The sequence below is a fragment of the Streptomyces griseicoloratus genome, assembly GCF_014534645.1.
Taxonomy (GTDB): Bacteria; Actinomycetota; Actinomycetes; order Streptomycetales; family Streptomycetaceae; genus Streptomyces; species Streptomyces griseicoloratus.
In genome coordinates, this window is sequence record NZ_JACVQF010000198.1 from 1 (window position 1) to 57,671 (window position 57,671).

Below are 57,671 nucleotides of genomic sequence, written 5' to 3' on the forward strand. Positions count from 1 at the left end.
GGCCGACGGTGTCGATGGTGACGGGTGCGGTGTAGTCCCGGTATGCGGCGCCGTTGAGGGCGTACTCGATGGTGTCCACGCCGGACTCGGTGTCCGAGGCGGTCAGGGTGACGCTGGCGCTGGAGATGTAGTTTCCGGCGTCGTCCCTGGTCCCTGACACAGTTGCTGATGTGTCCGGGGCGGTGGTGTCGTCGCCGGGCGCGGCCGTGACGACGAGCTCGCCCGCCATCATCTGGTGGCCGGGCATCGCGCAGAAGTAGCGGTAGACGCCAGGTGTGAGGGTGACTTCGGCCGTGTGCCTGCCTCCCTGGGAGTCGAAGGGACTCGCCAGGATGTTGAGGCTGACATCGTCGTTGTAGTCGGGGTTCGAGGTGTCGAACGTCAGGGTGTGCGTCAACCCCGTCGTGTTGCCGGCCGCCGTGCTGTTGTCGAACACGATGGTCGCCTTGCCCGCCACCGCCGTGGTGGGGGCCGACGTGTACTTCATGTAGTCGTCGCCGGCCGTCCAGGTGAGTACCTGGTCCGCTGCGGACTCCTCGGCGCTGTTCACCGCCGCGTACGCGGCCGGAACGGCCAGTGCGAACGCCGTGAACACGACGGCCATCATCGCCATCAGCACCGGATGCGCCCGGAATCGTTCACGTAGCGCGGATCTTGAAGAGGGCGGATCCGTCTGGGTATGGAGCAGTCTTCCGAACACCGCTGCACCTTTCGGGAATTCGCTTGTGCGGCACCGCGCAGGACTCGCGGTCCCACCGGGTGGACGATCAGCCGCCGGGATGACGCGAGTCCTCCGCTCACCCGGCCGGCGCCCTGGACGGAACGGGGCGAGTGCCGCGCTTCGGTTGATCGCCCGCACACGACTACGGCGGGGCAGCCGTCACTCGAGCGCGGGCGGCATCCGCCCCTGTCACTGCGAGGCCGCTGGAACCGCGAACCCGAGGGCGGGGCTCACGCAACCTCATTCATGCGGCAACGAGGGGAAGTTAGCGGGCCTTTTGACGGCGCGCCAAGACCTATGACCGCAATCCAACCAACTTTGTTCTGAGTCTGGAAAAACTGGAGAGGCCCCCGCTACGGTGTCCACGTCCCGAGGCGAACCCTGTTCGCCCCAGCCGATCCGATCCCGGCGGCCGTAGCCGGCACACCGAGCAAGCCGGGCCCGTCTCCACGGGAGTCCGGCCCGATGACCGCTCCGCCTTCCTCGCGGCGCCGACGCCCGTCGCACCACCGCGTACCGCTGTGACGGGACAGCTGCCGTCGGCGGCGGCTCACACCACGACCACGAATCGCCTTCGGGCACGCACGTGTTTCGAGGATTGGAGAACGATGACCGACTCAGGCGCAGGCAAGAGACGCCTCTTCTCCCGGCGAGCGTTCGCCACCGGCGCGGCCGCGGCGGCGGTCGTGCCCACGGTGCTCGGCGCCGCCGCCCCGAAGGACGGGTCCGGTGAGGGAAACGGTCAAGGAAACGGCCAAGGAAAAGACAAGGGCACCGTCCGCGAGTTGACGCTGTACATGGAGAAACTGCCGAACGGGGAGATGGGCTACGGCCTGGAGCCCGGCAAGGCGACGATTCCCGGACCGCTCATCGAGCTGACCGAGGGCGACACGATGCACATCGAGGTCGTCAACAACCTGGACGTCGCCGCGAGTCTGCACGTGCACGGAGTGGACTACGACGTCGCCAGCGACGGCACGGCGCTGAACGACAGCGTTGTCGAGCCGGGCGGCCGACGGACCTACGTCTGGCGCACCCACGCCCCGGGACGGAACAAGGACGGGACGTGGGACGCCGGCAGCGCCGGCTACTGGCACTATCACGACCACAACGTGGGGACCCCACACGGCACGGGCGGCCTCAAGAAGGGCCTGTACGGCCCCGTGATCGTGCGCCGCAAGGGCGACGTGCTGCCCGACAAGCAGTTCACCGTCGTGTTCAACGACATGACGATCAACAACAAGGCCCACCACGACGCCCCCACCTTCACGGCCGTCCGCGGCGAACGAGTGGAGTTCATCGTCATCACCCACGGGGAGTTCTTCCACACCTTCCATGTGCACGGCCACCGCTGGGCGGACAACCGCACCGGCATCCTGGACGGTCCGCGCGACGTGAGCCGGGTCATCGACACCAAGACCGTCGGCCCCGCGGACTCCTTCGGGTTCCAGGTGATCGCGGGCGACCACGTCGGCGCGGGCAACTGGATGTACCACTGCCACGTGCAGAGCCACTCGGACATGGGCATGGCCGGGATCTTCGTCGTGACCGAGACCGACGGCACGGTCCCCGGCGGCACGCCCCACCACCACTAGAAAGCAGCGGCGCGGGGTCCTGATGCGGGCTCCACCCCCGAAGCCACCCCGAAGCCACCCCAGAGACCACCCAGAAGCCGCGCGTCAGGCCTGCCCGACGGCCCTCGCGCACCGGGCGGGGTCCCTGCGGCAGCCCTCGCTCCATCCCTGATCGCTCTTCCGTTGCCGGATCGAGTCAAGGAGCAAACATGGGTAAGACAGACCGGTTCGCCCTGTCCAGACGAAGAGGATCGCCACCGTCGCATCCTGTTCGCACCCACCCGTGGTCCTGGCGCCGTGCGGTCGTTCTGCTGTCCAGCGCCGCGCTGACCATGGGGCTGACCGCGCTGCCGGCCGTGCAGGCACAGGCGCAGCCGACCGCCGAACGCAGCAGCCAGGACCAGGGCGAAGCCGTCGGCTCCCAGGTGAACGTCCTGGTCTTCCACGGACCGGCCGCCAAGCAGGACGACCCCGTCAAGAAGGCCACGGCGGCGATCGAGAGCCTCGGCGAGAAGAACGGGTTCAACGTCGTCGAGTCCGAGGACGCGAGGGTGTTCAACACCGCCGACCTCGCCAAGTACCGAGGGGTGGTGTTCCTGTCGGCCGACGGCGTCACGCTCAACGCCGAGCAGGAAGCCGCGTTCCAGTCGTACATCAACAACGGCGGCGGCTTCGTCGGTGTCCACGACGCCGCCCGGGCCCAGGCCGACTCCTCCTGGTTCACCGGGCTGATCGGCACCCGTCCGGCCCTTGGCCTCCCCGATGCCGAGAAGGTCGTCGAGAGCGCGGCCAACGGGGAGAACCCGCCGAACGAGACCAAGGACAAGCTGTTCGACGGCAAGGACGACACCAAGTGGCTGACCTTCACGCCGACCGGCTGGGTCACCATGAAGCTGGACAAGCCCGTCGCGGTGGTCAACTACGCGCTGACCTCCGCCAACGACTCCTCGGGACGGGACCCCAAGGACTGGAAGCTGCAGGGCTCGCAGGACGGCGAGACCTGGAAGACCCTGGACACCCGGACCGGCGAGACCTTCCCGTCGCGGTTCCAGACCAGGCAGTTCCAGTTCGCCAACAGCACGGCCTACCAGCACTACCGGCTGGAGATCACCGCCAACAGCGGTGAGCCGCTGACCCAGCTGGCCGAGCTGCGGCTCTTCAGCGCCAACCCGACGCCTCCGCAGGACTCCAAGGTCCAGGAGGCCGTCGTCGACGTGACGGACCGCCAGCACCCGGCCAACAAGGGACTGCCACTCAACTGGACCCGCTCCGACCAGTGGATCAACTGGGAGCCCAACCCGATCGGCAAGGTCCACACCATCGCCCAGGTCGAGGAGTGGAAGTACAAGCCGGGAGCCGGCGCCAACGGCGCGTTCCACCCGATCTCGTGGTGCCGCGACTACGACGGCGGCCGGTCCTTCTACACCGGCATGGGCCGCACCGAGGAGAGCTACACCACCGACACGAAGTTCCAGAGCCACCTCCTCGGCGCCATCCAGTGGACCACCGGCATGGTCCGCGGCGACTGCCAGGCGACCATCGCGTCCAACTACAAGACCGAGCGGCTGACGGCCCAGAACCAGCCGGGGCAGCTCGACCAGATCGGTGAGCCGCACGGCCTGACCATGGCCCCTGACGGCAAGGCCTTCTACATCGGCAAGGCCGCCTGCCCGTCCGGCCCGATCAGCTCCTGGAACGACCCCAAGGTCGGCCTGGGCTGCGGCACCATCCACCAGTGGGACCCCAAGACCAAGAAGGTCAAGCTGCTCACCACACTCGACGTGATGGGCAACCGGGGCAGCGGTGACGAGCTGGTCAAGAACGAGGAAGGCCTGGTCGGCATCACCCTCGACCCGAAGTTCGAGAAGAACGGGTGGATCTACATCTACTGGATGCCGCACGAGTCGATCGACCGCGACAAGCGGATCGGCCAGCGGACGGTCTCCCGGCTCACCTACGACTTCGCGACCGAGTCCATCGACAAGGGCACCCGCAAGGACCTGCTGCACTGGGACACCCAGATCCACAGCTGCTGCCACGCCGGTGGCGGCATGGCCTTCGACAAGGACGGCAACCTCTACATCGGCTCCGGTGACAGCAACTCCTCCGGTGGCTCCAGCGGCTACTCCGGGAACAACTGGACCCAGGACTACAAGGGCACCTCCTTCCAGGACGCCCGCCGTACCGCCGGCAACACCAACGACCTCAACGGCAAGATCATCCGCATCCACCCCGAGCCCGACGGCACCTACACCATCCCCAAGGGCAACCTCTTCCCGCCGGGCACCGCCAAGACCCGCCCCGAGATCTACGTGATGGGTGTCCGCAACATCGCGCGGCTCTCCGTCGACCCGGTGCACAACTGGCTGAACGCCGGCTGGGTCGGGCCGGACGCGGGGGCCCCGGACCCCGAGCTGGGCCCGGCCAAGTACGAGACGGCCACGATCATCACCTCCGCGGGCAACCAGGGCTGGCCGTACTGCATGGGCAACCGGCAGCCGTACCGTGACCGCAGCAACACCGACGCCAGTAAGCTCACCGGCTGGTACGACTGCGACAACCTCAAGAACGAGTCACCGCGCAACACCGGCCTGGTGGACATCCCGCCGGCCCGCGACAACATGATCTGGTACTCGCCCCAGGGCGGCGGCCCGGTCTTCCCCGAGCGCCCCGACGGCAGCGGTCTGCCCTCCTACAAGTCGAGCGAGGCCACCTACACCCAGCCGTACCTCAGGGGCGGCGGCCAGGCCGTCATGTCCGGCCCGACCTACCACCGCTCCGAGGTGGACACCAAGAGCGGTGTCGCCTGGCCGGAGTACTGGAACGACAAGTGGTTCATCGGCGACCAGTCCAACGCCGGCAACCGCGTCGCGGTGACCGTCGACCCGGACAAGGTCAAGGACGCGGGAGCGCCGGCCTTCGCCGAGGACCTGCGCAGCATCATCCCGGCCGGCGGCGGCTCCACCCAGCTGCAGAGCTGGATGGACGCCAAGTTCGGTCCCGACGGTGCGCTGTACATGCTCGACTACGCGGGCGGCTTCTTCAGCCTGCACTCCAACCAGAAGCTCATCCGCATCACCTACCAGGGTGGCCCGGCCACCCCGAAGCCGCAGGACGCCGGGGCGCGCGTGATCAAGCAGAGCGAGCCCAGGACGGTGGCGTTCTCCAGCGCCAGGACCGGCGGTGTGGCCTGGGAGTGGGACTTCGGTGACGGCAGCAAGCCGTCCAACGAGGCCAACCCCACGCACACCTACGCCGACTACGGCACGTACAAGGCGAAGCTGACGGTCACCTACGCCGACGGCGAGAAGGCCACCGCGACGTTCGACGCCGTGGCCGGCTGCCCCGCCCCCGACGCCCGGAAGACCGTCAAGCTGCTCGACACCGACACCGGCGTGGCCAACCACCGCGCGGGCGGCGGCTGCACCGTCAACGACCTGATCGACGACGAGGCGTCCTGGCCGAACCACGGCGAGTTCGTCAGTCACGTCAGCGGCGTGGTCAACGACCTACGCAAGGAGGGCGTCCTCGACAACCGCGAGTCGTCGGCGATCCAGAAGGCGGCGGCGAAGAGCGAGATCGGCAAGGTCGCCGGGTACAGGCCCCTCTTCGACGGGACCGCGGCGAGCCTGGCCGACTGGCGCCAGGCCGGGCCCGGGAAGTTCTCACTGCTGTCCGACGGCACCATGCGCAGCTCCGGCGGCATGGGCATGCTGTGGTACGCCAAGCAGGAGCTCGGGGACTTCTCGGTCAGGCTCCAGTTCCGGGACGTGGCTCCGGGCAGCGGCAATGCCAACACCGGTGTCTTCATCCGGTTCCCGGACCCGCGTACGCCGCTGGCCGACCGCCCGGCCGGCAGTTGCGGGACGGTCGGCTCCGCCCGGACGGCACCGGAGTGGGTCGCGATCTACTGCGGTCAGGAGATCCAGATCTACGACGGGGCCACGGGCGAGGCCCAGAAGACCGGCTCGGTGTACAACTTCAAGCCGGTGGGACTGGACAAGGCAGGGGTGACCCCGAAGGGCCAGTGGAACGACTACGAGATCCGTGCGGTCGGGCAGCACTACACGATCATCCGCAACGGCGTGGTGATCAACGAGTTCGACAACACGCCCGGCAAGTCGTCGTCCCGGGCGGGTGACCCGCCCACGGACCTGCGCCAGTTCCTGAGCGGTTACATCGGGTTGCAGAACCACGGCAACAACGACCTGATCGAGTACCGCAACATCCGGGTGCGGGACCTGTAGGCGCACAGCGGCGGGTGCCGGGCCCGGGGCAGCAGCCCCGGGCCCGGCACCCGCCCGGGTCCGTGGACTCCGGGTCCACACCCCTGGCGGCCGGCATCACCAGCCGCGAAATTGCGTGGCCCCGCTCTCAGACCTCTCCCTACACTCACCGAGCAGGCGCCGCCCGCCGTCGGGCGGCGCATCCATGACCAGTGAGGGGAGCCCGGCCGTGCGTGATCGCGCCGCTGCTGTCGCTCTCCGTTCCCGGTCCCGTCGGTCCGTGGTGATCCTGGTGTCCTGGTCCGTCCGGTGCCCGCTGCGCGGCCGGTACCGGATGCCCGTGACGCACGTCTGATCCTCGTCGCCGCCTGCCACGCCCCACGCGTCAGGGGCGTGCGGCGTCGTGCGCCGGGCGAATCGCGCCGCCCTTTTCCGGACCATCCGAAAGGCCACGGGGCCATGCGCAACAACCCTCTCGCCACCGTCCGCAACCTCGGCATCCTCGCCCACGTCGACGCCGGCAAGACCACCGTCACCGAGCGGATCCTGTACGCCACCGGCACCACGCACAAGCGTGGTGAGGTGCACGACGGCACCACCGTCACCGACTTCGACCCGCAGGAACGCGACCGGGGCATCACGATCTTCGCCGCCGCCGTCAGCTGCGACTGGGACGGGCACCGCATCAACCTCATCGACACCCCGGGGCACGTCGACTTCGCCGACGAGGTCGAGCGCTCCCTGCGGGTGCTCGACGGCGCGGTCGCCGTGTTCGACGCGGTCGCCGGGGTGGAACCGCAGAGCGAGTCGGTGTGGCGGCAGGCCGACCGGCACGGCGTACCGCGCATCGCCTTCGTCAACAAGATGGACCGGGCCGGCGCCGACCTCGATGCGGCCGTCGCCTCGATCCGGGACCGGCTGCACCCCGCACCCCTCGTCGTGCAGCTGCCGATCGGCGCGGAGGGCGGCTTCACCGGCGTCGTCGACCTGGTCCGCATGCGGGCCCTGACCTGGACCGACGACGGTGACGCCGTCGACGGGGCACCGGTGCCGGACGACCTGCGGGAGGAGGCGCGCCGCCGGCGCAGGCTGCTGGAGGAGGCCGTCGCGGAACTCCATCCGGGCGCGCTGGAGGAGTTCTGCGACAGCGGGGCGCTGCGCACCGGCACGCTCGCCGCCGCCCTGCGCGATCTCACGCGCGGCGGAGACGGCGTAGTCGTCCTGTGCGGCTCCGCCTACCGCAACCGCGGGGTCGAACCCCTGCTGGACGCGGTCACCGCCTACCTGCCGTCGCCGCTCGACGTGCCGCCCGTACGCGGAACGGGCGACGACGGCACCGCACAGCAGCGGCCCGCCGACCCGGCGGCACCGTTCACCGCGCTCGCGTTCAAGGTGAACGCCACCGCCACCGGACGCCTCACCTACCTGCGCGTCTACTCCGGAACCATCGGCAAGGGAGACACCGTGTGGGACGCGACCGCGGGCCGCGGCGAGCGCATCGGGCGCATCCTGCGCGTCCAGGCCGACCGGCACGCCCAGCTGGACCGGGCGGTCGCCGGCGACATCGTCGCCGTCGTCGGACTGAAGTCCGCCCGCGCCGGCTCGACCCTGTGCGCGCCGGACGCCCCGCTGCTCCTGGAACCCCCGGGCGTGGCCGAGCCGGTGGTCTCCGTGGCGGTCGAGGCGGTCAGGGGCACCGACACCGGGCGCCTGGCGTCGGCGCTCGCGCGGCTGGCCGAGGAGGACCCCTCGCTGACCGTGCGCACCGACCCGGAGACCGGTCAGACCGTGCTGTCCGGCATGGGTGAGCTGCACCTGGAGGTCGCGGTGGAGAAGATCCGCCGGGACCACGGGCTGGGCATCAACGTCGGCCGTCCGAGGGTGAGCCACCGGGAGACGGTCGGGCGCGGGGTGTCCGGGTTCGTCTTCCGGCACGTCAAACAGGACGGCGGGGCGGGCCAGTTCGCCCACGTGGTCCTCGACGTCGAGCCGCTGGACGCGGAGTCGGGCACGGGCCCGGGCTTCGAGTTCCGTTCGTCCGTCGTCGGAGGGAGTGTGCCGCAGGAGTACGTCCGCGCGGTCGAGGCCGGCTGCCGGGACGCCCTGGCCGAGGGGCCGCTGGCCGGGCATCCGGTGACCGGCCTGCGGGTGACGCTCACCGACGGCCGGACCCACGTGAAGGACTCCTCCGACACCGCGTTCCGCACCGCCGGCCGGCTCGGTCTCCGGGAGGCGCTGCGGGCCTGTGCGATGGTCCTGCTGGAGCCGGTCGCCGAGGTCACGGTCACCGTTCCCGAGGACGCGGTGGGCGGGGTGCTCGGCGACCTCTCGGCCCGCCGCGGCCGGGTGACCGGCTCGGCCACCCGGGCGGGCGCCACGGCGGTCACCGCGACCGTGCCCCTGGCCGAGCTGTTCGGCTACGCGACCCGCCTGCGCAGCCGCACCCAGGGCCGCGGCACGTTCACGGCCCGGCCCACCGGGTATGCGCCGGCGTCGGTCACGGCCCCGCTCCGCTAGCCGGCGGGCGGCCCTTCCCGCACGCGCACACGGGAAGGGCCGCCCCGGCCCCGCCGGATGCCGCCGACCGCATCCCGAAAATATGTACGCGTATGTGTCGCGAGCCTGGCACCATGGGGCGCTGCACCGTGTGCGTTGTCCGTGGGCCGTGTGTCCGGACCGAGAGGGAAGCCGTGGCGGACTGGATCTACATCCTCAATCCGAACAAGGACACGCTGGACGGTGATCCGCCCGACAAGGACACGATCCGCCGACTGGCCGAGGAGGAGCCGGAACTGGAGCTCTGGCTCAGCCGCCGGAACCGCATGCAGCCGGGCGACCGCCTCTGGTTCCTCTTCACCCACCCGGAGCCGGCGGTGGCGGCCGTGGCCCACGTCGACGAGGAACCCTGGCACGAACCCGACGTCTCCTATCTCGTCGCCGTGACCCTGCTGACCGAGGCCACGAAGGCGCTGTACGGCGACCCGGTGGCCCCGGACCAGCTGGGCCTCGGACAGGTGAGGACGGTGCAGAAGGTGAAACCGGAGGCCCTGCCCGTGCTGCTGGACAGAGCGGGCCTCTGACAACCGCCGCCGCATGCGGGCGCTGAACGTGCGGCCGGGTCCGATGGCACCGGACCCGGCCGCACGCCGCCGTCACGTGCTCGCGAGCAGGGACTCCAGGGCCGTCGCGGTGTCCGGGTGGCGGGTGGTCAGCGCGGCGCCCGGGGAGGACGAGCCGGCCGTCGCCCACCCACTGTCGCAGCCCAGCAGGTCCGCCACCGCGTCGCACGTCTCCGGATGGGCGGCCAGCAGCGCAGCCCCCGACGGGGCGTGGGTCTCCGGCCGCGTCCAGTCGCGCGGGCACCCCAGCAGGTCCGCCACCGCGTCGCACGTCTCCGGATGCGCCGTGAGGAGTGCGGCGCCCCGGGGGCCGTGCTCCGCGGGAGCCGTCCGGCGGGCGGCAGGCGGAGCCGGGGGCGTCCGCCACGGTGGTATCCACGCGTCCAGCGCCGCGAGCCGGCCCGGGAAGATCCGCCCGGCCTCGCGGATCAGCAGCGGGGCGAGTTCCGCCGCGCCGGACCGCAAGGTGGTGATCAGAAGCGGCAGCCACGGCAGCAGCACCGCGTCCGGCAGGCGTCCGAACGCGTTCGACACCGCCTCGACGACCACGTCCGCCAGCCCCGGCACCGGCTCCAGCGCGTGGACGAAGCCGCTGAGGTAGCGCGGATAGGCGGGTACGACCAGCGGGTTGTCCAGCAGTTCGTCGCACCGCGCCCGTAGCTCGGTCCGGGACAGGGTGCCGAGCTGCACCTGCGCCGCCCACAGCAGGGCCGTCTTCGACGGGTCCTCGGGGTGGGACTGGGCGACCGCCAGCTCCAGCTGGGCCCGGTCGCAGCCCAGCGACAGGGCGAGGCTCTCCATGCTGAACAGGAAGCCCAGCATCGCGGCGACCTGGCCGACCGTGGCGTCCTCGTCCTGGAACGCCGTCGGCAGCAGCGTGCAGTAGTGGGCATAGCCGGTCTTGACGAAGGACTCGATCCACGCCGGCAGCACCGGCTCGCTGGTGCGGTAGTACGCCAGCAGCGCGCGGGCCCGGCGCAGCACCTCCGGCGCGCCGTCGACGCTGCGCTCGGTGGCGAGCACCTTCAGCGCGTGCGTGCCGAGTTCGTCGGCGAGTCGGCGGCTGCGCAGATACAGCGTCGCGTCCTCCACCGCGGCCAGCACGGTCGCCGTCGTCGCCTGCGGTGCGTACGCGTCGCGCCGCAGGCGCTGCTCCAGGACCTGCTCGATGCTGACGCCCTCGTAGCCCAGTTCGATCAGGGCCCGCTGGTGGGTGCCGATCGCCAGGTCCCACGACTCCTGGATCGAGCGCTCACCGAGCCGCCGTTCGCCCATGATGGGCCGGGCCGCGCCGTGCGGCATCAGGCGCCGCAGCATCCACAGGACGTCGGAGCACGCCTGGAGCTCCGGCCGGGAGGCCATGTCCAGCAGGGCCCGCTGGACCCCGCGCTGCTGGAGCTTCAGGCCGAGCGGCGCCAGCCGGTCGTGCACGTCGCGGGCGAGCGGCGGCAGCGCGTCGTAGCCGACCTGGCCGATCCGGTCGCCGCCCATCATGATCTCGACGAGGCGCCGCACGTCCCGCCGCCCGGGGACGGTGTCCTTCTCGATGCAGGTGACCGCCGCGTCCTGGAAGTCGTACGGCGTGGGCTTGGCCCGGTCCCGCATCCCGGCGAGCAGGATCGACGTCTCGAAGACCGCGATGGCGTCGGCGGTGGAGGCGAGGTAGCCGTTGCGCCGGGCCGCGCGCACGATGTCCACCGACCAGCCGAGCAGTTCGGCCTCGTCCAGGCCGTCGAGCACGGGCGGCCTGCGCAGGAAGCCGGAGAGCCGGTCCGCGGCGGCCGGGTCCGATGCCGGGACGACGGCCGCCCCCTGGGGCTTGTGAGCCGGAGCCTTCTTCGCGGGGGACTTCTTCGCCGCGGCCTTCTTCGCACCCACCTGACCCGCCAGCCGGTAGGGCTGCACACGGGTGCGCTTCAGGCTCTTCGCCCACTCCGTCGAGGCGATCGACACCGAGCCGGCGGCGAGACCGAACTGCGCCTCGATCGCCGCGTGGCTGGACGGGATCAGCCCGTACTGCCAGGTCGTGGCGGTCCGCGGGGAGATCGTGAACGTGTCGGTGCCGTGCACGCCGAACTCCGCCACACGGCTCGCCGCGTGGAACGCCCCGCACACGTACAGGCAGTCCGCCGGATCGGCACCCGTCGCCGCCAGGTGCTCGCGCATCCGGGTCCACATGTAGCGCTCGCGGTCCTCGTCCACCCGGACCCGGGCGCCGTCGCCGGGGGCGAGCCGGCGGAACAGGCTGCCGATGAGCAACATGACCTGGCGGTAGGTGTCGTGGTCGCTGTCGCCGAGCGGCACCTCGACGTACTGGTGCCACCACTCCGACCAGTGCCGCACCTTGCCGTGGCGCAGCAGGTGCTCCTCCAGTTCGGCGAAGCGCGGCCGGAGGTCGCCGATCTCGACGCCGACGGCCTCACCGTGCAACGCGGCCTCGGCCGGGGCGTCGGAGCCCTCGGTCCCCTCCGCCGCGGGCTCCGGTGTCCGTGCGGTGCCGGTGTCCCACTGGAAGACGTGGTCCGAGGAGCGGTCGACCAGGACCAGTTCGACGCCCGGGGTGTCGAGGGCGTACGCGATGGCCTGGTACTCGGCGGACGCCTCGGTGATCGGCGCGACCACCGACAGCGGCGCCCACTCGGCGGGGAAGCCGTCGACGTCTCCGGCGAACGCCTGCACCGCCACCGGCAGCCGGCAGTTGCGCAGCTCGGTCAGGAGCGGCGCCATGTCCTCGCACAGCTCCAGGTACACGACCTTGGGCTGCTTCTCGCGCAGCCGGCGGGCCATGGCGGTCGCCGAGGCGGGCGAGTGGTGGCAGACGGGGAAGATCTCCAGCGGCTCGCGCACCGCGCGGTCGACGTCGTCGACCATGCCGAGGAGGATGCCCTCCAGCGCGTCGGGGCCGCCCGCGAACGTCGCCGCCGCCTCCTGCAGTTGCCCGCGCAGTGCCGCGAACGTGCTGCTCTCGTGGGGCCCGGTCATGACAGCGTGGCGATCGCGTCGCGGCCGCCCTCCAGGAACTCGGGCCAGGAGCCGCCCTCCTCCTTGCTGCGCGGCTCGACGACACCGTGCAGGTACTTGTTGAGGATGGCCAGGTCCTCGGGCTCGCGGCGGGCGAGGGAGCCGACGAGCGAGGAGGCGAGGGTACGGGCGGTGAGGGTGTGCTCGCCGAAGAAGTTGCTGTGCAGGACGGCGTCCTCCAGGACACCGATCTGCTCGGCCGTCGACAGCGCGGACTCCAGCTTCTCGTCGTCGCTGCCGGCCGCGGCGGCGGACGCGCGCAGGTCGGCGAAGCTCTGCAGGAGGACGTCGAGCAGGGTCGGCGGCACGTCCAGGTCGATCGCGTGCCGGCGCAGCAGCTCCTCCGTGCGGAACCGGACGATCTCCGCCTCGCTCCTCTTGTTCGTCACGACGGGGATGCGCACGAAGTTGAAGCGGCGCTTGAGCGCGGACGACAGGTCGTTGACGCCCCGGTCGCGGCTGTTGGCCGTGGCGATGACCGAGAAGCCGGGCTTGGCGAAGACGATGTTGTCGCTGCCGCCGCTCTCCAGTTCGGGCACCGAGATGTACTTCTCGGAGAGGATGGAGATCAGCGCGTCCTGGACGTCACTGGTGGACCGGGTCAGCTCCTCGAAGCGGCCGATGGCGCCGGTCTCCATCGCGGTCATGATCGGCGAGGGGATCATCGACTCCCGCGACTGGCCCTTGGCGATGACCATCGACACGTTCCAGGAGTACTTGATGTGGTCCTCGGTCGTGCCGGCCGTGCCCTGCACCACCAGCGTGGAGTTGCGGCAGATCGCGGCGGACAGCAGTTCGGCCAGCCAGCTCTTGCCCGTGCCCGGGTCACCGATGAGCAGCAGACCCCGGTCGGAGGCGAGGGTGACGATGGAGCGCTCGACGAAGCTGCGGTCGCCGAACCACTTCTGCGAGATCTCCCGGTCCAGGCCGTCGGCACGCTCGGAGCCGAGGATGAACAGGCGGACCATCTTCGGGGACAGGCGCCACGAGAACGGCTTGGGGTTGTCGTCGATCGACTCCAGCCAGTCGAGCTCCTCGGCGTACTTGATCTCGGCGGGGGCACGCAGCAGGTCGGACATGAAGAGGTGAGCCTTTCTGAAGGGCGGGTGTGGGACGGAGCGGCCGGGTCAGGTGAGGAACGTCTTGAGTTCGTGCACGAGCTTCTTGATGTGGCCGGAGATCACCGGCGTGCCGAGGTCCTTGAACTTCTCCCGGAACCACGGATTGACGCTGCCGCGGCCGGCGCTGGTCACCGAGCCCACCGGGATGAACTTCGCCCCGGAGCGGTGAACGGCGGCCATGCTCTCGAACAGCTCGTGGGTCCGCCACTCGTAGAAGTCGGAGATCCACACCACGACGGTGTTGCGCGGCTCGGCGATCTTCGGCTGGGCGAGTGCCATGGCGACGGTGCCGTCGGTGCCGCCGCCGAGCTTGGTGCGCAGCAGCGTCTCGAACGGGTCGTGCGCCCAGGGAGTGAGGTCCAGCGCCTGGGTGTCGTAGGCGATCAGGTGCACGTCCACCTTCGGCAGCCCGGCGAATATGGAGGCCAGGATGGTGCAGTTGACCATCGAGTCGACCATGGAGCCCGACTGGTCCACGACGACGATCAGCCGCTGGGGCGTGGTCTTGCGGCTGGTGTGCCGGTAGTAGAGGCGGTCGACGTAGAGCCGCTCCTCCTCCGGGTCCCAGTTCGTGAGGTTCTTCCAGATGGTGCGGTCGAGGTCGAGGTTGCGGAACACGCGCTTGGGCGGGACGGACCGGTCCAGCTCGCCGACCGTGGCCTTCTCCACCTGGGTGCGCAGCACCTCGGTGACCTCGTCGACGTAGCGCCGGATCAGCGCCTTGGCGTTGGCCAGGGCCACGCCGGAGAGGTTGTTCTTGTCGCGCAGCAGCTGCTCGATCAGGGACATGCTCGGCGTCAGCCGGGAGGCCAGCTGCGGGTCGGCCAGCACCTCGCGCAGGTGCATGCGCTTGACGAGACCGGCCTCGATGGAACCGAGTTCCGGGCCGATCGCGGGGATCAGACGGCTGAGGTCGGGCGTGGGACCGCCGATGCCCGTACCGGTCGGGCCGACGCCGCCGCCCGCACCCGCCGGCCCCGTACCGCCCCGGCCGCCGCGCAGTTCGCCGGGCCGGCAGCCCAGCGCCCGCTCCAGCCAGCCGGCGTCGGACTGCCAGCGGGCCAGCTGCCCGGCGGTCACGGTGCCGGGGCGGGAGGCGAAGACGTTCAGCAGCACCTTCGAGGCGAGTGCCGCGCGCCGCACCTCGGCGGCGCGGTCGCGTGCGCCGTCCTCCTCCGTTTCGGGCGTCATCAGCCCGTCGAACTCGGCGGCCAGCTCCGGGTGCCGCTGCACGACGGAGTCGACGGACGCGTCCGGGTCGAGCAGCGCGGGCGGCAGGCCGATGTCCTCGACCACGGCGAGGCTCGCCGACTCCAGACCGGCCTGCTCCTCGTGGTCGAAGAGGCGGGCCAGCAGCCGCCAGTAGAGGACCTGCCGCCGGTTGTCGTACGGATCGGGCGCGGGGACCTGCCCCGCGGTCTGCCCGGTCATTTCCGCAGCAGCTTTCCGGCACGCTCACGCAGTACCTTGACGGCGTCGGTGGCGGCCTTCTCGGCCCGGACACCCGCCTTGTCGGTCGTGCCCCCGGCCCAGGCCCCGGCGTGGACGGCGACGGCCTTCTTCCGCACCGTCCTCTCGACGGCGAGCGGCTGGAGCAGGAACTGCCCGGCGTCCCACCTCAGCAGCCCGAGACACGCGCCGGACGCGGCGACGACATCGGGCGTGAGCGGACCGGCGGCCGGGACACGATCGGTGTCGACGGGCAGCCGGCACCCGGCGACCTGGAAGACGAGCCCGTCGTCACCCTCCTCCACGCCGTACCCCTCCACCAGCACGGGCACCGCGATCCGGGCCGGGTGCCGGTCCAGCGGCGAGACGGCGAACGCGGCGGCGGTGGGCAGGGCCACCCGCGCGCTGGTGAAGATGTCGGCGGGCTCGCCCGCCCGGGCCCGTGCGTCGTCCCATATCAGGTCGCCCTCGGCGGTGACGGGCATCGCGTCGAGCTCCATGGCGCGGCCCTCGCCGACGGCGGCCAGCAAGGACATGTGGGGCCGGAGCAGCTGCCACAGCCCGGCGGCGACGACCGTGTCGGGCTTCGGCGCGGACACCGAGGCCCGCACCAGCCGGGGCGTACCGCCGTCCGCCGGCTCGAACACCGCGTGGACCTGGGCCTGTACGGCGGTGGCGTGCTCCTGGACGTCGACGCCGAGCGGCAGCAGACGGCCGGTCGCCTCGCCCACGGCGGCGGTACGGGCCGCTCCCGGCAGCGCCAGCAGCAGGGCACGCGACCACAGGTCGGCCCAGCGGCGCACCGGAACACGCTCCAGGGCCGCTCCCGGGCAGCAGGCCGCGAGTTCGGCGGCGAAGCCGTCGAGCAGTGTGGCCAGTCGGCGCAGCGCCGGGTCGGGCAGCATCGCGGAGACGACGGGCGCGGCCCCGGCGACGAGTTCGTGGTCGATGCCCTGCCAGCCGGCCCGTGCCAGGTCGCACAGCCAGCCGCGGGCGGCGGCGTGCAGGTTCGCCGCGTGCTCCTCGCCGGAGGCCGGGGCGGTGCTCCCGTCGGTCCGCGGCCGGCCGACGGCCTCCTCCACGCGGGCGGTCAGCGCGTCGTGGACGGAGCCGAGCAGCGCGGTGCGGGCCGCGGCGAGCGCGACGAAGTGGTCCTCGCCGGCGGCCCCGGCGGCCGCCTTGTCGGCGGCCTCGGCGACCCGGGCAGCCAGCGGCGACCCGGCGACGGCGTCGGCGAGGGCGGCCAGCCCGCCGGCCTGGTTTGGCTGCGGACGGAGCAGGCCGCCGACGAGGGCCTCGTCGAAGCCGTCCACGGCGGCAAGGGCCTCGTCCAGACCGTCGACGGCGTCGGACAGCAGATCGGCACGCATCAGGCCGCCACCGCCCCGGTCGTCGGGAACCACTGCATCTCGGGCAACGGGCCGGTGGTGGGCGCGAGTTCGAGGTAGGCGAGGTGCCGCAGGAACCGGCTGAACACCTGGGCCGCGGCCGAGCTGTCGCCCTGTGCGGGCCGTGCGGCCGTCATGGCGGAGGTGACGGAGTGCGCGTCGGCCTCCGCCGCGTCGGCCTCGACCCGCAGATACCGGGCCACGCGCTCGGCGCCGTACTGGAGCACGGCCTCGCCGATCATCGCGCGGATGTGGTTGCAGAACATCCCGCGGGCCCCGCCGCAGGGACGGTTGTTGTTGGTGCTGCACGCGAACGCGTACGTCCCCGCAGCGACCGAGGACACGTACACGCGCCCGATGTCCGAGCCGCTGGACACGACGCCCTGCAACCGCCCGTCGGCCAGCTCGACGAACGGCACCTTCGCGAGCTTCCGCGGCCGCGCGGACGGCACCACCCGTGCCGTGCTCGACTTCTCCCAGACCGACAACGCACCATCTCCCATGCATGCGAAAGGGGGGCGTTCGCGCCACCTCGGCGGAACACGATCGAATCTATCGGGGGGCACTGACAACGCCGTCCGGCCCGGCACGGCCCGCTTCCCGCCCCGTGCGAGGATGGCCCGGATGATCACGGTCGGGTGAGGCCGCGGCCGGCGCGAAATCCGGAGGCGGCCGCCCGCGCCCGCCGAACACCCAGGGGAAAGGCATGCCGAAGAAGAAGATCGTCGACGAGGGGGAGGTCATCAGATGGTTCGAACAGGGCTGGTCCTACCAGCAGATGACCGATGAGTACCGGCGCAAGTACGGCATCGACACCCGGCTTTCGATGTGGGGCAACTTCCGGCAGCGCCGTGGACTGACCCGGCGGATCGCCCGGGACGACGACCTGCTCCCGTGGGCCGTGGCGCCGCAGCACCGGCAGGTGTACGCCGTGCAGATGCTGCGGCTGGAAGCCAGGGTCAGGGCCGGCATGGACATCGAGCCGGACAAGAGGAAACGGCTGCGGTCCTGGCTCGAGACCCTGCGGAGGGACAACACCGTGGTGCACTACGACGCCGCCACGGAGGAAGGTTTCTCCTACGTCCCGCGCGAGCCCGGCGACGACGACATCATCCGCCGGCCGCCGCGGAAGACGACCCAGCGCCGGAACGCCGACACCCGCTGATCCGTACCACCCGCTGATCCGTACAACCTGCTGATCCGTACCGGTCGCGCGACGCGGAAAGCCGCTCCGTAGCCTCTGCTCATGGCCGACATCTACGAACTCCAGCTCATGCTGGACCTGCCCGCCTCCCTTCCCGCCCGCGATGTGGAGCTGCTGCGCTGGCACTTGGGCCAGGAAGGCGGCCGGCAGGACGACGGGTACGAGTACCCCCTCTGGGACGCCCGGGGACCGGCCCGGCGGATCGGGGGCGCCGCGCTCGGAGAGCTGAGCACGGACGACGAGGGCTGGACACTGACGGTACGTCAGGAGGCGCATCCCGACGAGTTCGACGACCTGCGCAGGATCGTGCTGTGGCTCGGCGCGCGCACGACGACCATCGGTGTCATCGGGCACCTGCGCTTCTACGAGGCGCACGTCCCCGATGTGCTGATCGCCCAGGGCGGGACCGTGAGCTGCGCCCTCCTGCGGGTGGACAAGGTCGTCCGGTCCCCGGCCGAGGTGATCCCCGACCCCTATGCCTGAGCCGTGGCCGGGGGCCCGCTCCGGGGAAACCGGGGATGGCCTCCGGCGTCTGCGGCTCACCGGGTGCCTAGGGCTGGACACCCCGCTTCATGACAGGGCTCCGTGGCGCGGCGACAGCCCGACGAACGCGAAACGTCGGCGCATGGCCGCGCCGACGAGCGCGAGGGAACGGTCGGCCCGTGTTCATCGTCCCGCCCCCACACGGACACCGGCTGAAACTCCCATTGGCGTCCACTGACATCCGGCCGCCCCGTCGCCCTTGACGCTGAGCCGGAACCGACCGCTACTTGTGCAGGGTTCGGTCGGATGTCGACCACCCGCGGTCAGGTCCTCACGCCCAACGATCCAGGCGGTGCAGATGAAGAAGAGACTGTGCACGGTGGGTGCCGTCCTCGGCGTCCTCGTCACGGTGGGTGTGCTGCCGGCGCAGGCGTCCCCGGCCACCCGGCCGGCCCGGGACGCCACCCTGCCCCTGGGCCCCGCCGACCTGACCGAGACCCGTACCACGACGACCCTTCAGCCGGGAGTGACCCTCACCCGCATCGTGCGCGGCGAGGAGGACCCGGCCGCGCACTGGACGGTCGAGGTGTCCATTCCCGGCGGTGACACCTCGCCGGACCCCGACGCCCCGCCGACCGCGCTGAAGGACAGGGCGAGCGCGGACGAACTGGCCGCCGCACTGGAGCGGGACGGCTTCCGGCCCCGGGTGGAGGAGGTGACGACCCCCGAGGCGGCCGACTACGCCGGGGGCACGCTCGGCTGGCGGGTCCGCGTCGGATCGTTCGCGTCGCAGGCCGCCGCGACATCCGAACGCGCACGGTTGAGAGCGGCCGGTCACACGGGGTCGGCCGTGTACACCGGCTGGGACGGTGACGCCGCGGACCGCGGACCGTGGCGCGTCGACGTGCTCACCATCGACCCGCGCCGGTTCCGCGGCAGCCTCCACGCGTCGTACGGCCCGGACCTGGAGAATCGCGAGACGACCAGCCAACTGGCGGAGGCGGCCGGCGCGAGAGCGGCGGTCAACGCCGGGTTCTTCGTCCTCGACCCGCAGGCGGGCGCGCCGGGCGATCCGGCGGGCGTGGGCGTGTACGACGGGCGTCTGCTGAGCGAACCGGTCAGCGGGCGCCCCGCCCTGGTCGTCCACGACAACGGCCGGCGGACGGAGATATCCCGGTTCACCTGGCAGGGCCGGGTCACCGGACGGGACACCTCGCTCGGCCTGAACGGCATCAACCGCGTGCCGGGTCTGATCAGGAACTGCGGCGGCACTGCCGGCGACCGGCCGACCTCTCTGCCGCTGCACGACGTGACCTGCACGAACACCGACGAACTCGTCGCCTTCACCTCGGACTTCGGCCGGCACACGCCGCAGGGCGACGGGCTCGAAGCCGTACTCGACGCCCACGACCGCGTGGTCGGGCTGCGCTCACCACGCGGCGGACCGCTCCCGGCCGGCGGCAGCTCCGTCCAGGCGACCGGCCGCCGTGTCGCCGAGCTGAGCTCCCTCGCCCGCGTCGGCGACCGCCTGAGTGTCCGGACGACCCTGCTCGACGAGCACGGCCGACGGGTCTCGCCCGCACCGGGGACGGACATCGTCAACGCCGGCCCGGAACTGGTCCGTGACGGACGGCTCCACGTCACTCCCGCCACCGACGGGATGGTGCGCCCGGGCGACCCGAGCTTCTACTACGGCTGGGTGCACAAGCGGAACCCGCGCACCCTGGCGGGAGTGGACGCGGCCGGCCGCACCGTGCTCGTCACCGCCGACGGGCGCAGCACCGGCGCACTCGGCCTCAGCATCGGCGAGAGCGCTCGCGTCGCCGAGGCACTGGGACTGCGCGACGCGGTCAACCTCGACGGCGGCGGCTCGACCACGATGGTGACCGACGGCGACGTGGTCAACGACCCCTCCGACACCGCAGGCGAACGTCCCGTCGGGGACGCCTTGTTGATCCTGCCCGACAGGAAGTGACCCAGCCCGGCCGAACCGTCCGTGCAGCGACGAACCGCACCACAGGGAGCCGCCGTGTTCACGCCCGTGTCCGCCGTCCCGACCCTCAAAGCCCGTGTCCTGCTCGTCCTCGCCGTCCTGCTCGCCACCCTCGCGCCGACCGCGCCGGCGCTCGCCGCCCCGCCACCGGCGGACACCCTAGCCCCGCACGGACGCGGTGCGGAGGTCGTCGCGGTCACCCGGGTCGCCGACCGGCAGGTCGACCTGTCGGTGCGGTCACAGGCCCTCGGCGGCCGGACGGTCAAGGTCCGCCTCCTCACCCCCGACGGCTGGAACCCCGGCGACCGGCGCCGGCACTGGCCGGCCCTGTGGCTGCTGCACGGCTGCTGCGGCGACTACACCTCGTGGACCGCCCGGACCGACGTCGCCGAGATAGCCGCCCTGCGCGACGTCCTCGTGGTGATGCCGGAGGCCGGCTGGAACGGCTGGTACAGCGACTGGTGGAACCACGGCCAGGGCGGCGACCCGGCCTGGGAGACCTTCCACACCGTGGAACTGCGGCACCTCCTGGAACGTGACTGGGGCGCCGGTACCAACCGCGTAGTGGCGGGCCTGTCGATGGGCGGCCAGGGCGCCCTGCTGTACGCCGCCCGCCACCCCGGCATGTTCAAGGCGGCCGCCGCGTACTCCGGCTCCGCCCACCCCTTGCTCAACGACGAGTCGGTCAACCGCATCCTGGGCTTCTTCGCCGGCCAGGGCAACGACCCGCTGAGGGTCTGGGGAGACCCGGTCGCGCAACGCCGCATCTGGGAGGCCCACGACCCGTACCACCTGGCCAGGCGACTCAGGTCCGTCCCCGTGTACCTGTCCTGCGGCGACGGCACCACCGGCCCCCTGGACCCGCCGGGCAGCACGAGCGCGCTGGAGGCCGACTTCAACCGGCAGAACCACGCGCTCGCCGCAGAACTGGAGCGCGTGGGCGCCAAGCACGTCACCACCCACTTCTACGGACCGGGCACCCACGGATGGCCGTACTGGGAGCGCGAGCTGCACGCCTCGCTGCCGATGCTGCTGGGGGCTCTGGAGACCAGCGGCTGAACCCGTCACAGCGCCAGAAGCTGCACCATGTAGCCGGTGCTCGGGGCGGACGCACGCCCGGCATATGGTTTACCCATACATCAACTCCGCCTGCCGTTAGCGCAGTCAACAAGGCAATCATTGAACGGCTGGTCGACGCTGTGTACGGTGGCGTACATGGCGGACACTCCCGCGGCCCCGGCCGGCCCCATGATCACCGGCTCCGAGATCGCCCGGCTGGCAGGCGTCACGCGTGCCGCTGTCTCCAATTGGAGACGACGTTACGACGACTTTCCCGCGCCCGCCGGTGGGAGTGTGAACAGCCCGCTCTTCGCTCTGACAGAGGTGCAGACGTGGCTGAACAGGCAGCGCAAGGGTCAGGACGTCTCGCAGGAGGTGCAGCTCTGGCAGGTGTTGCGGGCTGCGTACGGCGACGACATGGTCGGAGGGCTCGTAGCGGTCGCCCAGCTCCTCGCCCGGGACGGCGAGAAGACCCCTCACCCGTTGCCGGAGGAAGCCGTCCGCCTGGCGCATGTCCTCGCTGAGCGCGGATCGGCGGGTGAGGTGGTCGAGGCCCTCGCCGAGCGATTCACGGACTCCGTGCGGAGGGCTGGATCGGATCAGGTCACCTCTCCGCGCATCGTCCGCGCCCTTCGGTACTTCGCGGGCGAGGTGGCGCCGGACGCCACGGTCTTCGACCCAGCCTGTGGCATCGGCACCCTGTTGCTCGCCGTTGGCCCGGAACGAGGGCCGAGACGCTGCGGGCAAGAGGCGGATCCGCGCAGCGCTCGGCTCGCGCAACTGCGCGCGGACCTGACGGGCCGTACCGGGGTGGACGTAGTCGTCGGAGACTCCCTGCGCGATGACAGGTGGCCGAACCTCAAGGCGGACCTGGTCGTCTGCGATCCTCCTGTCGGCGACACCGACTGGGGGCGGGAGGACCTGCTCCTCGACGCCCGTTGGGAACTGGGGACGCCCTCGCGCGCGGAAGGGGAGCTCGCCTGGCTTCAGCACGCGTACGCGCACACCGCCCCCGGCGGCCGAGTCGTCATGGTCATGCCTGCATCGGTCGCCTACCGCAAGGCCGGCCGCCGCATCCGTGCCGAGCTCGTACGGCGCGGCATCCTCACCCAGGTCACCGCCCTGCCCGCCGGCACCGCCGCCTCGCACGCCCTCCCGGTGCATCTCTGGCATTTGCGACGCTCGCCATCCGTGGGCGAAGCCGCGACGAGCGTCCGTGTGATCGACCTGACGTCGAACGATCCGGACGGATCCCTGGAGCCGGCACCCGACCAGATCGCGGACGTCTCCCTCATCGATCTCCTCGACGACACGGTGGACCTCACACCGGGTCGCCATGTGAAGGAATCGCGCCGCGACTACGCGACCGAGTACCAGGCCGTTCGCCAAGAGCTGGCCGAGCAAGTGCGGACGATTTCCGAACTGCTGCCGGAGCTGGTTGCGGGAGAAGGCCCTGGCGCGCTGGACGGTTCGTCGGTGAGCATCGCCGACCTCGCGCGCGCTGGTCTCGTCGAGCACCCAGGCCCGGAACCCGTCTCGACCAGCGACCAGCTCGACACGGACTTCCTACAGGGATTCCTGCGCAGCGCGGCCAACACCCGACGCTCCACGAGTGCCAGCGGCACCTTCCGACTCGACGGGAGGGGAGCCCGCATCCCGCAGATGGACATCACCGAGCAGCGCCGCTACGGAACCGCCTTCCGTAGACTCCAGGAGTTCGAGGAACGGGCGCGACGGGTGGCCGAGCTCAGCAGGCAGGCCGCTGAGCTGGCCCGCGACGGGCTCGGCAACGGAGCGCTGACACCGCAGGAATGACGTCCGTCACGAGACGGCCGGAAGGAACGGACTGACCGCTCCGCTCCACGAGACGGCCAGTGCCTCGCGCGCCCTGGTGCAGGCGACGAACAAGAGGCAGCGCTCCCGCAGCATGTCGGAGTCGTGCTGCAACGCGTCCACGAAGGCCGGAGTCACCTCACGGGCGAACGGCACCGCTCCCGCCGTCACTCCGAGCACGGCTACGCAGCGGAACTCCAGCCCCTTCATGGCGTGCATCGTGGCGATACGCACTCCCTCCACATCAGCCCCCGGGCTGTCCCTGACCCGGGCGACCGGCACCCCGGCCGCCGTCAGCTTGTCGTACGCCTTGTCCAGCAACACGTTGAACCGGGCGCACACGCCGATCTCGGAGGGGCTGATGCCCTGCGCCATCCAGCCCTGAACCCGCTCGACGAGCGCCGCGACCTCCCCGTGCTCCGAGCCGTGCCCCTCCACCTGCGGCTTGCGGCCGTGCAGCAGGGAGCGGTACCCGGCGAGTGTGTCGCTGCCCTCGCCTCCCAGGTCGTCGATGGACACGGGAGTGAGGATGCCTGTCGACCAGGAAAGGATCTCCTCCGTGCTGCGGTAATTGATGCGCAGCCGGTGACTTCGCCCGGCCACCGCGATGCCGAGGGAACCGAGCGAGACCTTCGAGTCGTAGATCCGCTGATGAGGGTCGCCCGTGAGGAAAAGGTCGTCACTGCCGGGCGCCACCGCACCGCGAAGCACGCGCCACTGGGCGGGATGCAGGTCCTGCGCCTCGTCGACCACCACGTGGTCGTGCGTCGGCGCCGAAGCGGCCAGAAGCTCGGCGGCCCGAGCACACACCTTCAGATGCGTCGTCGCCTTCCGGTCGCGAAGAATGGACTCGAACAGCTCGACGGCGGGCCACAGCTGCTCCCTGCGGGCCGGTGACAGGGCGCTGCCCCGCCCGCGCCGGGAGGCGGCGCGGTACGCGTCGAGGGTGCGCAGGTCCTGGGCGAGGACGACATGTCGGTACTCCTGCGCCAGGAACTGCTCCGTCCAAGGAAGTCCCAGCTTCTTGACGACTTGCTGCCACACCTGCCGCTCTTCCCGGTCGCCGATGGGAGAGGGCACCTTGCCGTCGAGACGGGCCACCACACCGTGCGCGTAGGCGTTGACCGTCGTCACCTCGACCCGGCCGAGCAACGACGCGTCGCCGTCCAGGAGAAGACCGAGGTTCTCGCGCAGCGAGGCGGCCAGTGCGTTGGTATAGGTCGTGAGCAGGACCCGGGTGTCGGGTGACCGGGTCAGGAGGTGCTTGACCCGGTGCAGGGCGGCGACCGTCTTGCCCGTTCCCGGACCGCCGGTGACCTGCACCGGACCGGCGTACGACACCCGGTAGGCGACGCGGCGCTGTGACGGATGCAGGAACACCCGCCAGGCGGCGAACGGCTTCTCCAGGATGTCCGCGAGCTCGTCCGGACCGCTGACCAGCGTGATCCGGCTAGTGGTATTGGCGATGGCGGCGGCGAGAGTCTCGTCCGGGTCAGGGCCCGCGTCCACGGGACGGCGCACCGCGACCACGTCCCGGTACACCTCCTCCGGGCTGAATCCCTCGGCGAGGTACTGCAACACCTCGAACTGGTCCTCCGGCAACAGGGTCCCGAAGGCCTCCAGTTGGGCCTTGTCGATGATCGTGCGCACCGCCCGCAGAACCTGGTCGTCGACGCCCAGCTCGCGCAGGACCCTGTCCGAGTACTTGGCGAACAGCAGTGATTCGGCCGCGGCGGCCGCCTTCTCGAGCTGCGGGGTCAGTTGCTCGATCCCCCGTACGTTGCGGACCTCCAGCGCCCGCGTCGCGGAGTTCGTGGTGTACAGCCGCTTGGCCGCCCAGGAGTACGCGTCGTCGTGCGGCACCACATTGACCAGCAGGAACACGTCACTGCCGTCGTCCGGGGCCAGTACGACGCCTCGCCAGAAGTCATTGATGCGGATAGTGCGTATGCGGCGGTCGGCGGCCTTCTCCACCGACTCCAGGTGCAGCCCCTTGTCCTGCTGCAGCTCCGGCACAGTGAGCTGCTGGAACTTCTGCATCGCCTTGCGAACGCCGTTCCTGACGGGCTTCTCGAGGGCGTCGTAGCTCTCCCAGAAGCTGTTGGCAAACGCAAGCTGCGGCACGATGCGCACTCCCCACCCCGGACTGACCCTGCGTGGTCGATCATACGGCGGGACCTGGTACGGACCGGGTGCGGTCGCGTCAGCCGGCCCTCATCCGCCGTGCGACCTGAGCGACGTCGGCGAGCAGGCCTGCGGGGTCCTGGTCCAGGTCGAGGGCGTGCTGGTGGATCAGGATGCCGGAGCGGCGCACCCGGTGGGTCACGTGTGAGGCGTTGCCCTTCGCATAGACCAGGTGCCCGTCGCTCAAACCGAGGGCGGTGCAGTAGGCCAGCATCTGGTACAGGTCGGCGTCCGGATAACCCCCCCGTTTCTCCGCCTTGTACTTGGCGTCCGCAACCGCGCACGGAATGCCGTCCGGCCCGTACAGCACGAAGTCCGGACGCATGCGGATGGCCGAGGCCTCGTCGAGGTGGTGGCTGTCCTGAAGTCGGACCTTCTGGCCCGCCCGACGCACTGCCTCACGCAGGGCGACGGTGACGAAGTCCTCGAAGAGCCGGTTCATGTCGAAGAGGAACCCGTCGACGCGCAGCCCTCCGGGCGTGTGCTCGGCCGAAGCATCACGGAGGCAGACCTCGGCGAGGCGCAGGGCGTTGTGGTACCGGGCGTTGAGACGGGTCGGCTGCCAGCCGGGCAGCTGCTGCCCCCGTGCGACCGGAGTCACATCGACGAGCCGGGCACACTGGTGCAGCAATCTGCGCCGGACCTCCCGCGGAACGCCGGGCAGACGCAGCAGGCGCTCGACGGCCGTGCGCAGAATGCGATTCTCGGCGATGTCGGCGGTGAACTCGTCGTACGTCACCTCCACAGGCAGCACCGCGCCGAACCGCCGCCGGATGTGTTCCGCCTCCTTGATCCGGCCGCGGACCACCAGAGAACTTTCCTCCGTGGAGCGGTAGCCCTGCAGCAGTCCCTGACGCAGGGCGTGGTCGACCCGTCGCTCCATGGCATGGGCGAGGGCGGGCAGCAGGTGGCGGTGCTCGGCCACGTCCACCGCCCCGTCGCGCCAGCCGCCCTCGGGGTCGAGGCTGTAGCCCAGGAGGAAGAAGAACCGGGCGATGGGCACCTTGGGGGCCACGCGCACGGTGAACGGCTCCTGCAGCCCCGGCGCGGCGATCCTCACCGCCCCCACCTTGCTGCCGGCCCGCAGCGACCAACGGCCCGGCGTGTACGGGTCGGGCGCCGCGTCGACGACATCTCCGGCGGCCAGCGCCGGGCCCACGCCGTCGGGCAGGACGAGGCCCGTCGCGGTCCCGTACTCGACCAGGTCGAGGCAGGAGCGGGCCTCCGTCGCGACGGGACCTGGACGAGAACCGTCTCCGGCCGCCGTCATGCCAGTGACTCTCGCAGAGCGGCCAGCCCGTACCGCTTCTCGATGTCGACGCCTTCGCCGTAGTGGTGTTCCTCCAGCAGCGGCAGGATCTTCGTCCGCCAGGTCCGCTCCAGCCCGCCTTCCCGGTAGACACCCTTCTTCATCAGGTACGAGGGCCCGATACGGAAGTCGGGGTCATCGATCCGGGAATTGAGGGCCTCGAGAAGGTCGGCAGGCTCCGGGTCCTTGCCTTCCCGCTTCAGCCAACGGCGCAGCAACCCCCTCGTCGGCTCGCTGCGCGGCGACAGCTCCACGAACGCGAACCGCCGCCGCATGGCCGCGTCGACGAGAGCGATCGACCGGTCCGCGGTGTTCATCGTGCCCATGACGAACAGGTTGGGCGGCAAGGCGAAGTCGTCACCGGAGTACGTCAGACGCACCGACTTGTTGCGGTACTCCAGCAGGAAGTACAGCTCACCGAAGACCTTGGCGAGGTTGGCCCGGTTGATCTCGTCGATGATCAGGAAGTGCGGGATGTGCCGGTTGCCCTCGCGGGATGCCAGATCCGCGAGCTCGCGCAGCGGGCCGGCGGTGAGCCGGAACGCCACCTCGCGGGACTCCGGGTCCTCCTGTGGCCGGAAGCCTTCGAAGAAGTCCTCGTAGGAGTAGGACGGATGGAACTGCACCAGCTTCACCTGTTCCGGGCCGCCGCCCAGGAACTCGGCGAGCTTGAGAGCCAGGTAGGTCTTACCGGTGCCGGGAGGGCCGTAGAGCACGAGTTGCCGCTCGTCCCAGAGCAGATCGCGTACTTCTTCCAGCCACGCCACGTCGTGCACGAGCAGATCGGCGGCCAGCCCTTCCGCCGGCCGGGGCAGCTGCAGCTCACGACGGGCCGTGAGGGCCGGGATCTCCACGCTGGGGTCGCGATCGGTGGCCTCGGCCTCGTCGATCAGGTCCTGGTCGCTCAGCCCGAGGCCGTCGATGAGGTCCTTGACCACCGTGAGGTCGACCACGTCGTGCTGGGCGGAGAGACGCTGCTGCAGTTCCTCCGGCAACTCGTCATAGGAATGTCCCTGATCCGCCCAGTCCACCGGACGGCGCAGATTGGACCGTCCGTCCTCGGAGTCGACCTGCTCGGCGGGGCCCGCGATCTCACCGACGTGGAGCCGTCCACTGGAGATCGTGCACATCGTGTCGCCGGGCCGCATGCGGGAAAGGAACGCGTGCATGTCCTCCACCAGTTGCATCTTCTGGTTGTACGTCGCGGTGGAGGCGTAGTCCTCGTCGACGGCCGTACGCAGCCGGTCCTTGCTGACGCCCTGCTCGACGCCTTTGCGCAGGTGGCGGGCCGAGAGGGAGACCAGTCCCTCGGGCAACCACAGCCGCTGCACCAGGTCGAGACCGGAGACGTTGGAACCCCGCACCAGCCAGGCCCGGCTGCGTCCCCACCAGACCTGGTCGAGATAGTCGGCGAGCGGATGCCCGTCGGCCGACTTCCACTCCGTCCACCCGTTGGCGCTGCGTCCGACCAGGATCTCGGCGGCGGCCGACGGGGAGTTGCACTCGACGTCCCGCGTCGTCTCCAGCCATCCGGGCCAGCGCGCGGACTGGACCAGAGCGCCGTCGTCGAGCAGGCGGCGCCGCAGCCGGTACGACGACGGCATGCGGTGCGGGAACGACGGCACGACCTCCGCCCGGCCGGGCGACCCGGCCAGGACGACGAACTTCTGACTGCCGTTGGTGCCTCTATCCGCGAGGAGCCGTCCCCGGGCCTCGGGCCCGCCGTTGGGCAGCCGCAGCCGGAACTCCGGGTACTGCGCCGTCCCGGAAGGGGGTTCGTACTCCTCGCTCACCCGTACTCCTCGTCCGTAGAGACCCTGGACCGTCATCCAGGACCCTATTTCGTCCGCCGACCCGCCCGCTCGCGTCCGCGGAAAGCGGAACCGTCGATCCGGGCCCGGATCTTTGGCGGGGCGGGGGCAGTTCGAGCGTGGTACGCGCCCCGCGCCAGAAACTTCCGTACGGCAAAGAACCGCCGGAGTGCGCCTGATGGACGGGTGGGACGAGGACGGGTGTACGGGGTCCGTACGGCTGCATCAAGCGGGCGGCCGTCGGCGGGTGACACCTTGTGCTCATGGAACCACGGTGGCGGGTGCGCGGGGCGTGTTCCAGAGGAGATCCCCGGATGCCGCGTCACCGTACGGAGTCATCTTTCAACGCCTTGCGGTCAGAGATCCCAAACTTGGTCCGGGTCGTCCAGCGCTGCCCGGACCTGGGAGAGGTCTCCCATGTCCGCGAGCGGCGAGCTCCTGGCGATGTCGACGATGCCACGCACGACACTGTGCAGTACTTCGCCGTTGCCCTCGTCGAGAGCTCTGTCCAGCCTGGCGAACATCTCCTCGAAGAGGTTGCGCCGTTCCGCGAACGCCTGTGTGAAGTAGTCCTTGAGGACGGCTTCGGCGGCCCGGATCCGAGCGACCTCTGTGGCCTCGTAGGCCTCCAGCCGGGCCCTCTTGGTGCTCTCGACCTCATGGATGTGGACACACTCACGGGCGGCTTCGACAATCTGGTTCAGCGCAGCGAAGCCGTCCACCGCATGGACGGAGCCCTTGGCCGCCTTGAACACCTTGCCGACGTGCACCTTGGTCTGGTCGGGCACCTTAATTCTCCTTGGTCAAGGGTCTGTACCTGATGGTGAGATTTGCGCTGCGCTCGTCCAACTCGCCTTCCGCATCGACTATCGGAGTTGTCGCCACGTCACGGACCGCCATGACCAGGGTCATGGCCCGCTGGAAGCGTTCGGCGTGACGCCGTGAATCGAACGGTTCGGAGTCCAGAAGGTCCAGCGCTCCAAGCCCTCGGGAGGTGAGGTCGGAGAGGAGCTCGCGCAGCTCGGTCACGCGGGCATCGACGCCCTTCAGGCGGGTGTCTGTCTCATCGAGTTCAGCGATCGCCACGGCGACCTCCGCCTCGCGTTCCCTTGCCCGGGCGATCGCCTTCTGGCCTTGGCCCTTGAAGACCAGGCCACCGACGAGCAACGCCGGGCCGAAGGTAACGAAATTGAGCGCTGCCGCTCCGAGCGCCATCCCGCCGCCCCCCGACGCAAGCGCCCCACCACCCAGGAAGGCCAGGGTCGCGCTCTCGGCTGCGGCACCCGTCAGGCCGGAGATCGCAGCTCCGGTGCTCGCGACTCCGAAGCTGCTCGCTGCCGCCGCGACTTCAGCACCTGCGCCTGCGCCCGCCGCCGCGGATCCGAGGACCCCGCCGATCCAGACCACCGCGTCGACGTCGAGGCCGCGCAGCCCAGGGATCTCGGTCATGGTGACGTCGATGCCATCCGCCAGCAGCCGCTCGCTCTCGCGTACCTGTCGCTCGTGGTGACGCAGGAAGTCGACCATGCGTACGACGACATCAACGAAAGCCTGCTCCTGCTGCTCGCCCAGTGCCTTGAGGGCGGTGTTCGTCGCCGCCAGCGCGTCCTCGGTTCGGGCTCGGCGTCGCTCGTAGTCCTGGCCTGCCTTTTCCCAGCGGGCCTTCGAACGCTTGAGGTCGTGGATACCTTTGCCGCCGAGGGCGACTCCGCTGCCACCGGTCGCCACACCGACACCGATGAGTATGACCGGTATGAAGAATGGCACATTCCCCCCTTGATCCCATGCCCTCTGCGTGAACCGACGGGTCCATCCGTCCGTTCCCCGTGCTGGGTGCGAAGGGGCCATGCATGCCGTTGATGCGCCTTGTTGGCGCTTTGAGCATGATGATGAGCTGTTACTGCTGTCAACACGTTGCCGGATGCCGAGTATTCGAACTTCCGGAGGTGCTGGACTCGTCGGGCCAGCCCGGGATGTACACGCACCCTCACTTACTTCGCGATCAGCTTCTTGCCATAGCAGCCCAGCAGGGACAGCGGGTGGGGCGGAACAGGTCAGGAGGAGCGCCAGCGGTTGCGGCCGTCGGAACCGGGGCCGCAGACCATCGGGGTTCCTGCCTTGCTCACGTCGGTGGCACCGGGCTGGGAGCAGAAGGAACCGGGGTGCACGGTGCCGGCGTTACTGCCGTCGTCGGACGACGACGAGCAGTCGCCGTCGGTCGAAGCCCCGTCCCCGTTGGTGCGGTTGTCGTCGCTGTTGCCACTGGCGTGGTAGTCGGGGTCGTTGGCGGGGATCTTGTAGGTCGTGTTCTTCTTCGACGGGCACTCCTGGACGAGATCGACGTCGGTCCACCGGCCCAGGTCGAGGTAGACCGTGGTGGTGGGAGTGACCTCGCTGTCCACTCCGGGCGTTGGAAGCACACCCGCCACTCGTCGCCTTCCTCGGCGGCCTTCGCCGCCGGGGGCGCGTCGATGTCGAGGTAGACGTCGTCGAGGGTGACGCTGTCGAGGTTGATGCCGACCCGATCCAGCTTCTTGACCGCCGTGTTGTAGGCGTCGCCCACGAGATCCGGCATCGTCGGCGACGGGAGCGGGCCGCCGTCCTTCGTGGGGCAGGGTTCGCCGGCTCGCACGGCGGCGAAGGCGACGGACTTCGCGATGGTGTCGGCCTTTTGGAAGCACACCGTCCACGCCGACCGGACGATGATCGGTCGGCCCTCCGCGGACGCGTCGTGACGGCCGGGCGTGAACCCGGCCGCACGCGCGCCCTTCTCCGCCTTGTCCAGTGGCTTGCCCGTGTAGTCGGTGAGTTCGGGGATCTTGGTGGGAGCGGGGGCGGCGTGGTTCCGGCGCCCGCGTCGTCCGCATTCTTTGCCCTGGCTTCGGACTTGTCCGCCCGGCTGTCGTCGAGTTGCCCGCTCATGCCAGCGCTGATCAGCAGCAGGAAGAAGGCGCCGAACGTGGTGCCGAGCCTGGCGTACCAGCGCCATGAGGGCAGGACCCACACGGCCACTATGGCGGCGATCATCACGAGGAAAGCCGAGCCCGAGGCTCACTGCGCTGAGTAGGGCCACGAGGGCCAGGAGGCCGAGCAGGGCGGGGGTGGTCCTCTACCAGGGCTGGGACGGGGGCGGGTTGGTGTTGTGCGGGTTCACTGGTGCTCTTGATTCTCCGGTGCAGATCGGGTTGGGCCCGGACTCGTGTCACGGGCAAGACGTTCAACAGCCCCGGCCTCGCCGCCGTTACGCGAGCATCGGGCGCGTGCAGTGTGCAAGCGCACGTGCGCATCCCCGAAAGAACCCGCCCACCGTCCCTGGCCCTCCGCACGATCAGCTTGGCGCGCCGTTCGACTTGCCCTTGCCCGTGCGGAGGAGCACGCCTCCCAGGAGGAAGAACCCCGACGCGACGGACACGGCCCAAGGAGCCCCACTCGTGGAGAACTCCGGATCGATGAACATGCCGGAGGCGGCCAGCGCGAGCAGCGTCCCGGTGGCCAGCGGACCGGTGCCGGAAGGCATCGGACTCGCTGTCCGCCAGCGCCTGCGCGGGATCCACAGGCGAACCAGATCGACAACTATGGTCAGGGCCACGAGTCTGGTACCGATGCTGAACCACAGGGGTGCTGTGGCGTCCGGTTCGCCCGCGCCCGCCATCGCTGTCATGGCGAAGAAGACGATGGGCACCAGCCAGCCGAGACTCGCCCGGACTCCGGGAGCCGGCTGCGGCTGAGGTCCTCCTGTGGCCTTGATGAGGCTGACCCTCGGATGCGACGTTCCGGTGATGGGCGATTCGGAATCCGAGGAGGTGCGGGGCGACGGCATGGCGGGCAGGAGCGGTACGTCCGGAAGCGGACGCAGCGCCCGGGCCTGGGCGCGGGTGATCCTGCGGCCCGCGTCGCCGTACCGGTCGATGTGCGCGGACAGCCGTGCCTGCAGATCGCGCAACTGCTCGGCCATGGAGTCGAACTCGGCGCGCCGCTCGCGGGCGCGCTCCGCTGCCTCGCGGTGGCCGGCGGCGAGCCGGTCGAGGACCTCGGCGTGCGACCGTACGGCTTCGGCGCGTGCGGCCTCGGCGGTACGGGGTACCTCCGCCAGCTCCTGGCCCAGCCGCGTGCGTTCGGCCTCGATGATCTCGGCGATGCGGTGCCTCTCGTCCGGCGGCAGCTCGCGTGGCGCACGGGCCTCGGCGCGGGCGACAGCCGACCGGCGCCAGTCCATGAGGGGCCGGCCGCGGTGTTCGCCGATGCCGTTGATGTGGACCTTGCCGCCCTTGGCGCGGTGGATGTAGAGGACGTCGCCGCCCCTGCCGTTCGGTGCCCTGCCCCAGCTGACGCGTGTGAAGTCGGCGGCCGTCCGGATGCCCTGGGCCGCGAGGTCGCGGACGAGCCCCCTGCCGATGCCGTTGACCTCGCTCGAGGTCAGGTACGTGCTGCCGAGCGTGCGCTCGATGGACTCGCGGCGCAGGACGGCGAGGGCCTGCCGCTCCTGACTGTCGCGCTTGCCGTCCAGTCCGTTCAGCCGGCGGGTGAGCGAGGCTTCCTGGCGTGCCTGCCTCTCGTGGATGCGCTGGAGGGCCTTGCCGTGCGCCGCTTCCGCGCGGCCGCGGTCCCGCGCCTCGCGGTTCAGGCGTCGCCGGTCGGCGAGCTCGAAGGAGCGTCGCCCGCCGAGCAGACGGCGGAGCGCGCGGATGGACTCGATGAGCCGGCGGCGCTCCGCGCGGACGTCGGAGGGGGAGAGGGAGGGGACGGTCGCCGCGCGGGCGGGTGCGGACCCGTCCCGGCGCGTGGTCGTGCTGTCGGTCAAGGGAGTTCTCTCAGCGGGCGGGGTGACGGGGGCCGTGGCCCGGGGGCGGGGTGAGGGTGCTGGTGTGGTTCTCGCCGTCCACCAGGGGGTCGGTGAGGCTCACGCCGGCTGCGGACATGCGGTCGTACTCGGCGAGGATCAGCTCCTTGGTGCGGTAGCCGCCGTACGCCGCCTCGTCCTTGCGCCTGACGATGGGGAAGGTGTCGAGGATGTAGTCCACGTCGTCGCGGGAGATTCCGTAGAGGTGGAACAGGAGCGCGTCGAGTTCGGCCCGTATCACCTGGCGGCGGGCCTCGTCCCAGAGGAAGGGGGCGCCCGTGTCGCCGAGGTCCGCCGCGAACGGCCGCATGTCCCAGGACGTGTAGCTCAGCTCCAGCGCCCGGGGGGCGATGAACGCGTCGTGCGGGGCGACCATGCGGGGTGTCAGGGTGGGGAGCTGTTCGAAGATGAAGAAGTTCAGGTTCACCCCGCCGGACTTCTGCCGGGCCACGAAGTCGAAGACGAACGAGGCCGCGACCGTGTGCAGGGGCGTTCCGGCCGGCGTCCTGCGGGAGTAGGTGATCACGGGCATGCTGTTGCCGACGGCGGCCACGGGCAGCGCGGAGGTGATCACGGACCGCTCGTCCGTGCTCCGGCACACGTTGCGGAACCCGGTGAGCCACGGTGTGCCGGGCGACAGGGCCGCCTGCACGTCACGCTCGGCCACCCAGTAGCGGGGCAGCGCGACGGTCTCCGCGCCCCGCTTCTCCTCCGGTGAGCGGTCCCTGGTGCTGCCGTCGGGCGTGTAGGTCGCCCAGCGGTGGTCGTAGTGGTGGAGCATCTTCGCCTCGTACAGCGGCAGCATCCGCGCCCCGTCCCGCGAGAAGACGTTGCCGGCCAGGTGCCAGCCGTCCGCTTCCAGCTCCTCACGGGTGCAGAAGAGATGCGAGTCGTTGGACATGTCGAACATGCGCATGAACGACACGCCCCACGGGTTGCCGTCGGGGTCGCCCTCCTTGATGAGGACCGGGACGCGGCGGTAGACGCCGAGGGTGATCTCGGCGTCGCGGCGGGAGCGGAAGACGGGACAGGTGCCTGTGTTGGGATTGAGGAGGGTGATCTCCTCCGGGGTGAGGGTGAACACCTTACCCACGTCGTCCAGTTCCGACGGGTCGTGGACGAAGAAGGCGAACCGCGCGGCCGGTTCACGCAGGGCACGGCCGGTGAGGGACAGGACGCTGAACTTGAACGAGCGGTGCACCCCGGGAAAGAGCGGTGCCGCGTTCTCGAAGTCGTACAGCGCCGCGATCGACGCGCCGCGCACCAGGTCCTTGAAGAAGTACTGCGTCGTCGCGTCCGTCGCGATGCCCGTCGGGACGATGACGCCCATGCGGCCGTGCGGGCCCGTCATCGTACGGTCGGTCTCCGCGAAGACGGCGTAGGTGTTGATGTCGCCGCGGCCGGTGAGCGGGTAGCGCATCGACGCGCGCAGGAACTGGCTCTCGCCCTCCGCCTGGCGCTTGGCCGCCGAGAACTCGGAGAAGAGGCCGGGGTTCGTCTCCGGCAGGGCCGCGATGAGCCGTTTGCGGGCCGCTGCGGTCGGGGCGTCGGCGATCTCCGTGTCACGCTGGGCGAAGAACTCCTGCTCCTGCAGCTTGATGCGTTCCCACGGCGGATTTCCCAGTACGCAGGAGAAGCCGCCGGCCCACCCCACGGACGGATCGACGTCGCCGTCCTCGGTCTCCGGGACGGTGAAGACCTCGGGGAACTCCAGATGCCAGTGGAAGAACCGGTACTGCCGCGCGAGCCGGATGATCTCCTCGTTCGTGCTCACCGGAATGCCGGCGCCCGCGCTCTGCAGGTCCCGGAAGACGCCCTCGGTGACCGGGGTCGGCGCACCCTGGACCTTGGGCCAGACGAACGCGGCGCACCAGGCGTCGCCGATGTGCAGCGCCCGGAGGTAGTCCGCGGACTGCTCCAGCGCACGGAAGCGGCTCGACTGGAGCCGGACGTCGCGCAGGCTGTCGGCCCGGCTGGCGGTGATGTCCCGCAGGCTCGCCGCGAAGGCCACGTTGGAGACCCAGATGCGTTCCTCGGTGTGGAAGCTCAGCTGACCACCCCGCTCGGCGGCGTTCCGCTTCCTGATGGCCGCCGCGACCTTCTTGTCGTCCCCTTCGATCGGCTTGAACGCGTCGTCGGGGACGCCCTTGGCCAGCAGCGCCGGCGTCGCCCCGATCAGCGCGTTGCCGTGCTTGATGTGGGCGTCCAGGAAGCCCAGCGGGCGGCCCGGCTCCAGGGCCTCCAGCCACAGCGACACCTTGGCCAGTTCGACCGCCATCGGGTTGAGGTCCACGCCGTAGACGCAGCGCGCGACCACCTCGTGCAACGCGTGGCGCACCGCGTCGACGGTCGGCTCGGGGTTCTGTTCCCGGACGGCGGCGACCCGCTTGGCGATCCGCCGTGCCGCGGCCACCAGGAAGTGCCCCGAGCCGCAGGCCGGGTCGCAGACCGTCAGGTTCAGCAGCTCGGCGACGACGTCCGGGCCCGGGTCCGGGCGGCCCGAGCGCGCCGCCCGGATCTCGCCCCGCTTCACCGCGTCGTCGATCACCGGGTCCAGCGCCGAGTCCAGCAGGCACTCGATCAGCGACGACGGGGTGTAGTAGGAGCCCGTCGTCTTCCTCGCGTTGCCGGCCAGCTCGACCAGCTCGAAGGTGCGCTCGGTCGCGTTGTGCTTCGGGACCAGCTCCAGCAGGGACTCGTAGACCGAGCCCAGCTCCTCCGCGTCCAGGTGGCGGTAGTCGACCACCCGGTTGCGCCTGCTGTCCGCGTCCCGCACGACCGACAGCGCCCGCACCGCCTCCAGCAGGGACTCGTTCGACAGGGACAGGCCGTGCAGGACCTTGTCCGCCTCCGTGTCGTCGAAGATGCCGCCGAGGCCGGGCAGGCCCAGCTCCGGCAGGCCGTCGTCGTCGCCCAGGCCCGACAGGACGAGGCGCAGCGCCCGGTACAGGTCACCGTGCGCCGTGCCCCGGCGCCGCCGGGCGTGCCGGCGCAGACGGGCCGACGAGAAGTACCTGGTGTAGCGGTCCTTCGCCGTCGCGTCCGCCGACGGGGACAGCAGGACCTCGCGGTCCTCGGCGACGAACAGGAACAGCAGCCGGTAGACCAGCCGCAGGAGCGCGTAGTGGAAGGTCTTCACCTCCAGGCTCTCGCGCAGCCCGCGGTTGTCCGGGTGCTTCAGGAAGCCGGTCCCGAGTGTGGTGATCGCCCGCTGGACGCCCTTCCTGAGCTGGTCGAGGGCGCGCGTGCCCTGCGCGATCGCCTCCGTGCGCCACTCCTCCAGCCGGCACGTCGACGGCGCGGCGTCCTCGGCGACCTCGAAGCGGGACACGTGCAGCAGCCGGTACAGCAGCAGGAACTCACTGAACAGCTCGCCGTCGAAGATCGCCTCCAGGTCGAACTCGACGTACGACGCGGTGGCCAGGGCGCTGGAGTCGCGCAGCAGACGTATCCGACGGCCGTTGGTCAGGATGCCCCACAGGTGCGCCTCGGTGCGGTTCAGGCACTCCTGGAGCATCGACTGCGGCGGCACCGTGCCCGCTCCGCCCGGACGCCTGTCCAGGTCGGCGTTCCACGGGGTCTGGTGGATGAGCGCGTGCCGCCAGCGGTGCGAGACCTGGAAGCGCTTCCGCGTCTCCGAGTCGGCCGGGACGCCGTCCGCGCCGATCGGCGTCAGCCGGCCGAAGCCCAGCTCCCGCCACAGCGGCGCCAGCCAGTCGGCGGCGGCACGGCCCGTGGGGTCGCCGGCGGGCCGGCCCGTCTCCCGGTCGTGGGGAAGGTGCCGGCGCAGGTCGCGCCAGAGCGGCTTGAGGTACTCCCAGCCGCGCTCCGCCTCGTCGCGCACCGAACGGGACGACGGCAGGCCGTAGTCGGCGGACTTCGAGCCCGGAACGTCCTTGCCCTCGCTGATGCGCAGCAGCATGTCGGCCGGCAGCAGACCTCCGACCGTGTGGACGGCGGTGAACACCTGGTGGCGGGTCGTGGCGGACATCAGGCGGACGCTCCAGACACGGCAGCAGGGGCGGGGGAGGACGGCGACGGGCCGGCGGGGAGGTAGAGGTAGGCGCCCAGGACGTCGGCCGGCTTCTGGACCGTCACCGACAGGCCGCGGACGATCTCGCCGGAGGCCTGGCGCACCCGGCGGTGCGAGGCGTCCAGCTCGGCGGCCAGCTCCTCGCCGTACGTCTCCAGGTGGCCGTTCGTCTCGGAGAGCCGACCGAGGACGCGGCCCATCATGCGCTCGCCGAAGTGCGGGTCCGTGTTCGCGGACGCCGTCGCGTCCAGCAGCGCGGCCGCGCGTTCCGGCGGGAGCCAGACCGCGTTCCCCGGGGTGCCCTCGAAGGCGAGCAGCCGCGCGTCCTCGGCGACCAGCTGCTTCTCGCCGCTCCGGGACGGCAGGGTCAGATGGAAGCGGTAGCGGACCAGCAGCAGTGTCGTGCTGGTCGTCACCGCGTCCGTCGTCACCACACCGCAGCGGCGCGCCGGGCGCGCGCCGTCCGCCCCGGTGTCCAGCGCCGCGTTCAGGACGTGCGACGCCAGCGCGGCCACCACCGGGTCCGTGCGCACCAGCGCCGCCTCACCCCGCGCCACCGCCGGGTCGACGCGGAACGGGATCGGGCGGTCCAGCTCGATCACCTCCGCGCCGACGGCCGTGGCGAGGGCGTCCCGCAGACCCGCCGGGGTGCCGCCCACCTGCGCCGTGAAGCCCTTGCCCGCACCGGACCCGCGCAGCACCGCGCCCAGCGCGCCCAGCGACTCCCGGACGAACGTCTCCACCTCGCCGGTGCCGCCCAGCGCCTCCCTGACCGCGGCGACCTCGCGGGCCACCTCCTCCGGGTGGACCGAGCGCTGCGCGAACCGGGAGCGGGAGGCCTTCTCGCGCTCCGCCGCCGAGTTCCAGTCGCGCTCCAGCCTCGCCGTGCTCACCTTGAACGCCTCGGCGCCGAACAGGGCGCCGTCGTCCTCACGGCCGCGCATCAGCAGCCACTCCACGATCGCGTCCGTCACACCCGTCGACAGCTCGTCCGGAACCGACACCGAGATGCCCAGGTCCTTCTTGATCTGCCGGTGCTTCTTGATGAGGACTTCGAGGACCCTGCCGTCGATGCCGTTGTCCTCGCCGTAGAGCGTGATGACGCGGACCTCGTCGCGGCGCTGGCCGTAGCGGTCGACGCGGCCCTCGCGCTGGTCGTGGCGGGTGGGGTTCCACGCCAGGTCGTAGTGGATCACCGCGTCGAAGTGGTGCTGGAGGTTCACGCCCTCCGACAGGCAGTCCGTGGCGATCAGCACCCGGCGGGCCGCCGCGTCCCCGCCCGCTTCCGCCGCCAGGGCCTCGATCCGCTCGATGCGCTGCTGCGGCGACAGCTCACCCGTGACCGCCTTGACGGCGGTCTTCGCGCCCAGCGGGCCGCGCTTCTTCTTCTCCGGGTCGTTCGCCAGCTGCTCGGCCAGGTACTTGGCCGTCGGGATGTACCGGCAGAAGACGATCGGGTGGTAGCCGTCGGCCAGCAGGGCCTTGAGGTGCTTGATGAGCGCCTTCAGCTTGAGGTCCTTGTCCGGCCCCTCCAACCGCGCGGCGTACTCGGCGAGTTCGGTCAGACGGGACTTCGGCGCCCCCTCGTCCGTCTCCGCGCCCGGCGCCACGTCCATGCCCTCCATGGCGTCGCTGTCGGCCGCGTCGCTGTTCAGCGGGGCACCCAGCTGGTCGGCCTCCTCCGCGCTGGCCGCGACCGCCGCCGCCGAGCGGGTCGTCAGGGTCTGCGCGGCGGCCCGCGGCGACGACACCAGCGAACGCAGCAGCGCGATCGCCGACCACCACGCGATCCGGGACTCCCGCTTGCCCCGGCCGCCCGCCTCCTCGACCCGCTCACTCGCGTACGCGATCGCGTCGTCCAGCAGGGCCCGGTACTCCGGGGACAGCTTGTACGTCTCGTCCTTGAAGTAGCGGTCCGAGGGGAAGGCGGTGCGCTCGGCCAGCGAGTCGTCGGCCAGGCCGTCCTCCTTGGTGAGGTACTGGCGTACGTCCGCGCGCTTGCGCGCCACGAAATGCCGGGCCAGCAGCTTCCTGCCCGACTCCGACTCCAGGTCCACGGAGGCCAGTTCGGGCCGGACCAGGCCCAGCAGGCTGCGGAAGGCGGACTCCTTGCCGCTGTGCGGGGTCGCCGTCACCAGCAGCAGATGCCGGTCCGGGTCCGCGGCCACCCGTCGCAGCAGCTCGTGGCGCAGCTGGCTCTGCGCGCCGGACGTGCCGTCGTCGGCGGCCACACAGGTGTGCGCCTCGTCGACGATCACCAGGTCGGGACAGTGCCGTACGAAGTCGTCGCGGTGCCGCGTGGACTTGATGAAGTCCGTGGAGACGATCACGTTCGGGTACTTGTCGAACAGGGACTGGCCCAGGTCCAGCCCCCGCTCCAGGCGCGTGACCGTCGACGCCAGCACCAGCTCCGCGTCGATGCCGAACTTGCCGCGCAGCTCCTGCTGCCACTGCTCGGCCAGCGCGGGGGAGCACAGCACCGCCAGGCCCGTCGCCTCGCCCTGCGCGAGCAGTTCGCTTGCGATCAGGCCCGACTCGACGGTCTTGCCGATGCCGACGTCGTCGGAGATCAGCATGCGGACGGTCTTCTGGCGCAGGGCCATCAGCAGCGGGACCAGCTGGTACGCGCGGGGTTCCACCGCGATGCCGGCCAGCGAACGGAACGGGCCCGCGCCCGACCGGAAGCCGACCCGCAGCGCGGTGCGCAGCAGGCCGGCCGCCCGCTGGTCGCCGAGGTCGCTCGGTTCCGGGGCGGCGAACCGGGCCTCCTCGACCGTCTCGAACGCCGGGAAGACGGCGGCGACGTCGTCGTCCGAGCCGCCGAGCGGGCGCAGGACGAGCAGGTCGGGCTCGCTCTCGGGGAGTACCACCCATTCGCGGCCGCGGGCCCTCACCAGGGAGCCGGCGGAGTACGTCAGTGCCATGTGTGTCGTCGAGTCCTCAGCAGAAAGTGGTCAGTTGGCGGCCGGAGTGCCGAAGTAGCGGGCGCTGGCGGCGGCGATGGCGTCCCAGTCGGCGTCGTGCGGGAAGCGGACGACGTCCCAGCTCGCGTTGAAGAGACGGTCCTCGGCGTCCTCGTCCCGCAGGGCGTCCTGCTCCGTGCCGGGCATGTCCACGAAGACGGCCACGTTTCCGCCGGGCAGCCGGTACACGAAGTCGGGCCGGGCGTTCGCCTCGGTCAGGAACGGTCCCGCCTCGTCCGGCAGGTTCAGTCCCCGGGCCTTCGCCCAGCCCAGGAAGTCACCGTGGGCGGCCGGCCCGGCGGCCGAGGTCTCGACCGGTGTCGGTGCGGCCGGAACCCGGTCGAGCAGCCGGCGGTACTGCTCCGACCGCGACTCACCGCGTGCCGCGCCCCGCGCCGTCGCCGAGGCGAACCGCACCAGCGGGTGCCGGGCGGCATGGCGGTCGATCAGGGCGTGGTCGAGCTGGTTGCCGTACGTCAGCAGGCACTCGTAGCAGCCGAGCGCGCAGGGGCGGTCCGGGTGCGGTCCGCCCAGGTCGGTGCCGTCCTCGTCGAAGTGGCAGATCGACAGCGCGTACCGGGCGGCCTTCGCCAGGGCGTCCGGCTCGGCCTGGAGACGGCGCAGCACGCCCGCGCCGCCCTCGGCGGCCTCCATGAACAGGAACCGGCCCCGCGGTCCGCCGTCCGGCGGCAGCAGCTCGCTGGACAGCTCGGCGTCCTCCAGCTCGAACGCGGCCTCGATGCCCCGCTCCAGCGCGTACATCAGGGACAGCGCCTCCGGCTCGGGCAGGGCCTCGGCGAGGGAGAGGACGAGGATGTTGCGGCGGTCCTCCACGTACGGGATGACCCGCTTCCTGCGGCGCCGCTCCGTGCCGTCCTCGCCGACCACGGGCAGTTCGCCGAAGTCGCCGGAGGCCTCGGCGGCGTCCCTGTCGTTCATCCAGCGGCCGTCGGCGAGGTCGAGCCAGTAGCCGTCCGGCTCGTCCTTCTTGGCCCGCACCCGGCCCAGGTTGGTGATCCGGACGGTCGCCGAGTCGCCGTACGCCAGGCCGGCGAGCGGGGCGCCCGAGGCGTCCGTGACGGACGCGTCGAGGCGGCCCCTGCGGGTACCGTGGTCCTGGAAGCGGTACGACGTCTCCAGCCGGAAACCGGCACGGCGGCGCTCCTCCTCGTCGGAGGAGATCCGCTCGCGGCGCGTGGTGTACACGGTGTGCAGCTGGAGCAGCCCGTGGGTCGCCGCGCCGAGCGGCTCGTCGCACAACTGGCAGCGGTCCTGGCGTTCGGCCGGGTCGTGGTGGTAGCCGCAGTGCGCGCAGCGGCGGGCCTCGCTGGTCGCCAGGTCGCCGGAGGAGTCCGGCGGCAGCTGGATGCGGGTCACCTGGTAGCGGGCGCCCTCGTGGTAGATGAGCGCCCCGGGCCCGAACTCGCGGATGGCGAGGAAGCGGGGCCGCTGGAGGTAGTCGCCGTCCCCCCGGCGGCGGCCGCCGGTCGGGACGTACGCGGCCAGCGGCAGGCGCGGGAAGCTGTAGCCGGGCAGGAAGCCCTCGGAGGCCAGGTACCGGTAGGGGTTGAAGTCCGACAGCACCGACTTGCTGTCGACGCTCTCGTTCATCAGCAGGTTCAGCTGCGTCTCCGCCTCGCGGCGGCGGGCGTTGGCCCGGTTGCGGTCGCTCTCGGTGAGGCTGTAGTCCAGGCGCCGCCGGTTCTGGACGTACTGGTCGTCGAGCGCGGCGCGGAACAGCTGACGCCACCGGTCGAAGGCCCGGTCGAACCGCTGGGGCACCGTGCGCACCCGGTCCTGGATCCAGTCGTCGTGCCACCACGTCGTCTCGGCGGCGAAGCCGGGCAGCAGGGGGCCGAGCACCCGGAGCGCCGCGTCCACCGTGCGGTGCTGCGCGCTCTCGTCCAGGGACGCGTCGAGGATGCCGGGCAGCAGCTCCAGCGCGGGGTCGGGGCGGTCGCCGGTGTCCGGATAGGACACGTCCAGGACGTCGGGTATCGCGCGGCCGAGCTTCAGACCGGCCTCGGCCATCCAGATGCCCTGGAGGTGCGACAGGACCAGGTCCTCGTTGGCGAGGTCCAGGCGGGGCGGGGCCACCGCGCCCGCCACCATCCGCTCCGAGCGGCGGAAGTAGTACTGGTCGTGGCTGTTGCCCGTCGCGCAGTACGTCGTCACCAGCGCGGGCCGGCCGCTGCGGCCCGCGCGCCCGGAACGCTGGGCGTAGTTGGCGGGAGTGGGCGGGACGTTGCGCATCATCACCGCGTTGAGGGAGGAGATGTCGACGCCCAGTTCCATGGTGGGGGAGCAGTACAGCAGCTTCAGATCCGCCCTGCGGAAGGCCTCCTCGCGCCGCTCCCGCTCCTCCGGGGCGACCTGGGCGGTGTGCTCGCGGGCGAACAGGCCGGACAGCGCGCTCGCCGCCTCCTTGTACAGGTCGCGGAAGAACGTGTTGACCCGTGGGCCGTCGCCGCCGGGGTAGGTGCGCGTCAACGGGTCGTGCGTGCCCGTCTCGCCCTTGCCGGCACGCCAGACCAGCGACTGAGCCGCCACCCGGTACCCGGTCCTCGGCCCGGTGGCGGTCCTGGGGTGGCGGCCCGCGCGCTGCGGGGCCTCGGACACCTCCTTCACCAGCCCGTCCGTGGCCAGGACCGTCAGCAGTTCCGCGATGACGAGCTGGAGGTCGTCGGCGGACAGGTCCCGGAACGAGGCGTCGGTGCGTCTGAGGTACTTGCCGAACTTGCCGCGGGCCGACAGGAACAGGCCGGAGCGGTCCAGTCCCCGGCCCGTCGACGGGTGCGGGTAGGCCGTGCCGACGCGCGGCCGGTCGGAGGCCGACAGCACCCACGGGTCCACCAGCCGCTCCTCGCTGGCCCGCTGCAACACGTCGAAGTCGTCGCGGAAGTACGACACGTCGATGGCGAGGGAGCGGCGCATCTCGTCGAGCAGCGCCTTCGCGATCTCCGCCCGCAGCGCCGGGTCGGCGTTCCGCAGCGCCGCGTGGGTGCGCGCCCAGCGGTCCTGCCTCCGCGCGACCCACTGCAGGTCCGCGTAGTCGATCTCCAGCAGACCCGTCTGCTCCAGGTTCGGCATGGTGATGCGCCAGCCGCGCTCCAGGTCGAGGTAGAGCCGGAACGCGACCACGTCGCGCAGCGTCCTGGCCGCGGCGCGGGCGAGCGACGGGGGCTGGTCGGCGTCGCCGGTGTAGTCCCCTGGGGCGATCGCGAGCGCGTTCGTCACCGCGGAGGCCAGCTCCTCGTGTGTGAGGCCGTCGTCGCCCGCCTCCAGCGCCGCCCGGTACAGGGCCCCGCGCAGCTGGGTGATCTGGACGAAGTCGTTGAAGTGACCGGCCTGGAGGGCGGCGTCCTGACGGTTGTCGACGAAGGTCAGGAGCTTGCGGGCCTCCTTGTCCAGAGCCTGCTCCGGCACGGACTTCAGGGACCGCACCACGGAGGCGGAGATGAGCGAGGTCGCCGAGGAGCGGCCCTCCTGGTCCAGCGTCGCGAGCTTCGCGAAGTCCCGGCCGCGGGTCTGCTCGTAGGTCACCCCGCAGTGCAGGCAGAACAGGAACGGGGACGGGATGAACGCGGCCCGCAGCCCGCCCCGGCCCTCGTGTCCGAGCGGGTCCACCGTGACGGCGCGCGGCACCCGGTCGCGGTACGTCTTCCGGACGACCTCCTGACCCCCGTCGTCGAGCTCCAGCCAGGACTCGGGCAGCCGCCGGTCGCCGACGGCGTACCGGACGTCGGCGGGCCAGGGCCGTTCCTGGTCGACGAACAGGTAGCCGTCGCCCTGGCGCCCGCCCGTGGCGGAGGTGTCCCGGCGGGCCTCGTAGCGGACCTCGCCGTCCTTCTCGGTGCGCCAGACGGTCAGATACTCCTGGCCGCACTCCCGGCAGAAGGCGAGCGGCATCAGCAGCTTGCCCCCGCTGCCGGGCTGCTGAAGCTGGTAGGAGCGGGTGAGGTGGCGGGAGAGCTTGTCCTCCAGGGTGACGTACACGGTGTCGCCCTTGGAGAGGAACTGGTGCAGCCGGAACGCGAACAGCGGGCGGCCGGTGACCGGGTGCCGGGCCTGCGAGCCGGCCTCCAGCGTCGCCTCGACGGCCCTCGCGCAGTCCTCCCTGGAGACCCCCGACAGCTCCGCCAGCTCGCGCGCCGCCATGGCGATCGTCGTGGGCCGCCGGCGCACCAGCCGGCCCGTCGCCTCGTCCGTGGCCAGGCCGAAGCGCGTCTCGATCCAGCGGGCCAGCGGGTCGCGCACCAGGTCGGCGTACGCGCGTGGCGCGGCCGGCGAGGTCAGGCGCTCGGCGGGGACGGTGCCGGGCGCCTCGTCGGTCGCGCGCACCAGCGTCTCGCCGATGACGTCCCCGGGGTCGACCGTCGTGCCGAACAGTCTGCTCGCCACGTCCGCGACGGCCTTCTTCCGGTCCTCGACGGTGCCCTCGGACGACATGGTGGCCGAGGTGCCGATGCACTGCACGCCGGGTGCCCGGCAGGCCTCCCGGACCCGGCGGACCAGCAGGGCGACGTCGGCGCCCTGACGGCCGCGGTAGGTGTGCAGTTCGTCGAGGACCAGGAACTCCAGTCCCCTGGCCATGGTGATGAGGCCGGCCCGGTCGGCGGGCCGGGTCAGCATCAGCTCCAGCATCACGTAGTTGGTGAGCAGGATGTCCGGCGGGTTGTCGCGGATCCGGCGGCGCTTCTCGTCGTCCTCCTGGCCCGTGTAGCGCGCGAAGGTCACCGGCTCGCGGCCGTCGCCGTAGCCGTCGCGGAGGTACTTCTCCAGCTCCTTGAGCTGGCTGTTGGCCAGCGCGTTCATCGGGTAGACGATGATGGCGCGGACGCGTTTGCCGGCCCCGGGGCCCTCCGCGTCCCGCTCGTGCAGGACGCGGTTGACGATCGGGACGATGTAGGCGAGCGACTTGCCGGAACCGGTGCCGGTCGTCAGCACGTACGAGACACCGCGCGCGGCGGCGTCGATGGCCTCGCGCTGGTGGCGGTGGAGGGTGAGCGGCCGGCCGTCCGGAACCGTGCCGCCCTCCGTCTTGCCGGCCTGGAAGATGCGGGCGCACTCCGGGTGCAGCACTTTCTCCCCGACCAGCTCGGCGACCGTGCCGCCGCTCTGGAAGAACGGGTTGAGCGACAGCCAGGGGTCGGGCCACTGCGACTTGTCGTCGAGGTCCTTCTCCACGAACGCGGCGATGCGGTCGTCGCGGATGACGGTGCCGCCCTCGGTGAAGTCCCGGTAGTCCTTGATGAGCGCGCGGTGCACCCCGAACACGTCCATCGCCGTGCCGGAGGCGGTGACCGGCGCCGGCCGCGGGGCCGGCCCGGGCGGGGCGGCGCCGGCGTGGGCGCCTGCGGCGGCCAGGGGCCGCGTCGGGTCGAGGGCGCTCCAGTGGGGCAGCAGGGGCGTGTCCGCGTCCCGGACGGCCAGCGGGTGCAGGGCGTCGCGGACCTCGGCCGCGCTCGCCGGACGGTCGGCCGGGTCCTTCGCCAGCAGCCGGCCGACGAGACGGACCAGCTCGGCGGGGATCTCACCGCGGATGACGCCGAGGGGGGCCGGCTCGGCCTCCAGGTGCCTGCGGGCGAGTTCGAAGGGCGACTCGCCGGTGAAGGGCGGTACGGCGACGAGCATCTCGTAGAGCACACAGCCGAGCGCGTACAGGTCGGCGGCCTGGGTGACCCGGCGGGCCTCGAACTGCTCGGGTGCCATGTACCGGGCGGTGCCGACGCTGACGCCGGTGCTGGTCAGTCGCGCCTCGTCCGGGTCGTCGACGATGCGGCCCATGCCGAAGTCGAGGATCTTGACGGTTCCGCCGCGCGTCAGCATGACGTTCGCGGGTTTCAGGTCGCGGTGCACGACGCCGGCCGCGTGCGCCGCGCAGAGGCCGTCGGCGATCTGGGCGCCGATCGCGGCCACCCAGGACAGGGGCAGCCGGCTCTCCTCCTCGACGAGGTCGCGCAGCGTCTCACCGTCCAGGAACTCCATCGCCAGGTACGGCAGTCCGGCGTCCTCGTCGACCCCGCCGGCGACGAGCCGGGTGAGGTTGGGGTGCTCCAGGCGGCGCATGATGCGGACCTCGCGCGCGAAGCGCTCCACCGCCTTGGTGTCCGCGCCGGTGTCGATCAGAGCGCCCGTGCGACGGCGCAGGATCGTCTTGACGGCCACCAGGCGTCCGGCGCCGCCCTCGGGGGCCAGCAGGTCCTCGGCCCGGTGGACCTCCCCCATGCTGCCCTTGCCGACGACCTGTCCGACTCGGAACCTGCCATCGATCAGCTCCTGGCCCACGGCCGCCCCACTTCCCTCACTTCGACGCCCCCGGGTCAGGCACCCGCCTGCCCCCTCGGTGGGCCCTCCCGGCACTCCGTTGACGCCATGTCAGGAGACTGAATCCCGTGGCACCGTACACGATTGACGATGCCTCCGGTAGAGATGCGATCCGTTGACGTTGTCAACGTGCCGCGCTAGTGTCTGACGCGTCATCGGGGTGGGGGTGGAGGTCGTGGGGCGTCGACGGGCAGGGGAGTCCGGCGCACCTGTGTCGCGGGCGGCGCTGGGTGAACTGCTGACGCGATTGCGGCAGGTGGCGGTCGACGGCGTCGTGCCGGAGCGCGAGTTCCTTCAGGGGGTGAGCGCCCTCGCCCTGAGCGGCGACGAACGGGACCGGTTGCGCGACGAGCTGGCCCGGCTCGGCCTGCTCGTGCGGGAATTGCCTGTGCACGCTGAGGACGACCCGCGCGCCGGTGAAAAGGTTGTACGTGAAAATGAAAGACATGTGACCCCACGTATCGCGGCGGCGCGGGCCCTTCTCGCGCGGTACGCCGACGCCTCCGGGCACGTACCGTCCCGGGCGGTCGAGGGGGTCGTACGGCTCGCGGGGCTCGACGACAGGGAAGCCGCCCGGCTCCGGGCCGGCGCCAGGGTGGAGCCGGCCGCGGACAGTGCCGCCGAGGCGCCCCGGGCCACCGTGACGGCCACGGCGGACGACGCGGCCGGAGCGGCGGGCGGCGACCTGGCCGACGCCGTCGCGGCCGCACTGGCCGTGCTGGAGGCGGACCGCTTCGAGCGGCGGCCCGGCAAACGGCTGCTGAGCCCCGAGGCCGAGGTGGGACTGGCCGTCCTCGTACGGGGCGGGCCGCAGCGGATCGCCCGGGAGCCCGACGAGGAGGAACTGAAGTCGCTGCCGAGGAACGACCTGCGGATCCGTGCCCGGGACTGCCTGGTCGTCCACAACCAGGGACTGGTGCACTCACTGGCCCGGACCATGGTGGAACAGGGCCTGGACTACGAGGACCTGTTCCAGCACGGTGTCATCGGCCTGATGCGGGCGGCGCGGAAGTTCGACCCGCGGATGGGCAACAAGTTCTCCACGTATGCCACCTGGTGGGTCCGGCAGTCGATCACCCGCGCCATCGCGGACGAGGGTGCTCTCATCCGCATCCCCGTCCACATGCACGAGCAGATGCGCAAGGTCGCGAACGCCGAGCGGAGTCTTGCCGCACAGGGCCGGCCGGCGACCGCGGCGGACGTGGCGGTGGCCTGCGACCTGAGCCTGCCGAAGGTCGAGGAGATCCGCAGGCTGAGCCGTCGGACCGACTCGCTCGACCGGGTCGTCGGCGACGGGGCGACCCTCGCCGACTTCGTCGAACGGGCCCGGCCGCTGCCCTCGGTGGAGCGCGAGGTGCTGGGCGCCATGCACGTGCAGGAGATCATGGCCGTGGTGAACACGTTCACCGGCCGTGACCACCGGATTCTCGTACGCCGTCTGGGACTCGACGGAGACGATCCGTCGACGCTGGACGAGGTGGGCCGGGAGTTCGGAGTCAGTCGCGAGCGCATCCGGCAGCTGGAGCGCAAGCTGCGGCCCGAGTTGGAGGAGCGGTTGCGCAGGGCTCGCGTCTTCGGTGTGGAGGCCGTGCCGGCGCGCACGGAGCGGGACGGTGCCGCCGTCCGGGCCAAGCCCGCCCACGCCGACGGCACCAGGACCCGGCCCACGGACCGCACTCCGGCCACCCCGTCGTCTCCGGCCACTGGGGCAGCCCCGTCGTCTCCGGCGGCTCCGGCGTCCCCGAGGCCCCCGGAGTCCCCGGTCATCCAGCCCTCGGGCATCCGCTCGTCCTCGGGCACCCCGTCGTACTCGGCCACCCCAGACACCGCGGCGCCCCCGGTCTCCCCTGCTACCCCGTCATCCCCGGCCACCCCGGGCGCACCGTCCTCTCCGGCCGCCCTCTCGCCCGACGCGGCCGCGGGCGAGAGGGCTGGAGCGACGGCTCCGGCCGTGGCCCCGGCGGACTGGGACCGGGCCCGTCGGCTGGCCGGGGAGCTGTCCGGCCAGGGCCGGCTCGCCGAGTACGCGCTCGCCGCCATGGGGCACGAGGCCCTGGTGGTGATCCTCGGACGGCCGGCGGCCGACGCGGTGGTGCGTGTCGCCCGTGACCGGGAACCAGCGGACCGTCAGGTGCTGACGGCACTCGAAGTGCTGCGCCGCGTCTTCGACAACGTCGCCGAGGCGGGTCTGCGCCCCGAGGACTTCTTCGACCGGCCCGCAGAGGCGCTCGGTGGGCAGACTCCCCGTACCTACCTCGCGAGCCGGCCGCTGGTGCACGGCGAGTCGCGACTGGCCGTGCGCGACGCGCTCCGGGAGTTCCGCACCGCGGCGCCGTCCCTCCCGCGGGAGCCGGAGCGGGTGGACGACGCGCAGGAGACCCGCAGGGAACCGCAGAGGGCGGCCGACGCTCCCGCAGCGCCCTCACCCGGGGTGGGAGCACCGCGGACCGCCGCCGCCGACTGGGACAGGGCCCTGAAGCTGGCGCAACCGCCCCTGGGCGGTGGCGTGGCCTGGCTCGCGGAGTACGCGCTGCTGGCCCTGGGGCACCCGCAGCTGTCCCTGCTGCTCGGTGCGTCCGCCGCGGACGCCGTGGTGCGGGCCGCGCGGCAACGGGGCATGCTCGACCGGCAGGTGGTCAGGGCCCTGGAAGCACTCCGGGGCGTCTTCGACGCGGTCAAGGAGCTGGGCCTGAGGCCCGAGCAGTTCTTCGAGCGGCCTGCCGAGGCGCTGGCCGGGGCCAGTCCCCGGGCGTACCTGGCCGCGAAGCCCCTCGTGGTGGCCGAGTCGGGCCTCGCCGTCCGGGACGCCCTGCGGGAGTTCGTCGAGGCACACGCGGAACGGACCGAGCCCGTGCCCGGCGACGACGGTGACGACGGCGACCGCGGGGCCGGGGAACCGGCGGCGCCCGCTGCGCAGGCCCGTCCGGCACCGGCCGCACCGCCGCCGGCGGAAGAGCCCGCGGCGGAAGAGCCGGCGGTCGACGCCGACAGACTGCTCGCCGAGGTCCGCGCCCGGCACGAGGCCGCGCTCGCCGAGCTGGCGGAGGAACACGAACGCCGGCTGCGGGAGGAGCGGCACGCCGCCGAGGCGCGTCTCGCGGCCGTCCGCGCGGAGGGCGAACGACAGCTCGACGCACTGGAAGAGGCGCTGCTGAACCGCGCCGACCGATCGCGGGAACGGCGCGAGAGGCATGTGCGGCGCCAGTCCGAGGAGCACTTGAGGCGTCTGAAGGAGCAGCACCGCGAGGCGTACGAGACGGTGCTGCGCAGGGCCGAACACGCCGAGGAGGCCGCCCGCCGGGCGGCCGGCACGGAGCAGCGGGTGCACGAACTCGAGCAGCGGCTGCACGAGTACCGCGACGGCGCCGAGGCCCGCATCAGGGACCTGGAGTCGCGGCTGCGGCAGGCCGAGGCGACCGCCGCCGAGCGTGAACGTGCGGCCGGGGCGCTGGTGGCCGAACTGGAGACCGGACTCCACAAGGCCGAGGCGGCCGTCGCGCAACGGGACCTGTTCGTCGAGGCGGCCCGCCGGCGCGCCGAGGAGGCCGAGCAGCAGGCGGCCCGGCGCATCGCGCAGAGCGAGCACGACGCCTGGCTCCGCGTCACCGAACTGCAGAGGCAGCTCGGTGACGTCCGGGCGCAGCTCGCCGCGGCGCAGGAGGCGGCCCAGAACCGCACCTCGCTCCGGGACCGCTGGCGCAGGTCCTGACCCGCACACCCGCCGTCCGGTGCCGGCCCGTCCGAGCCCGTCACAGCCCCGACCACCAGGAACAGCATGGATCCCCGACAGGAACTCGTCTCCTACCTCCGACGGCAGCTCGTCGGTCCGGCCGGCGGCGACCACGAGACGCTCGACGCCCCGCCCGACCGGCAGTACCTCATGGGCACGCTCTACCCGCAGGAGGCCGACCTCCAGCGCCGGCTGGACGCGGCCGCCGAGGAACTGGAGGGCGCCGGTACGGAGGGCCGCGCGGAGGACACCGCGCCCGCCACCGACCCCGTTCCCGAGTCCAACTCCTGGCTGCCCTCCTCCCTCGGCTTCAGCTTCTTCACCGATGCGGACACCGTGGAGATCAGCTGCTCCGCCGCCCGCTACGAGACCCGCGCCGGCACCAGCGAGCGCGGCCGGAGCTGGCAGCGGATCCCGCTGCCCGCCGAGACCCACCGGCTCACCCCGGACGACGACCAGGTCACCGTTTTGGACGGGCGTGCGGAACTCCGCGTCCGGCGCCGCGCCTTCGGCACCGGCCGGCTCGTCACCGTCGCCCTCGTCAACGCCGCTCGCCACGAGCCCGGACTCGGCAGGGCCGCCCACTGGGACCGGATGCTGTTCCAGGCGGAGCTGCGGGCCCGGCCCGTGGACGGCAGGGTGCTCCAGTACCCGAGCGTGCGTCTGGCCAGCCGCGACCCGGAGGAGCAGGAGCTGCGCCTGCAGTACCGGCATGTGCGCACGCACGCCGTCGGCCACGGATGCGCGGTCGCGGAACGGTACGACGACACCGGGGAACGGGTGACCGAGCTGAGCGCGGCCGTCATGCCGGAGGCCGAGGTCACCGGCGTACGGGCCTCGGGGCTCAGCGGGGCACCGGTGCTCAACCTGCTCCACCTCGCCGACCCGGACGTCCCGGCGGAGCAGCTCCGGGAGGAGCTGACGGAGTTCGCCGCCGACTACCGGGCGTGGTACGTCGGACAGCTCGACGAGGACGTCCCCGAGTGGGGGCGCGAAGCCGCCGCACGCATCCTGGACCGGATCCGCACCGCCGTCACCCGCATGGAGTCCGGCGTCCGCACCCTCTGCGACCCGCGCCGCCCCGAGCTGCTGCACGCCTTCCGCGCCGCCAACCGCGCCATGGCCCTGCAGATGCGCCACTCCGCACCCGACCTGGCCGGCACCCGGCGCGCCCGCCGGGACGCCGTACCGCCCGCTCCCGAGCCGCACCCGGAGGCCACCTGGCGTCCCTTCCAGCTCGCCTTCTTCCTGCTCGCCGTGGACGGCACGGCCGACCCGGGGCACCCGGACCGGTCCGTGACCGACCTGATCTGGTTCCCGACCGGCGGTGGCAAGACGGAGGCGTACCTGCTGCTGGCCGCCTTCGCCATGGTGCTGCGGCGTACCGGGCCGGCCGGCGGGGGCACGGCCGTGCTCAGCCGGTACACCCTCAGCCTGCTCACCACCCAGCAGTTCCAGCGCGCCGCCACCACCGTCTGCGCACTGGAGACGCTGCGGCGCGCCGATCCGGCGGCGTACGGCGAGGAGCCGTTCTCCATCGGCCTGTGGGTGGGCGAGACCACCACCCCGAACACGTACGAGAAGGCCCGCACGGCCTTCGAGGACGCACGCCGGGCCGCCCAGCCCGACGACGTCTTCATCCTGGACCGGTGCCCGTGGTGCGGCACCCGCATCCTGCCCGCCCACAAGTCGCCCGACATCGGCGACTACGGCGTGCGTGCCACGGCCGGCTCCTTCGCGTTCTTCTGCCCGAGGGACGAGTGCGTGTTCCACGACGAACTGCCCGTCGCCGTGGTGGACGAGGCGCTCTACGACCGGCCCCCGACGTTCGTCCTCGGCACCGTGGACAAGTTCGCCCGGCTCGCCTGGGAACCGCGCGCGGGACGGCTGTTCGGCGCGGGCGGCGAGGACGGCACGGGGAACCTGCCGCCGTCGCTCGTCATCCAGGACGAGTTGCACCTGCTCACCGGCCCGCTCGGCACCACCGTCGGCCTGTAGGAGTCGGCCGTCCTCGGGCTGTGCACCGGGCCCGACGGGACCGGCCCCAAGGTGGTGGCGTCCACGGCCACCATCCGCCGCTCCGGCGAACAGGTCCGCGCCCTGTACGGCGGGGGAGTGCAGCTCTTCCCGCCGGCCGGACTCGATGCCCGCCACTCCTACTTCGCGGAACCGGACACCTCCAGGCCCGGCCGCCGCTACCTGGGAGTCATGGCCCAGGGTCACACGGCCGGCCGCGCCGCCGTGGCCACCGCCGCCGCGCTGCTCCAGGGCGCGTGGGAACTGCCCGAGGAGCACCGGGACGACTACTGGACCCTGGTCGCCTACCACCACAGCCTGCGCGAGCTCGGCCGCACCGTCACGGCCGCGGCCGACGACATCCCCGCCCAGCTCGCCGGGCTCGACGCCGGCAACGGCGTACGAGCGCTGACGGACCACCAGGTCCAGGAGCTCACCAGCAACCTGCCGCGCGCCGAGCAGCCCGTCCTGCTGGACCGGCTGGAGAAGAGCTGGGACGACCCGCGGTCGGTGTCCTTCCTGCCCTGCACGAACATGCTGTCCGTCGGCGTCGACGTCAAGCGGCTCGCGCTGATGCTGATGCAGGGCCAGCCCAAGACCACCGCCGAGTACATCCAGGCCACCAGCCGCGTGGGCCGGCACACCGTCCCCGGACTCGTCGTGACGTTCTTCAACGCCACCCGGCCCAGGGACCGTTCGCACTACGAGACCTTCGACGTGTACCACCGCTCCCTCTACCGGCACGTCGAACCGACCAGCGTGACCCCCTGGTCCGTGCCGTCCCGGCGGCGCGCCCTGCACGCCGCGCTCGTCGTGCTCGTCCGGCACCGGCTCGGCCTCGCCGCCGAGAACCAGGCCGGGCACGTCCTGGACCGCCTCCCCGAGGTCGAGGCGATCGCCGAGCAGCTCGCCGCGCGTGCCGAGGCCGCCGAACCCGCGGCGGGTGACGCGGTGCGCAAGGAACTCGCGGGTCTGATCGCCGACTGGGAGGACGCGGCGCGCGAGGCCCGCAAGGACGGCCGGGAGCTGTACTACCGCAGCCAGGGCAAGGGCCAGTCCAACCTGATCAAGAGCTTCGAGCAGAACCACGGCCTGTGGGAGACACCGAACTCCATGCGCAACGTGGACCGGGAGTGCCAGGTGACGGTGAAGGGAGCCGACCTGTGAGCCGCACACTGCGGGTACGCCAGTCGCAGACGGTGGTGCCGTTCGGCGTCGGCGCCGTCTTCGACATCCAGGGCGAGTCCTTCGTCGCCACCGGCATCGGAGACTGGCCGGCCAGGGGCAGGCAGCGGATCGAGTCCGCCCGCCTCGCCTCCCGGCTGGGCGTCACCGGCTTCTATGCCGCACCCGCGACGGCCAACGACCGCTTCGACGTCCCCGACGCCCCCGGGGCGCCGTACATCCGCTTCCCCTCCTGGCTGTTCTGCGGCTCCTGCCGCCGGATGAAGCGCTGGCGGATCGCGGACGAGAAGCCCGGGCAGCCGCCGCGCTGCCCGTCCTGCTCGCCCGCCCGGACACTGGCGCCCATGCGGTTCGTGCAGATCTGCCAGGCCGGGCACCTCGGCGACGTCGACTGGTGGTTCTGGGCGCACTCCCGGCGCGACGCCGGTGAACGGCGGCGGTGCGAGGAACGCGACAGGCTGCGCTTCGTGGTGTCCGAGCGGGCCTCCGGCCTGGAGGCGCTCTCCGTCGTCTGCACTGCCAAGGGCTGCGGCGCGTCCCGGGACCTGCTCGACGTCCTCGGCACGCACGGCATGCGCTGCCCGGGGCGCAACCCCTGGCAGCGGGCCGACGAGCGGGTGGAGTGTCCCCGGCCGGTGCAGATCGTGCAGCGCACGGCCGGCAACCTCTACTACCCGGTCGTCCACTCGGCACTCGACATCCCCGAGACCGACGTACCGGCCGCCCACGCCGACGAGGCCCTCGCGGCCAGGGTGCGGGAACACGACCTGTGGGTCTCCCTGTGCCGGGTCGCCGACACGCCCCGCGCCACGGTGTTCCGCACGATGATCCAGGAGGACACCGGCGCCGACGACGCCCTCCTGGACGCGCTGATCGCCGAGGAGACCGGGCAGGCCCCCACGGGCACGCCGTCGTCCGGGGCCGCCCCCGCCCGCCCCGACCTCAGCCGCGAGGAGTGGGCCGCCTTCACGGCACCCGTCCCGCCGGCCACCCGGGACTTCGCGCTGCGCGAGACCACCCTCGGCACGGCCGGGGAGACCGCCGGCCCGTGGGCCGAGCTCGGCCGCCGCTTCGGGCGGATCGTCCTCGCCGACCGGCTCCGCGAGGTGCGCGCCCTGTCCGGCTTCACCCGGGTCTCCCCGGACGCCACCGTCGTCCCCGCGGACACCTCCCGGCGGCTGAAGTGGCTGCCGGCCGTGGAGGTCTTCGGCGAGGGCGTCTTCCTCACCCTGGACCCGGCCGGACTGGCGGCCTGGGAGGCCGACCGGAACGTGCGGCAGCGGGTCGCCGGCCTGCGGGCGGACCTGGACCGCTCCTTCCAGCGGGACCGGCTGGAGGCCCTGACCGGCACGGAGCTCGCGCCCCGCTTCGTCCTGCTGCACACACTCGCGCACCTGCTGATCCGCCAGCTCTCCTTCGAGTCCGGATACACCACGGCGAGCCTGCGCGAACGGATCTACGCGCGCCCCGAGCAGGACCAGTACGGCATCCTCGTCTACACCGCCGCAGGCGATGCCGAGGGCACCCTCGGCGGCCTGGTCCGCCAGGGCGAGCCCCCGCGGCTGGCGGAGACACTGCTGCGCATGACCGAGGCCGCCGCCTGGTGCTCGGCCGACCCGCTCTGCGCGGAGCACACCGGCCAGGGCTTCGGCAACCTCAACCGCGCTGCCTGCCACGCCTGCGCCCTGTTGCCCGAGACCAGCTGCGAGACCGGCAACACCCTGCTCGACCGAGCCCTCGTCGTCGGTGGTGACCAGGTGCCCGGCTACCTGGAACCGATCGTCACCGCGGCGCGTGCCGCCGCGGCCCGCGCCCTGGAGCAGCAGTGACCGTCACGTACCTGGATCTCACGCCGTCCCAGCGCGCCGCCCTCGACGGCCTGCCGTTCGAGGGCAACCACCTGGTCAGCGGGCCGCCCGGCAGCGGCAAGAGCATCCTCGCCGTCCAGCGGGCCGTGATGCTCGCGCTCACCGGCACCCCCGTGACCCTGCTGACCCGCTCCAACCTGCTGCGCCAGTCGCTCGCCGGTGTCGCCCGCGCACTCGGGCCGTCCGACCGCCCGGTCCGTGTCGCCACGGCCCACGGGTGGCTCACCGAGTGGTACGGGGCCCGACCGCCGGGCCGGGGCGACGGCTGGTACGACTGGAACGCCCTCTTCGACCGGGCCGCCGGGACGGACCCGGCCCCCGCACCGGCCCTGGTCGTCGACGAGGGGCAGGACCTGCCTCCCGAGTTCTACCTGCTCTGCCGCATGCTGCAGGCCCGGACGACCGTGTTCGCGGACGAGTGCCAGCGGCTCACGGACACCAACTCCACGCTCGCGGAGATCGCCCGCAACCTGGGCAGGTGCACGCGCCACGACGTCGACGGCAACCATCGCAACACCCGGCAGATCGCGGCCTTCGCCGCCCATTTCCACACCGGCGCCTGCCTGCCGGATCCGCCCGGGCGACAGGGGCCGGTGCCGCGTCTGCACAGGTTCCCCGAGCGGGGCGCCGCGGACCTGCTGATCCTGCTGGCACAGGCACACCCCCGCAAGCGCATCGGCGTCATCGCGGGCTCCCGGCACACCCAGTTCTCCCTGCTGGGCAGCCTCCAGCGCCGGGCGCCGCGCCTGCGGCCGCAGCTCTACACGTCCGAGGCCAAGGGCGGCCAGTACCGCACGCTCGATCTGGGGCGCCCCGGCATCGTGATCGTCCACCGCGCCAGCGCCAAGGGCCTCGACTTCGACACGGTCGTCATCCCCGACACGCACCACGACGCGGCGGCGGACCCCACCTCCGCCGCCCTGCGCATGAGCTACTACGTCCTCGCCACCAGAGCCCGTCACGAACTCCACCTCGGCTACGAGGGCGAGTCGGAGCCGCCCCTTCTGGCACAGGTGAGCAGCAGGGAGCTGCAGCGGGGCTGAGCCGAGCGCGCTCGCGCCGGTACCGCCGGGCTTCCAGCGGCTCCCACCCGCATGATCGGCTCAGGGGCTTAATGCATATGATGCGCAAGTGCACCACCGCGACTACAGCATCAGGACCGCCACCCGGGAAGACCTCGACGGCGCCCGAGCCGTGATGCTCGACACCGTCTACCACGAGTTCGGCACGGGGTACGTGCCCCGCTGGCACGGCGACATCATCGACCCGGCCGGTGCGTATCTGGAGCCGGCCCGGCACACCCTGCTCGTCGCCGTGGACGGGGGCGGGGACGTCGTCGCCACCGGTGCGCTCGACTCCCGCGGACCGGCGCATCCGCCGAACCCCCGGCACGTCGCCGAGCGCTACCCCTCCGGGGCGACCGCGCAGCTGCGGCGCGTGTACGTGCGGCCCGAACACCGCCGGCGGGGGCTGGCCCGGCGGCTCGTCGAGGAGCTGCTGGCCTTCGCCGCCGCCGACGGCGGATACCGGGCCGTGTACCTGCACACCGACCCGGCCGTCACCGGTGCCGAGCCGTTCTGGCGGTCCCTCGCCAAGGTCGTGCACGACGAGCGCGAGGACGCCGGCGGCGGGCAGGGGATCGTGCACTTCGACGTGCCGATGGGGTGACTGGATCATGGAAACGGTTTTCATATAGGCTGCCGTTTCCCCGCACCCGTACGCCCCTGGCGCCGCCGCGCCCCGATCCACCCCCACCCGCACCGAACCGAGGACCATGCGCTCCCACCGCCGCTCCCGGCTGCTCGCCCCGCTCCTGCTCCTCCCGCTGATGTCCGGCTGCTTCGCCTCCGGCGGCGGCAGCAACTCCGGCTCCGGCGCCAAGGACGGTGACGGCTCCCGGCTCCGCGTCGCCCTCGCCTTCCCGCCCGCCGAGAACCTGTCGCCCTACGGCGCCGACGCCACCCTGCTCAGCCGGCTCGGCGTCACCGAGGGCCTCACCGCGCTCGACGCCAACGGCTCCGCCGCCCCCGCGCTCGCCGAGTCCTGGCGGCGGGACGGCGAGAAGACCTGGGAGTTCACGCTGCGCGACGCCACCTTCCAGGACGGCACCGAGGTCACCCCGGCCGCCGTGGCCGACTCCCTCACCCACGCCACCGAGGCCGAGCCCGTGCCCGCCGCCCTCTCCGGCGTGACCATCACCGCCAAGGCCGACGG

Annotated in this window: 30 protein-coding genes and 4 pseudogenes (1 of these 34 running past the window's edge); 18 read left to right on the forward strand and 16 right to left on the reverse strand. The window is 71.8% G+C overall.

Annotation, left to right across the window (positions count from 1 at the left end; translation table 11 throughout):
• On the reverse strand, window positions 1-613 hold a 613-nt coding region (locus H0H10_RS18810; RefSeq protein WP_262506281.1), incomplete at its 3' end, for a cupredoxin domain-containing protein.
• Between the two features lie 716 nt (window positions 614-1,329).
• Here H0H10_RS18810 and H0H10_RS18815 point away from each other — a divergent pair.
• The 6 genes and pseudogenes from H0H10_RS18815 to H0H10_RS18830 all read left to right on the forward strand — a co-directional run bounded on the left by H0H10_RS18815 (window position 1,330) and on the right by H0H10_RS18830 (window position 9,601).
• The gene (locus tag H0H10_RS18815) at window positions 1,330-2,316 is read left to right on the forward strand and encodes a multicopper oxidase domain-containing protein (protein ID WP_188182169.1); all 987 of its coding nucleotides are present in this window, start codon (window positions 1,330-1,332) and stop codon (window positions 2,314-2,316) included.
• Window positions 2,317-2,627: 311 nt separating this feature from the next.
• Window positions 2,628-3,446: pseudogene (locus tag H0H10_RS41275) on the forward strand (ThuA domain-containing protein); the annotation flags it as partial.
• 3 nt (window positions 3,447-3,449) lie between these two features.
• A pseudogene (locus H0H10_RS18820) lies at window positions 3,450-5,399 on the forward strand (ThuA domain-containing protein); the annotation flags it as partial.
• A gap of 6 nt (window positions 5,400-5,405) precedes the next feature.
• A pseudogene (locus H0H10_RS40025) lies at window positions 5,406-6,542 on the forward strand (3-keto-alpha-glucoside-1,2-lyase-like domain-containing protein); the annotation flags it as partial.
• A gap of 438 nt (window positions 6,543-6,980) precedes the next feature.
• A complete protein-coding gene (gene fusA, locus H0H10_RS18825; RefSeq protein ID WP_188182170.1) occupies window positions 6,981-9,038 on the forward strand; it encodes an elongation factor G in 2,058 nt (685 codons plus the stop codon).
• Window positions 9,039-9,211: 173 nt separating this feature from the next.
• Window positions 9,212-9,601: a hypothetical protein gene (locus tag H0H10_RS18830; RefSeq protein WP_188182171.1), complete on the forward strand. Its 390-nt coding sequence runs from the start codon at window positions 9,212-9,214 to the stop codon at window positions 9,599-9,601.
• A 72-nt stretch (window positions 9,602-9,673) separates the two neighbouring features.
• Here H0H10_RS18830 and H0H10_RS18835 read toward each other — a convergent pair whose 3' ends face one another.
• Genes H0H10_RS18835 through H0H10_RS18855 form a run of 5 tightly spaced genes read right to left on the reverse strand, consistent with a single transcriptional unit; the run spans window position 9,674 to window position 17,122 of the window.
• A complete protein-coding gene (locus tag H0H10_RS18835) occupies window positions 9,674-12,622 on the reverse strand; it encodes a DUF5682 family protein (RefSeq protein ID WP_188182172.1) in 2,949 nt (982 codons plus the stop codon).
• The gene (locus H0H10_RS18840; RefSeq protein WP_188182173.1) at window positions 12,619-13,740 is read right to left on the reverse strand and encodes an ATP-binding protein; all 1,122 of its coding nucleotides are present in this window, start codon (window positions 13,738-13,740) and stop codon (window positions 12,619-12,621) included. Before H0H10_RS18840 ends, H0H10_RS18835 begins: the two co-directional genes overlap by 4 nt.
• A 48-nt stretch (window positions 13,741-13,788) precedes the next feature.
• Window positions 13,789-15,213: a vWA domain-containing protein gene (locus tag H0H10_RS18845; RefSeq protein WP_188182174.1), complete on the reverse strand. Its 1,425-nt coding sequence runs from the start codon at window positions 15,211-15,213 to the stop codon at window positions 13,789-13,791.
• Complete coding sequence (locus H0H10_RS18850) at window positions 15,210-16,601, reverse strand: hypothetical protein (RefSeq protein ID WP_188182175.1); 1,392 nt, start codon at window positions 16,599-16,601, stop codon at window positions 15,210-15,212. Before H0H10_RS18850 ends, H0H10_RS18845 begins: the two co-directional genes overlap by 4 nt.
• Complete coding sequence (locus H0H10_RS18855; RefSeq protein WP_188182176.1) at window positions 16,601-17,122, reverse strand: hypothetical protein; 522 nt, start codon at window positions 17,120-17,122, stop codon at window positions 16,601-16,603. Before H0H10_RS18855 ends, H0H10_RS18850 begins: the two co-directional genes overlap by 1 nt.
• A 203-nt stretch (window positions 17,123-17,325) precedes the next feature.
• Here H0H10_RS18855 and H0H10_RS18860 point away from each other — a divergent pair, with 203 nt between their 5' ends.
• From H0H10_RS18860 to H0H10_RS18880, 5 genes are all read left to right on the forward strand, one after another.
• Entirely contained in the window at window positions 17,326-17,784 is a 459-nt protein-coding gene (locus H0H10_RS18860) for a hypothetical protein (RefSeq protein ID WP_188182177.1), read from the forward strand.
• A gap of 81 nt (window positions 17,785-17,865) precedes the next feature.
• On the forward strand, window positions 17,866-18,306 hold the full coding sequence (locus tag H0H10_RS18865; RefSeq protein ID WP_188182178.1) for a hypothetical protein: 441 nt from the start codon (window positions 17,866-17,868) through the stop codon (window positions 18,304-18,306).
• Window positions 18,307-18,664: 358 nt separating this feature from the next.
• Complete coding sequence (locus H0H10_RS18870) at window positions 18,665-20,281, forward strand: phosphodiester glycosidase family protein (protein ID WP_188182179.1); 1,617 nt, start codon at window positions 18,665-18,667, stop codon at window positions 20,279-20,281.
• Between the two features lie 54 nt (window positions 20,282-20,335).
• Window positions 20,336-21,358, forward strand: coding sequence for an alpha/beta hydrolase (locus tag H0H10_RS18875; protein WP_309141835.1), 1,023 nt, complete (start codon window positions 20,336-20,338; stop codon window positions 21,356-21,358).
• 156 nt (window positions 21,359-21,514) lie between these two features.
• Window positions 21,515-23,173, forward strand: coding sequence for an HsdM family class I SAM-dependent methyltransferase (locus tag H0H10_RS18880; RefSeq protein ID WP_223180098.1), 1,659 nt, complete (start codon window positions 21,515-21,517; stop codon window positions 23,171-23,173).
• Between the two features lie 6 nt (window positions 23,174-23,179).
• Here H0H10_RS18880 and H0H10_RS18885 read toward each other — a convergent pair whose 3' ends face one another.
• The 6 genes from H0H10_RS18885 to H0H10_RS40030 all read right to left on the reverse strand — a co-directional run bounded on the left by H0H10_RS18885 (window position 23,180) and on the right by H0H10_RS40030 (window position 30,897).
• Window positions 23,180-25,315 (reverse strand): UvrD-helicase domain-containing protein, encoded by a 2,136-nt coding sequence (locus H0H10_RS18885; RefSeq protein ID WP_188182180.1) that lies wholly within the window; start codon window positions 25,313-25,315, stop codon window positions 23,180-23,182.
• Between the two features lie 79 nt (window positions 25,316-25,394).
• Window positions 25,395-26,645: an McrC family protein gene (locus tag H0H10_RS18890; protein WP_188182181.1), complete on the reverse strand. Its 1,251-nt coding sequence runs from the start codon at window positions 26,643-26,645 to the stop codon at window positions 25,395-25,397.
• Window positions 26,642-28,477 (reverse strand): DUF4357 domain-containing protein, encoded by a 1,836-nt coding sequence (locus H0H10_RS18895; RefSeq protein WP_188182182.1) that lies wholly within the window; start codon window positions 28,475-28,477, stop codon window positions 26,642-26,644. The genes H0H10_RS18890 and H0H10_RS18895 overlap by 4 nt, the downstream gene beginning before the upstream one ends.
• A gap of 374 nt (window positions 28,478-28,851) precedes the next feature.
• The gene (locus H0H10_RS18900) at window positions 28,852-29,283 is read right to left on the reverse strand and encodes a hypothetical protein (protein WP_309141836.1); all 432 of its coding nucleotides are present in this window, start codon (window positions 29,281-29,283) and stop codon (window positions 28,852-28,854) included.
• 1 nt (window position 29,284) lies between these two features.
• Window positions 29,285-30,262: a hypothetical protein gene (locus H0H10_RS18905; protein WP_188182183.1), complete on the reverse strand. Its 978-nt coding sequence runs from the start codon at window positions 30,260-30,262 to the stop codon at window positions 29,285-29,287.
• 287 nt (window positions 30,263-30,549) lie between these two features.
• Window positions 30,550-30,897, reverse strand: coding sequence for a hypothetical protein (locus H0H10_RS40030; RefSeq protein ID WP_223180099.1), 348 nt, complete (start codon window positions 30,895-30,897; stop codon window positions 30,550-30,552).
• A gap of 8 nt (window positions 30,898-30,905) precedes the next feature.
• Between H0H10_RS40030 and H0H10_RS40035 the strand changes: the two genes are divergently transcribed.
• Window positions 30,906-31,562, forward strand: a complete 657-nt coding sequence (locus H0H10_RS40035) for a hypothetical protein (protein WP_223180100.1) — start codon at window positions 30,906-30,908, stop codon at window positions 31,560-31,562.
• 261 nt (window positions 31,563-31,823) lie between these two features.
• Here the strand turns inward: H0H10_RS40035 and H0H10_RS18915 are convergent, their stop codons facing one another.
• From H0H10_RS18915 to H0H10_RS18930, 4 genes are read right to left on the reverse strand one after another with little or no spacing between them, the layout of a single operon-like run.
• Window positions 31,824-33,296, reverse strand: coding sequence for a hypothetical protein (locus H0H10_RS18915; protein ID WP_188182184.1), 1,473 nt, complete (start codon window positions 33,294-33,296; stop codon window positions 31,824-31,826).
• 10 nt (window positions 33,297-33,306) lie between these two features.
• Complete coding sequence (locus H0H10_RS18920; RefSeq protein WP_188182185.1) at window positions 33,307-37,326, reverse strand: Eco57I restriction-modification methylase domain-containing protein; 4,020 nt, start codon at window positions 37,324-37,326, stop codon at window positions 33,307-33,309.
• The gene (locus H0H10_RS18925) at window positions 37,326-40,292 is read right to left on the reverse strand and encodes a DUF8741 domain-containing protein (protein WP_188182186.1); all 2,967 of its coding nucleotides are present in this window, start codon (window positions 40,290-40,292) and stop codon (window positions 37,326-37,328) included. Before H0H10_RS18925 ends, H0H10_RS18920 begins: the two co-directional genes overlap by 1 nt.
• 30 nt (window positions 40,293-40,322) lie before the next feature.
• Entirely contained in the window at window positions 40,323-46,619 is a 6,297-nt protein-coding gene (locus tag H0H10_RS18930; RefSeq protein ID WP_188182187.1) for a protein kinase domain-containing protein, read from the reverse strand.
• A 214-nt stretch (window positions 46,620-46,833) separates the two neighbouring features.
• On the opposite strand from H0H10_RS18930, the gene H0H10_RS40040 reads away from it, so the two are divergent.
• The 6 genes and pseudogenes from H0H10_RS40040 to H0H10_RS18960 all read left to right on the forward strand — a co-directional run.
• Window positions 46,834-50,367: a sigma-70 family RNA polymerase sigma factor gene (locus H0H10_RS40040; protein WP_309141837.1), complete on the forward strand. Its 3,534-nt coding sequence runs from the start codon at window positions 46,834-46,836 to the stop codon at window positions 50,365-50,367.
• Between the two features lie 66 nt (window positions 50,368-50,433).
• Window positions 50,434-53,571 (forward strand): annotated as a pseudogene (locus H0H10_RS18940) (helicase-related protein).
• Window positions 53,568-55,418 (forward strand): MrfA Zn-binding domain-containing protein, encoded by a 1,851-nt coding sequence (drmB, locus tag H0H10_RS18945; RefSeq protein WP_188182188.1) that lies wholly within the window; start codon window positions 53,568-53,570, stop codon window positions 55,416-55,418. The pseudogene H0H10_RS18940 and the gene drmB overlap by 4 nt, the downstream one beginning before the upstream one ends.
• Window positions 55,415-56,500 (forward strand): DEAD/DEAH box helicase, encoded by a 1,086-nt coding sequence (locus H0H10_RS18950; protein ID WP_188182189.1) that lies wholly within the window; start codon window positions 55,415-55,417, stop codon window positions 56,498-56,500. The genes drmB and H0H10_RS18950 overlap by 4 nt, the downstream gene beginning before the upstream one ends.
• 154 nt (window positions 56,501-56,654) lie before the next feature.
• Window positions 56,655-57,125: a GNAT family N-acetyltransferase gene (locus H0H10_RS18955; protein WP_223180110.1), complete on the forward strand. Its 471-nt coding sequence runs from the start codon at window positions 56,655-56,657 to the stop codon at window positions 57,123-57,125.
• Window positions 57,126-57,231: 106 nt separating this feature from the next.
• Window positions 57,232-57,671 carry the 5' portion of an ABC transporter substrate-binding protein gene (locus H0H10_RS18960; protein ID WP_188182191.1) on the forward strand. Its footprint extends 1,066 nt past the window's final position, so the window shows 440 of its 1,506 coding nt (coding positions 1-440); its start codon is at window positions 57,232-57,234; the stop codon falls past the right edge of the window.

What these genes read in the sequence shown, in the direction of transcription:
- H0H10_RS18815 (WP_188182169.1), top strand. Translation starts at nt 1,330, where the DNA reads ATGACCGACTCAGGCGCAGGCAAGAGACGCCTCTTCTCCCGGCGAGCG.
- fusA (WP_188182170.1), top strand. Translation starts at nt 6,981, where the DNA reads ATGCGCAACAACCCTCTCGCCACCGTCCGCAACCTCGGCATCCTCGCC.
- H0H10_RS18835 (WP_188182172.1), bottom strand. Translation starts at nt 12,622, where the DNA reads ATGACCGGGCCCCACGAGAGCAGCACGTTCGCGGCACTGCGCGGGCAA.
- H0H10_RS18840 (WP_188182173.1), bottom strand. Translation starts at nt 13,740, where the DNA reads ATGTCCGACCTGCTGCGTGCCCCCGCCGAGATCAAGTACGCCGAGGAG.
- H0H10_RS18845 (WP_188182174.1), bottom strand. Translation starts at nt 15,213, where the DNA reads ATGACCGGGCAGACCGCGGGGCAGGTCCCCGCGCCCGATCCGTACGAC.
- H0H10_RS18850 (WP_188182175.1), bottom strand. Translation starts at nt 16,601, where the DNA reads ATGCGTGCCGATCTGCTGTCCGACGCCGTCGACGGTCTGGACGAGGCC.
- H0H10_RS18855 (WP_188182176.1), bottom strand. Translation starts at nt 17,122, where the DNA reads ATGGGAGATGGTGCGTTGTCGGTCTGGGAGAAGTCGAGCACGGCACGG.
- H0H10_RS18860 (WP_188182177.1), top strand. Translation starts at nt 17,326, where the DNA reads ATGCCGAAGAAGAAGATCGTCGACGAGGGGGAGGTCATCAGATGGTTC.
- H0H10_RS18865 (WP_188182178.1), top strand. Translation starts at nt 17,866, where the DNA reads ATGGCCGACATCTACGAACTCCAGCTCATGCTGGACCTGCCCGCCTCC.
- H0H10_RS18870 (WP_188182179.1), top strand. Translation starts at nt 18,665, where the DNA reads ATGAAGAAGAGACTGTGCACGGTGGGTGCCGTCCTCGGCGTCCTCGTC.
- H0H10_RS18880 (WP_223180098.1), top strand. Translation starts at nt 21,515, where the DNA reads ATGGCGGACACTCCCGCGGCCCCGGCCGGCCCCATGATCACCGGCTCC.
- H0H10_RS18890 (WP_188182181.1), bottom strand. Translation starts at nt 26,645, where the DNA reads ATGACGGCGGCCGGAGACGGTTCTCGTCCAGGTCCCGTCGCGACGGAG.
- H0H10_RS18920 (WP_188182185.1), bottom strand. Translation starts at nt 37,326, where the DNA reads ATGTCCGCCACGACCCGCCACCAGGTGTTCACCGCCGTCCACACGGTC.
- H0H10_RS18925 (WP_188182186.1), bottom strand. Translation starts at nt 40,292, where the DNA reads ATGGCACTGACGTACTCCGCCGGCTCCCTGGTGAGGGCCCGCGGCCGC.
- H0H10_RS18955 (WP_223180110.1), top strand. Translation starts at nt 56,655, where the DNA reads ATGCTCGACACCGTCTACCACGAGTTCGGCACGGGGTACGTGCCCCGC.